The sequence below is a fragment of the Bradyrhizobium centrolobii genome (assembly GCF_001641635.1).
Classification (GTDB): Bacteria; Pseudomonadota; Alphaproteobacteria; order Rhizobiales; family Xanthobacteraceae; genus Bradyrhizobium; species Bradyrhizobium centrolobii.
In genome coordinates, this window is sequence record NZ_LUUB01000053.1 from 20665 (window position 1) to 78335 (window position 57671).

Annotated in this window: 52 protein-coding genes; 9 read left to right on the forward strand and 43 right to left on the reverse strand. The window is 64.1% G+C overall.

Annotation, left to right across the window (positions count from 1 at the left end; translation table 11 throughout):
* Positions 1-51: 51 nt before the first annotated feature.
* The 4 genes from AYJ54_RS15480 to AYJ54_RS15495 form a co-directional block, all read right to left on the reverse strand.
* Positions 52-996: an ABC transporter substrate-binding protein gene (locus AYJ54_RS15480; protein WP_063699774.1), complete on the reverse strand. Its 945-nt coding sequence runs from the start codon at positions 994-996 to the stop codon at positions 52-54.
* 254 nt (positions 997-1250) lie between these two features.
* Positions 1251-1841, reverse strand: coding sequence for an SCO family protein (locus AYJ54_RS15485; RefSeq protein WP_063699776.1), 591 nt, complete (start codon positions 1839-1841; stop codon positions 1251-1253).
* A 28-nt stretch (positions 1842-1869) separates the two neighbouring features.
* A complete protein-coding gene (locus tag AYJ54_RS15490; protein WP_063699778.1) occupies positions 1870-2064 on the reverse strand; it encodes a hypothetical protein in 195 nt (64 codons plus the stop codon).
* A gap of 116 nt (positions 2065-2180) precedes the next feature.
* Positions 2181-2702: a Clp protease/crotonase-like domain-containing protein gene (locus AYJ54_RS15495; protein WP_063699779.1), complete on the reverse strand. Its 522-nt coding sequence runs from the start codon at positions 2700-2702 to the stop codon at positions 2181-2183.
* Positions 2703-2949: 247 nt separating this feature from the next.
* Between AYJ54_RS15495 and AYJ54_RS15500 the strand changes: the two genes are divergently transcribed.
* From AYJ54_RS15500 to AYJ54_RS15515, 4 genes are all read left to right on the forward strand, one after another.
* Positions 2950-4608 carry an FAD-binding dehydrogenase gene (locus AYJ54_RS15500; protein ID WP_063699781.1) on the forward strand — a complete coding sequence of 553 codons (1659 nt, stop codon included), beginning with the start codon at positions 2950-2952 and terminating at the stop codon, positions 4606-4608.
* 3 nt (positions 4609-4611) lie between these two features.
* Positions 4612-5529, forward strand: a complete 918-nt coding sequence (locus AYJ54_RS15505) for a CE1 family esterase (protein WP_063699783.1) — start codon at positions 4612-4614, stop codon at positions 5527-5529.
* A gap of 79 nt (positions 5530-5608) precedes the next feature.
* Positions 5609-5959, forward strand: a complete 351-nt coding sequence (locus AYJ54_RS15510; RefSeq protein WP_027549734.1) for a RidA family protein — start codon at positions 5609-5611, stop codon at positions 5957-5959.
* Between the two features lie 114 nt (positions 5960-6073).
* Positions 6074-6436, forward strand: coding sequence for a nuclear transport factor 2 family protein (locus tag AYJ54_RS15515; protein ID WP_063699854.1), 363 nt, complete (start codon positions 6074-6076; stop codon positions 6434-6436).
* A gap of 149 nt (positions 6437-6585) precedes the next feature.
* Here AYJ54_RS15515 and AYJ54_RS15520 read toward each other — a convergent pair whose 3' ends face one another.
* The 13 genes from AYJ54_RS15520 to AYJ54_RS15580 all read right to left on the reverse strand — a co-directional run bounded on the left by AYJ54_RS15520 (position 6586) and on the right by AYJ54_RS15580 (position 19700).
* Complete coding sequence (locus tag AYJ54_RS15520; RefSeq protein WP_063699785.1) at positions 6586-7428, reverse strand: amidohydrolase family protein; 843 nt, start codon at positions 7426-7428, stop codon at positions 6586-6588.
* A gap of 3 nt (positions 7429-7431) precedes the next feature.
* Positions 7432-8409, reverse strand: coding sequence for an aldo/keto reductase (locus tag AYJ54_RS15525; RefSeq protein WP_063699856.1), 978 nt, complete (start codon positions 8407-8409; stop codon positions 7432-7434).
* 87 nt (positions 8410-8496) lie between these two features.
* Positions 8497-9429: a sugar-binding protein gene (locus tag AYJ54_RS15530; RefSeq protein WP_063699787.1), complete on the reverse strand. Its 933-nt coding sequence runs from the start codon at positions 9427-9429 to the stop codon at positions 8497-8499.
* Positions 9430-9523: 94 nt separating this feature from the next.
* Positions 9524-10606, reverse strand: a complete 1083-nt coding sequence (locus AYJ54_RS15535; protein WP_063699789.1) for an ABC transporter permease — start codon at positions 10604-10606, stop codon at positions 9524-9526.
* Positions 10606-11370, reverse strand: coding sequence for an ATP-binding cassette domain-containing protein (locus AYJ54_RS15540; protein WP_136623719.1), 765 nt, complete (start codon positions 11368-11370; stop codon positions 10606-10608). Before AYJ54_RS15540 ends, AYJ54_RS15535 begins: the two co-directional genes overlap by 1 nt.
* Before the next feature lie 12 nt (positions 11371-11382).
* On the reverse strand, positions 11383-12705 hold the full coding sequence (gene xylA, locus AYJ54_RS15545; RefSeq protein ID WP_063699791.1) for a xylose isomerase: 1323 nt from the start codon (positions 12703-12705) through the stop codon (positions 11383-11385).
* Positions 12706-14157: a xylulokinase gene (xylB, locus tag AYJ54_RS15550; protein WP_063699793.1), complete on the reverse strand. Its 1452-nt coding sequence runs from the start codon at positions 14155-14157 to the stop codon at positions 12706-12708.
* Between the two features lie 94 nt (positions 14158-14251).
* The gene (locus AYJ54_RS15555; protein ID WP_063699794.1) at positions 14252-15316 is read right to left on the reverse strand and encodes a LacI family DNA-binding transcriptional regulator; all 1065 of its coding nucleotides are present in this window, start codon (positions 15314-15316) and stop codon (positions 14252-14254) included.
* Between the two features lie 103 nt (positions 15317-15419).
* Positions 15420-15884 carry a GNAT family N-acetyltransferase gene (locus AYJ54_RS15560; RefSeq protein WP_063699796.1) on the reverse strand — a complete coding sequence of 155 codons (465 nt, stop codon included), beginning with the start codon at positions 15882-15884 and terminating at the stop codon, positions 15420-15422.
* Positions 15885-15899: 15 nt separating this feature from the next.
* Positions 15900-16412: a GNAT family N-acetyltransferase gene (locus tag AYJ54_RS15565; protein WP_082905663.1), complete on the reverse strand. Its 513-nt coding sequence runs from the start codon at positions 16410-16412 to the stop codon at positions 15900-15902.
* Positions 16412-16993, reverse strand: coding sequence for a helix-turn-helix domain-containing protein (locus AYJ54_RS15570; RefSeq protein WP_063699798.1), 582 nt, complete (start codon positions 16991-16993; stop codon positions 16412-16414). Before AYJ54_RS15570 ends, AYJ54_RS15565 begins: the two co-directional genes overlap by 1 nt.
* A 243-nt stretch (positions 16994-17236) precedes the next feature.
* Positions 17237-18058 carry an alpha/beta fold hydrolase gene (locus AYJ54_RS15575; protein ID WP_201724194.1) on the reverse strand — a complete coding sequence of 274 codons (822 nt, stop codon included), beginning with the start codon at positions 18056-18058 and terminating at the stop codon, positions 17237-17239.
* Positions 18059-18236: 178 nt separating this feature from the next.
* Positions 18237-19700: a catalase gene (locus AYJ54_RS15580; RefSeq protein ID WP_063699800.1), complete on the reverse strand. Its 1464-nt coding sequence runs from the start codon at positions 19698-19700 to the stop codon at positions 18237-18239.
* A 307-nt stretch (positions 19701-20007) separates the two neighbouring features.
* Here AYJ54_RS15580 and AYJ54_RS15585 point away from each other — a divergent pair, with 307 nt between their 5' ends.
* Entirely contained in the window at positions 20008-20817 is an 810-nt protein-coding gene (locus AYJ54_RS15585; protein ID WP_063699802.1) for a cyclase family protein, read from the forward strand.
* A gap of 69 nt (positions 20818-20886) precedes the next feature.
* Here the strand turns inward: AYJ54_RS15585 and AYJ54_RS15590 are convergent, their stop codons facing one another.
* The 8 genes from AYJ54_RS15590 to AYJ54_RS15625 form a co-directional block, all read right to left on the reverse strand.
* A complete protein-coding gene (locus AYJ54_RS15590; protein WP_063699804.1) occupies positions 20887-21534 on the reverse strand; it encodes a hydrolase in 648 nt (215 codons plus the stop codon).
* Between the two features lie 181 nt (positions 21535-21715).
* The gene (locus AYJ54_RS15595) at positions 21716-22669 is read right to left on the reverse strand and encodes a c-type cytochrome (RefSeq protein WP_063699805.1); all 954 of its coding nucleotides are present in this window, start codon (positions 22667-22669) and stop codon (positions 21716-21718) included.
* A 121-nt stretch (positions 22670-22790) separates the two neighbouring features.
* The gene (locus tag AYJ54_RS15600) at positions 22791-23435 is read right to left on the reverse strand and encodes a DsbA family oxidoreductase (RefSeq protein ID WP_161491859.1); all 645 of its coding nucleotides are present in this window, start codon (positions 23433-23435) and stop codon (positions 22791-22793) included.
* Between the two features lie 21 nt (positions 23436-23456).
* Positions 23457-24704, reverse strand: coding sequence for a c-type cytochrome (locus AYJ54_RS15605; protein WP_245329025.1), 1248 nt, complete (start codon positions 24702-24704; stop codon positions 23457-23459).
* Positions 24697-26475, reverse strand: coding sequence for a GMC family oxidoreductase (locus AYJ54_RS15610; RefSeq protein WP_063699810.1), 1779 nt, complete (start codon positions 26473-26475; stop codon positions 24697-24699). Before AYJ54_RS15610 ends, AYJ54_RS15605 begins: the two co-directional genes overlap by 8 nt.
* A gap of 1 nt (position 26476) precedes the next feature.
* Positions 26477-27226, reverse strand: a complete 750-nt coding sequence (locus tag AYJ54_RS15615; protein ID WP_063699812.1) for a gluconate 2-dehydrogenase subunit 3 family protein — start codon at positions 27224-27226, stop codon at positions 26477-26479.
* 697 nt (positions 27227-27923) lie between these two features.
* Positions 27924-29114 carry a LysR family transcriptional regulator gene (locus AYJ54_RS15620; RefSeq protein WP_245329026.1) on the reverse strand — a complete coding sequence of 397 codons (1191 nt, stop codon included), beginning with the start codon at positions 29112-29114 and terminating at the stop codon, positions 27924-27926.
* Between the two features lie 277 nt (positions 29115-29391).
* Positions 29392-32319 (reverse strand): ATP-binding protein, encoded by a 2928-nt coding sequence (locus AYJ54_RS15625; protein WP_063699816.1) that lies wholly within the window; start codon positions 32317-32319, stop codon positions 29392-29394.
* A gap of 375 nt (positions 32320-32694) precedes the next feature.
* Here AYJ54_RS15625 and AYJ54_RS15630 point away from each other — a divergent pair, with 375 nt between their 5' ends.
* Positions 32695-33333: an HD domain-containing protein gene (locus tag AYJ54_RS15630; RefSeq protein WP_063699818.1), complete on the forward strand. Its 639-nt coding sequence runs from the start codon at positions 32695-32697 to the stop codon at positions 33331-33333.
* On the opposite strand, the gene AYJ54_RS15635 is transcribed toward AYJ54_RS15630, so the two are convergent.
* The 6 genes from AYJ54_RS15635 to trpC all read right to left on the reverse strand — a co-directional run bounded on the left by AYJ54_RS15635 (position 33316) and on the right by trpC (position 41422).
* A complete protein-coding gene (locus AYJ54_RS15635; protein WP_063699820.1) occupies positions 33316-35835 on the reverse strand; it encodes a two-component system VirA-like sensor kinase in 2520 nt (839 codons plus the stop codon). The two genes, AYJ54_RS15630 and AYJ54_RS15635, sit on opposite strands and share 18 nt — an antisense overlap.
* Positions 35832-36773: a cytochrome-c peroxidase gene (locus AYJ54_RS15640; protein ID WP_082905664.1), complete on the reverse strand. Its 942-nt coding sequence runs from the start codon at positions 36771-36773 to the stop codon at positions 35832-35834. Before AYJ54_RS15640 ends, AYJ54_RS15635 begins: the two co-directional genes overlap by 4 nt.
* Positions 36770-37336: a DUF1127 domain-containing protein gene (locus AYJ54_RS52350; RefSeq protein WP_245329027.1), complete on the reverse strand. Its 567-nt coding sequence runs from the start codon at positions 37334-37336 to the stop codon at positions 36770-36772. Before AYJ54_RS52350 ends, AYJ54_RS15640 begins: the two co-directional genes overlap by 4 nt.
* Positions 37337-37650: 314 nt before the next feature.
* Positions 37651-38469, reverse strand: coding sequence for a response regulator (locus AYJ54_RS15650; RefSeq protein ID WP_082905666.1), 819 nt, complete (start codon positions 38467-38469; stop codon positions 37651-37653).
* A 400-nt stretch (positions 38470-38869) separates the two neighbouring features.
* Entirely contained in the window at positions 38870-40519 is a 1650-nt protein-coding gene (locus AYJ54_RS15655) for an alpha-keto acid decarboxylase family protein (RefSeq protein ID WP_063699824.1), read from the reverse strand.
* A 108-nt stretch (positions 40520-40627) separates the two neighbouring features.
* Positions 40628-41422, reverse strand: a complete 795-nt coding sequence (gene trpC / locus AYJ54_RS15660) for an indole-3-glycerol phosphate synthase TrpC (protein WP_063699827.1) — start codon at positions 41420-41422, stop codon at positions 40628-40630.
* A 316-nt stretch (positions 41423-41738) separates the two neighbouring features.
* On the opposite strand from trpC, the gene AYJ54_RS15665 reads away from it, so the two are divergent.
* Positions 41739-42479, forward strand: coding sequence for an SDR family oxidoreductase (locus AYJ54_RS15665; protein WP_063699828.1), 741 nt, complete (start codon positions 41739-41741; stop codon positions 42477-42479).
* 29 nt (positions 42480-42508) lie between these two features.
* Here the strand turns inward: AYJ54_RS15665 and AYJ54_RS50680 are convergent, their stop codons facing one another.
* Entirely contained in the window at positions 42509-42958 is a 450-nt protein-coding gene (locus AYJ54_RS50680; protein ID WP_161491860.1) for a sensor histidine kinase, read from the reverse strand.
* A gap of 9 nt (positions 42959-42967) precedes the next feature.
* On the opposite strand from AYJ54_RS50680, the gene AYJ54_RS50685 reads away from it, so the two are divergent.
* The gene (locus tag AYJ54_RS50685; protein WP_063699832.1) at positions 42968-43276 is read left to right on the forward strand and encodes a hypothetical protein; all 309 of its coding nucleotides are present in this window, start codon (positions 42968-42970) and stop codon (positions 43274-43276) included.
* Positions 43277-43399: 123 nt separating this feature from the next.
* Here the strand turns inward: AYJ54_RS50685 and AYJ54_RS15680 are convergent, their stop codons facing one another.
* Together AYJ54_RS15680 and AYJ54_RS15685 are read right to left on the reverse strand one after the other, a co-directional pair.
* A complete protein-coding gene (locus AYJ54_RS15680; protein WP_201724195.1) occupies positions 43400-43657 on the reverse strand; it encodes a DUF1127 domain-containing protein in 258 nt (85 codons plus the stop codon).
* A 170-nt stretch (positions 43658-43827) separates the two neighbouring features.
* Positions 43828-44376, reverse strand: a complete 549-nt coding sequence (locus AYJ54_RS15685; protein WP_063699873.1) for a 4-hydroxylaminobenzoate lyase — start codon at positions 44374-44376, stop codon at positions 43828-43830.
* A 225-nt stretch (positions 44377-44601) separates the two neighbouring features.
* On the opposite strand from AYJ54_RS15685, the gene AYJ54_RS15690 reads away from it, so the two are divergent.
* Positions 44602-45579 (forward strand): LysR family transcriptional regulator, encoded by a 978-nt coding sequence (locus AYJ54_RS15690; RefSeq protein WP_063699834.1) that lies wholly within the window; start codon positions 44602-44604, stop codon positions 45577-45579.
* A 37-nt stretch (positions 45580-45616) separates the two neighbouring features.
* On the opposite strand, the gene AYJ54_RS15695 is transcribed toward AYJ54_RS15690, so the two are convergent.
* From AYJ54_RS15695 to AYJ54_RS15735, 9 genes are all read right to left on the reverse strand, one after another.
* The gene (locus AYJ54_RS15695; protein ID WP_136623722.1) at positions 45617-48436 is read right to left on the reverse strand and encodes an ATP-binding protein; all 2820 of its coding nucleotides are present in this window, start codon (positions 48434-48436) and stop codon (positions 45617-45619) included.
* A 225-nt stretch (positions 48437-48661) separates the two neighbouring features.
* Positions 48662-49960 carry an MFS transporter gene (locus tag AYJ54_RS15700; protein WP_161491861.1) on the reverse strand — a complete coding sequence of 433 codons (1299 nt, stop codon included), beginning with the start codon at positions 49958-49960 and terminating at the stop codon, positions 48662-48664.
* A 447-nt stretch (positions 49961-50407) separates the two neighbouring features.
* The gene (locus AYJ54_RS15705) at positions 50408-51283 is read right to left on the reverse strand and encodes an ABC transporter permease (RefSeq protein WP_063699837.1); all 876 of its coding nucleotides are present in this window, start codon (positions 51281-51283) and stop codon (positions 50408-50410) included.
* Positions 51280-52065 carry an ABC transporter ATP-binding protein gene (locus AYJ54_RS15710; protein WP_063699838.1) on the reverse strand — a complete coding sequence of 262 codons (786 nt, stop codon included), beginning with the start codon at positions 52063-52065 and terminating at the stop codon, positions 51280-51282. The genes AYJ54_RS15705 and AYJ54_RS15710 overlap by 4 nt, the downstream gene beginning before the upstream one ends.
* Before the next feature lie 44 nt (positions 52066-52109).
* Positions 52110-53159: an ABC transporter substrate-binding protein gene (locus AYJ54_RS15715; protein WP_063699839.1), complete on the reverse strand. Its 1050-nt coding sequence runs from the start codon at positions 53157-53159 to the stop codon at positions 52110-52112.
* Positions 53159-54298, reverse strand: a complete 1140-nt coding sequence (gene leuB / locus AYJ54_RS15720; protein ID WP_063699840.1) for a 3-isopropylmalate dehydrogenase — start codon at positions 54296-54298, stop codon at positions 53159-53161. Before leuB ends, AYJ54_RS15715 begins: the two co-directional genes overlap by 1 nt.
* Positions 54295-54930 carry a 3-isopropylmalate dehydratase small subunit gene (leuD, locus tag AYJ54_RS15725; RefSeq protein WP_063699842.1) on the reverse strand — a complete coding sequence of 212 codons (636 nt, stop codon included), beginning with the start codon at positions 54928-54930 and terminating at the stop codon, positions 54295-54297. The genes leuB and leuD overlap by 4 nt, the downstream gene beginning before the upstream one ends.
* The gene (gene leuC / locus AYJ54_RS15730) at positions 54931-56340 is read right to left on the reverse strand and encodes a 3-isopropylmalate dehydratase large subunit (RefSeq protein WP_063699875.1); all 1410 of its coding nucleotides are present in this window, start codon (positions 56338-56340) and stop codon (positions 54931-54933) included.
* Between the two features lie 178 nt (positions 56341-56518).
* Positions 56519-57472: a LysR family transcriptional regulator gene (locus AYJ54_RS15735; RefSeq protein ID WP_063699843.1), complete on the reverse strand. Its 954-nt coding sequence runs from the start codon at positions 57470-57472 to the stop codon at positions 56519-56521.
* Positions 57473-57671: the final 199 nt, after the last annotated feature.

The following is a 57671-nucleotide window of genomic DNA, read 5'->3' on the forward strand; positions in this document are numbered from 1 at the left end:
ATCTGACGATGCAATCCGGCCTCTCCCCGCAGGCGGGGAGAGGCAAAGAAGCTAAAACGGGCTCACCGAAAAATACCGCAGCCACAGATCGGTGTAGCGGCCTTTTTCCCAGACGCGGAACAGCGCCCAGTTCAGGGCCTGGCGCAGCACGTCATTGCCCTTGCGTACGGCAATGCCGATGCCCTCGCCGAAGAAACGGCTCTCGACGAAGGGGCCGCCGGAGAAGGCGCAGCAATCACCCGAATCGGTGCCGTTGATCCAGAAGGCGAGCGAGATGGCGTCGCCGAAGATGAAATCGACCTCGCCCTTGCGTAAAGCTGTGCGCAGCGCGTCGTCGTTGGGATAGCCGTGCAGCTCGGCGTCGGTGAACATCGCCTTCAGATACGCCTCGTGCGCGGAGCCTGCGATGACGCCGACCTTCTTGCCTTCGAGATATTCCGGGCGGATCTCCGGCATCACCGCGTCCTTGCGCGAGGCGAAGCGCGCCGGCATGCGGTAATAGGGATCGGTGAAGTCAACGCGGGCGCGGAGCTGGGGGCTCACCGCCATCGAGGCGATGATGGCGTCGCCGCGGTTGGAGGTGAGCGCATCGACCAGCGTCTCGAAGCGGCGCATCTGCACCGTGCAGGTGACCTTGATTTCGTCGCAGAGCGCGCGGGCGAGATCGACATTGAAGCCGGCCGGATTGCCGTCAGCGCCGGTGTAGTTGAACGGCGGGTAGTCGGTCTCGGTCAAAAAGCGGATCACGGTCAGGCGCGACAGGTCCGGCCGCTCGGGGCGCCGCCGGGGGTCCCAGAAGCCAGGCACGGCCTGGGGGGCGGCGGCTTGGGGCGCGGCCTTGGGCGCAGCGGCTTGAGGCGTCGCGGGGGCCACCGGCTTGGCGGGCGCCTGCGCCTCGGCGCTCGGCGCCGTCGAGAACAGGCAAGCGCCGACGACCAGCCCGGTCAGGAGGCCACGGACAGTTTTGGGCGATTTCGCCTGTTGCGATGGGGCCATCGGCGGAGATTAACGGGATTTCGTTGGGATCGGAGGGCCTTATAGACCATCCCGCCGGGAACGCGAGCGGGGATTATGGCCTGGGTGGGGTGCGCTCCCTCTCCCGCTTGCGGGGGAGGGTCCGGGTGGGGGTGTCTCCGCGGGCGAGACTCCCAACGTGGAGAGAGCCCCCACCCGCCGCGCTCTTCGAGCGCGCCGACCTCCCCCGCAAGCGGGAGAGGTGGAGCGGAGTTCGCGTCGCGATTGAGCAGACCTCAGAGATACCGCTTCAGTTCGGTCGCGGCCTCTTCCGGGCTGCGCTTCAGGTTGAAGGGGGAGACGAAGCGGCCGTCGCGGTCCATCAGATAGATCAGCGCGGTATGGTCCATGGTGTAGTCGCCATCCTTGGTCGGGACCTTCTTGGCGTAGACCCGGTAGGACGTGATCACCTTGGCGATATCCGCGGGATCGCCGCTGAGGCCTTCCAGATGCGGATCGAAACTCGACAGATAGTCCTTCATCGCGGCCTGCGTGTCGCGCTCGGGATCGACCGAGATGAAATAGGCATTGATCTTGTCGGCATCCCTGCCCATCGCACGCAGCACTTCCGAGATCTCGAACAGCGAGGTCGGGCAGACGTCGGGGCAATGGGTGTAGCCGAAGAAGATCAGGGTCGGCTTGCCCTTCAGGCTCTTGTCGGTGACGGTCTTGCCGTTCTGGTCCGTAAGCTGGAACGGCCCGCCGATCGCGACGGGCTGCGCGACCTTGCTCACACCGCCCATCGCCCAGAATATCACGAGGAGCCCGACGACGAGGCTTGCGGCGAAGGTGGTCGCGATCACCAGCGGGCGGGCGGTGGAGCTCATGGTCGGAAAACTTCCTGTTGTCCCTGGGTCAGAAGCAGGCGGACAGGCCGGTCCTGATCGTCTCAAAAAACACCTGGGTACCGTAGTGGAACCACAGTGCCAGCGCCGCGAGCACGGCTAGACCGCCGAGGCCCGCGCCCGCACACACCAGCATGGACGACGCCCTGCCGGCAGTGGGCGAATTGTCCGATACCGAAGTTGCGGGGTGCAGTGGTTGAGCCATGACAACGATCGGGGCGACAAGCCCGGTTCCCTGCCTTTCAAATAGGCGTTGGCCCGCGGGCGAGCAAGCGCCGCCGGCGGGGAAACGACCACTGAGGTCACGTCGTGCTGATGGATTTAGTGGGCCAGCTGGCCCCGGGCGGACTCCAGCTGTTCCGCTGACGGAAGAGGCCGGCGCAAAGGCTGTCTGGTCGAAGCCTGCGCGTCCAGATAGCAGGGCTTGTACATGGCCTGGAGCTGCTTGCCCCTGAGGAAGATCATGTGCGGGGTGAGCCCGCCGCGCTGCGAGATCCAGCGCCGCACCTGCGAGGGATACATCGCATAGAGCATCTGGGTGGCTTCGGGATTGGTGATGGCGCGGCCGTTGGTACCGAAATCCCAGGCGGCGTGGAAGCCAAGCGTCGCGTGCGAGGTCACGCAGATGCGGTCGCGCGGGATCGCGCCGAGGACGATGGTGCAGGCCGAAGCGCAAAGGCCGTCGATGATGACGGTTTCACCGGACTGGCGCAGATCCTGGTATCTGTCGACGTAGGTTCCGATCCGGCCGCCACGATCATCCGCGATCCGAACCACCGCGTGAGAGGCCCCCATGCCCGCGATCAAGAGACCCGCCGCGAGCAACGCCGTCAGAAGCTTCATGTCCCCCGCCCCAGTCGATTTCAAATCTGTGTGTCTGGTGGTGATGCGCCGCTAGCGTCCGTCCTAACCGTGGTTTTGTCTAGGCAGCCCGGCTCGCTGAAAACAAATTCAAATCCAGTGTTGCGTCGGCGCTGCACCAAGCCCGCTTCGGCCCAAAGTGGAACAAGTTAACGGACTCTTACGCCTCGCGCCCTTGATCTCAGCTGCAACCGCAGGCTTCAATCCGGATAACTACAGGGGGGAACTCATGACGGAGCAGGCGGACGTCATCGTCGTCGGCGCGGGACTGTCGGGACTGGTGGCCGCAACGGAGATTGCGGACGCCGGCAAGCGCGTGATCGTCCTCGACCAGGAGGGCGAGCAATCGCTCGGCGGCCAGGCGTTCTGGTCGTTCGGCGGATTGTTCCTGGTCGATTCGCCGGAGCAGCGCCGGCTCGGCATCAAGGACTCCTTCGATCTCGCCTTGCAGGACTGGCTCGGCACCGCCGGCTTCGACCGCGACGAGGATTACTGGCCGCGCAAATGGGCCGGGGCCTATGTGGCGTTTGCCGCTGGCGAGAAGCGCGATTGGCTGCGCGCGATGGGCCATCGCATCTTTCCCGTGGTCGGCTGGGCCGAGCGCGGCGGCTATGACGCAATGGGCCACGGCAATTCGGTGCCACGCTTTCACGTCACCTGGGGCACCGGACCCGGCATCGTCGAACCGTTCGAGCGCCGCGCGCGCGAGGCGGCGAGATCCGGACGGCTGGTCTTCAAGTTTCGCCACCGCGTCGACGCGCTGTCGGTCACCAATGGCACGGTCGACGGCGTGAGCGGCGTCATCCTCGAGCCGAGCAATGTCGAGCGCGGCAAGAGCTCCTCGCGTAATGCGATCGGTGAATTTTCGTTGAAGGCGCAGGCCGTGATCGTCGCCTCCGGCGGCATCGGCGGCAATCATGACCTGGTCCGGCAGAACTGGCCGAAGCGGCTCGGCGAGCCGCCGAAATTCATGATCTCCGGCGTGCCGGAGCACGTCGACGGCCGCATGATCGGCATCACGGAAAAGGCCGGCGCGCGGCTGATCAACCGCGACCGCATGTGGCACTATGTCGAGGGCATCCAGAACTGGAATCCAATCTGGCCGCGCCACGGCATCCGCATCCTGCCCGGCCCCTCCTCGATGTGGTTCGACGCGACCGGCACTCGATTGCCGGCACCGTTGTTTCCCGGCTCCGACACGCTCGGCCAGCTCAAATACATCATGTCGACCGGCTACGATTATTCCTGGTTCATCCTGACGCAGAGCATCATCAAGAAGGAGTTCGCGCTGTCGGGATCGGAGCAGAACCCCGATCTCACGGGGAAGAGCTGGCGCATGACGCTGCGCCGCGCCACCAACAAGGGCGCGCCGGCGCCGGTGGAAGCCTTCAAGAGCCATGGTGTCGACTTCATCGTGCGCGACAAGCTCGACGAGCTCGTAGCTGCGATGAACAAGCTCGCCGGCAACGATCTCCTCAAGCTCGACTACGTCAAGATGCAGATCGAGGCGCGCGACCGCGAGATTGCCAACCCCTACGTCAAGGATGCGCAGGTGATGAACATCCACAATGCGCGCCGCTACATCGGCGACAAGCTGATCCGCACCGCCTCCCCGCACAGGATTCTCGATCCAGCGCATGGGCCGCTGATCGCGGTCAAGCTCAACATCCTCACCCGCAAGACGCTGGGCGGCTTCGAGACCGATCTCGACTCGCGCGTATTCGGCCAGGAGGGCAGCGTCATTCCCGGCCTCTATGCGGTCGGCGAAGCCGCGGGCTTCGGCGGCGGCGGCGTACACGGCTATCGCTCGCTGGAAGGCACCTTCCTCGGCGGCTGCCTGTTCTCAGGCCGCAATGCGGGGCGCGCGGCGGCGAAGGCAGTGGGCTAGAGCGTGCGGCGGTGGGTGCATATCGGCGCGCTTCTTGCGGCATTGGCCGCAGCTTCGGCCGCATCTGCCGATACGATCGACGTCGATGGCGTGAAGCGCTCCTACACCACGCAACTGCCGGCGAAAAAGCCGGCGCCGCTGGTGGTCGTGCTGCATGGCAAGACCCAGCGCGGCGCCGACATGGTCGCGCGGACGGCATGGCCCCTGGTTGCGAAGCGGGAAGGTTTTGCCGTGGTCTTTCCGGACGGGCTCAACCATGCCTGGGCCGATGCGAGGACGAAGGCGGGACCTGCGCTCCGTGGCCCGCCCGCAGGCACCGACGACGTCGCCTTCATCGCAAAGCTCATCGAGAAGCTGGTGGCGAACGGCACGGCCGACCCAAACCGCATCTACGTCACCGGCATCTCCAATGGAGGCGCCATGGCGATGACGCTCGTTTGCGCGCGCGCCGATCTGTTTGCGGCGGGCGCGAGCGTGATCATGAATCTTACCGACGAAGGCGCGGTCACGTGCCATCCGTCGCGGCCGTTGCCGGTGCTGATCATGAACGGCACGGCCGACCCGCTGGTCCCCTACGAGGGTGGACGCGGATCGAGCTATTTTGCCGCAGACGGGTTCTGGTCGACCGACGAGACGCTGGCATTCTGGCGCAAGCTCAATGGCTGCGAGACCGGTGACGCCGACGTGACGGACTTGCCCGACAAGGTGCCCGCAGACCAGTCCACCGTCACGCGGATCACCTCGCGCTGTCCCAAGGGGCACGACGTCGTGCTCTATCGCATCAACGATGGCGGCCACCGCATGCCCGGCTTTTCGCCGGATGCCCGCTTCCCGAAGATCGCGGCAGGCATGCTCGGGCCGCAGAATGGCGACATCGACGGCGCCGAGACGATCTGGACTTTTTTCAGCCAGTTTCCGTAGGCGACGCATGCGCCGCGCGGGGTGGCAGAGCGCGGGGCCCTGCGCTAGACAGGGCCGCCATTCCATCAGGAGACCCCCAATGAGCATCCAACGTTTCGAAACCGGCCCGCGCATGAGCCAGGTCGTCGTTCACGGCAACACCGTCTATCTCGCCGGCGTCGTCGCCAACAAGGCGGCCGGCGAAAGCGTGACGAAGCAGACCCAGGACATCCTAGCGACCATCGACGGCCATCTCGCCAAGGCCGGCACCGACAAGTCGAAGCTCTTGTCGGCGACGATCTACATCACCGACATGAAGACCTTCCAGGAGATGAACGCGGTGTGGGATGCCTGGGTGTCGCCCGGCAACACGCCAGCACGCGCCACCGTCGAAGCCAAGCTGGCGGCACCGCAATACACCGTCGAGATCATGGTGACCGCGGCGAAGTAATCCCGCAAAGAATTAGTGTGCGCGCCGATGACCTCCGAGGTAATCGATCGGCGCGCGCAAACCTTCGATAGTCAGGGACAGCCGAACGACACGGCGCCATCGAAGGAGAACACCATGACCGACCACATCACCGTAGCCCGCCGCTATATCGATCTCTGGAACGAGCGCACGGCGAGCCGCCGGCGCGAACTGCTCAGCGAAAACTGGACCGCGGATGCGAGCTACGTCGATCCGCTGATGAAGGGCGACGGCCATGACGGCGTCGACGCGCTGATCGCCGGCGTGCAGCAGCGCTTTCCTGACTTCAAATTCACGCTGATCGGCGAACCCAACGGCTATGGCGACCACGTCCGCTTTTCCTGGGGCCTCGGCCCCGACGGCGTCGACAGTCCGATCAAGGGCACCGACTTCGCCGTGCTCCGCGACGGCCGCATCAAGAGCATCACGGGGTTTTTGGATCAGGTGCCGGCGGGCTGAGGCCACGGGCACGCTGCCCCTTCTCTTCCGCAGACCCTATTACATGAGACTCGTGCGCGGAGAGAGACCCCTCACCCGTCTCGCCGCTACGCGGCGAGCCACCCTCTCCCACAAGGGGAGAGGGTGAGAACGCACCTCGGCAAATCCAATCAGCCCAATTGATACGCGGCCTGCGCATTCGCCCCGAACGCCTTCTCGCGCACATGCGCGCCGAGCTTCGCCAGGCACGCTTCCAGCGCGCCCTTGATCTCGCCATAGCTGCCGGCGAGCAGACACACCGGCCAGTCGGAGCCGAAGATCAAGCGGTCTTCGCCAAAACAGTTCGCGGCATGCCGGACATAGGGGAACAGCCGCTCCGCGTCCCAATCGTCCCATTTGGCCTCGGTCGCGAGGCCCGAGATCTTGCACCAGACATTGCCGCAAGCCGCGAGCGCGGCGATGCGATCGGACCATTCTGAACTCCCGCCATCAGCGATCGGCGGCTTTGCGGCGTGGTCAAGGACGAAACGCGCCTTGGGAAAGGCCTGCGCGGTAGCGATCGTGGCCGGCAGTTCGCGGCTGCGCACCAGGAAATCATAGGCGAGATCGTGCGCGAACACCGCGGTGAGGCCGCGCTGGACGTCCTCGCGCAACAGCCAATCCGGATCGGCCTCGTCGTGGACCTGATGGCGGATGCCGACGAGCTTCTCGCCGCCGGACGAAGCACGCAGACGGGCGAGCGTCTCGTCAAGCGCTCCGTCCGTGAGATCGGCCCAGCCGACCACGCCAATGACGGAAGGCGTTGCGCTGGCGATGCGCAGGAACTCCTCGGTCTCCTCCAGCGCGGAGCGGCATTGCACCAGAATACTCGCATCGATGCCGTTCGCTTTCAGGAGCGGCGCGAGGTCGGCCGGGCCGAAGGCGCGGTGGATCGGCGCTAGCTCGGGCGCTTCCATCCAGGGGTAATCGGCGCGCGCCGGATCCCAGAAATGCTGATGGCCGTCGATGATCATGCGTCACGCTCCGCCGGGCAATGGCGCTCGCGCATCGACGAGCTTGCGCGCGCGCAGCTCCTGCCAGAAGGCAGGCGGCACCGTCCGCTCCGACATCGCGATGTTGTCGGACACTTCCGCCGCCGTGCGGGCGCCGGTCAAAGCAACCGTCACCGCCGGATGGGCCATGCAGAACTGGAACGCCGCGGCCTTCAGCTCCGTGCCGTGCTTGCGGCAGAGCTCGTCGAGCTCAAGCGCGCGCTCGATGAGCGCAGCGTCGGCGTCCTCATAGTTGAACTTCGCGCCGGCGTGCGGATCGGCGAGGATGCCGCTGTTGTAGATGCCGCCGAGCAGGATGCCGATGTTTTTCGCAAGGCAAAGGGGAAACAGCGCATCCAGCGCGCCCTGGTCGAGCAGCGTGTAGCGCCCGGCGAGCAGGAAGCAGTCGACCGGCGCGGCTTCGGCGAAGCGAACCAGCATCTCGGACTGGTTCATGCCGGCGCCGATCGCCTTGACCGTTCCCTCATCGCGCAGGCGACGGAGCGCACGAAAGGCACCCGCGACAGCATCGTCATAGTGGTCGTCCGGATCGTGCACGAGCAGGATATCGACGCGATCGAGCCCGAGGCGCACCAGGCTCTCCTCCACCGAACGCATCACGCCGTCATGGCTGAAGTCGAACACCGGCCGCTCGACCGAGGTGCCCTTGTAGTGCTCGTCCTCGGCCGCCGCGCCGGCCGGCGGCCGCAAGAGGCGTCCGACCTTGGTCGAGATGACATAGGAGTCGCGCGGCTTCTGCCGCAGGAAAGCGCCCAGCCGCCGCTCGGCGAGGCCGAAGCCGTAGAGCGGCGCGGTATCGAAGAAGCGGACACCCAGTGACCAGGTGGCTTCGATCGTCGCTTCCGCATCGGCATCGCTGACCGGGGCAAACAATCCGCCCAGCGGCGCTGTGCCGAGACCGATTGACGTGACGTCGAGAGAGCCGAACCGCGACCGTTTCATTTCCATTCCTTCCAAAAGCCAGCTTCTCTCCCGCCTGCGAGATGTGCAAGCGGGAGAGAGCATGGGAGTGTGGGGCTGGCGACACTCCTATTTCAACATCTGCGCGACGTTGTCCTTGGTCACGAGATCGAGGCCGGTATAGACGATCTCCGGCACCTTCTCGCCCTTCTTGATGGCGAGCAGCGTATCCATCGCCTTCTCGCCCATCTCGAACGGACGCTGGCCGACCAGCGCATTGGCGTAGCCGTCGCGCAGCAGCTCGAGCTGCATCTTCAGCGTGTCAGCGACGACGAGCGTGAACTTGCCGGCGTCGATGTCCTTCTTGTACCTGGAGGCGAAGGCCTTGAAGCCTTCGGGCGCGAACATCGGCCAGCCGCCGACGGGAACGATCGCGGCGAGATCGGGCGTCGCGGTGCGCAAATCCGTCATCTGCTGGACCGCGAGCGCGGGATCGTCGTTGCAGAAGGTCGGGGAGCCGCCGACCTCGGTCCATTTCGATCCCTTCAGCGCCTCGCGGACGCCATCGACGCGTTCGGCGAGATTCTTGGCACCGGGGCCGCCAGAGACCATGGCGTATTTGCCACCGTCGGGCCGGAGTTTTAGCAATTGCTTGCCGAGCGCAACGCCGAACTCCTTGTTGTTGGTACCGATATAGGCGATGCGCTTGGAGCCCGGCGCATCGGCATCGAAGGTGATGACGGGGATGCCGGCTGCGGTCGCGGCCTCGATCGACTTGGTCATGGCGGCGACGTCGGCGACCGAGATCGCGAGCCCATCGACCTTCTGGGTGATGAAGTCCTGGATGATCTGCGCCTGCGTCGCCGGCTCATGCTCGACCGGCCCCTTGTAGATGCACTCGATATTGCCGAGTTCCTTGGCGCGCTTCTGACAGCCGTCGCGCGCGAAATCGAAGAACGGGTTGTTCATCGCCTTGGGCACGATCACGAAGCGGTAGTTCGCTGCGAATGCCGGGGCCGCCATCATCACGACGGCCATGCCGGCAAGAAGAAGTCTCCTCATTGCTCTCCTCCACGCTTTTCTGGTGCCTATCCCTCGAAAATCGTTCGGGAAGCGGATAGGCGGCATTTCGTTGCCCTCCCGAAACGACGTCACTTCAGATCATCCGCGAGCGGATACGGTCGACCAGCACGGCCAGGATGATGATCACGCCCACCAGCGTCTGCTGCCAGTAGGAGCTGACCTGCGCGAGCACGAGGCCGTTGCGGATCACTTCGAGCAGGACGCAGCCGACGATGGCGCCGAGCGGGCCGCCGATGCCGCCAGCAAGGTTGGCACCGCCGATGACGGCCGCTGCGATCACGTTGAGTTCGTAGGACGTCGCCATGTTGGCCGGCGCCGATCCGAGCCAGCCGGAGATGATGATGCCCTGCAGGCCTGCGGCCAGCGCGCAGATCACATAGACTTCGATCTTCACCCGCACGACCGGGATGCCGGTCAGTTCGGCCGCCTTCTCGTTGCCGCCGAGCGCGAAGACGTGGCGGCCGAAGCTGGTGTGGTGCAGGACAATCGCCATCGCGAGCGCAAGGATCACCAGATAGATGAAAGGCACGGGCACGCCGAGCACGTCACCTGAGGTGAGCGCGTAGAAATAGTCGGCGTCCGGCCCGCCCGGAAAACTGCCGCGGCCGTTGGAGACGACATAGCCGAGCCCGCGCACGATCGAGAGCATGCCGAGCGTGGTCACGAAGGGCGACAGGCCGAGCACGGCGATGCAGAAGCCGTTGACGAGGCCGGCGATGAGCGCAACGCCGAGTCCCGCAACGATCGAGACCAGCAGGATCAGGCCCGGCACATTGGCGAGCACCGTCTTGCCGTCGGCCGCCATGTGCACGAACAGCGCGGCCCCGGGCGAGCCGGGCGTCGACAGCTCGGTCATGACCATCGAGGTGATCATGGCCGAGAAGCACATCATCGAGCCGACCGAGAGATCGATGCCGCCGGTGATGATCACGAAGGTGACGCCGAGCGTGGCAATGGCGATGAAGGAGAAATTCTTCGCCACGTTCTGCATGTTGCCTTCAGTGAAGAAATATGGGCTGGCGAAATGCATGATCACCAGCAGCACCGCCAGCGCGAGCAGGACATAGCCGGTCTGGGAGGCGAAGATGCCGCGCTGCCACCATTTGATCTTGCCGACATTGGTGAAGGTGATCGGGGATTCCAAGGGTATGGCCATCACGCCGCCTCCTTCGCGCCGGTGATGAGGGCGGTGACTTCCTCGGGACTGGTCTCATGGATCGGCTTGTCGGCCCGCTTCTCGCCGCGGCGCATGACGACGACGCGGTCGCAGACCGCGAACACATCCGGCATGCGATGGGAGATCAGCATCACGGCGACCCCCTGCTCCTTCAGCCGGTGGATCAGGCTCAGCACCTGCTCGACCTGGCGCACCGAGATCGCGGCCGTCGGCTCGTCCATCATCACGAGCCTCGCATTGGAGAGCCGCGTCCGCGCGATCGCGACCGCCTGGCGCTGGCCGCCGGACATCTGCTTGACGAGATCGTAGGGGCGCGTCTCCGAACGCAGCTCGCCGAACAATTCCAGCGTGCGCGCCGCCATCGCCTTGTGGTCGAGCAGGGCAAACGGCCCGAACTTGCGCTTCCGCTCGCGGCCGAGAAACACGTTGGCGGCCGCGGTCAGATTATCGGCGAGCGCGAGGTCCTGATAGACCACCTCGATGCCGACGGCGCGGGCATCGACGGGCCGATTGAAATGGACCGCGCTGCCGGCAAAGCGGATCTCGCCATGGGTCGGGTGGAAGTTGCCGGCGATGATCTTGACCAGCGTCGACTTGCCCGCGCCGTTGTCGCCCATCAGGCCGACCACCTCGCCCGGGAAGACCTGCATGTCGACGCCATGCAGCGCGCGGATCGCGCCGAACTCCTTGCCGATCCCGGTCAGTTCGAGGACCGGCCGCCGTGCTGCTTCTGTAATTGTCATACGCCGCCTCGCTCAGACGTAGCGGTTGACCAGGGATTCCAGATATTCCTGCCGGCCCGAGCGCGGCTGCGGATCAAAGCCGGGGCTGAGCGCACGGTCGGCGAGATCGGCGAGCGAACGTTCTCCACCGAGAATGGCGCGGCCCTCAGTGCCGGCCCATCCAGCATAGCGCTCGGCGAGCGGCGCGTTGAGGACGCCGGCATCGACCATGTCGGCGGCGGCGAGGAAGGCGCGTGCGCAGGCATCCATCGAGCCGACATGGGCGTGGATCAGATCGTCGGGATCGATCGACTGGCGCCTGATCTTGGCGTCGAAATTGAGCCCGCCCGAGCCGAAGCCGCCGCGGTTCAGGATCTCGTGGAACACCAGCGCCAGCTCGCCCACGTTCATCGCGAACTGGTCGGTGTCCCAGCCGAGCAAATCGTCGCCGCGGTTGATATCGAGCGAGCCGAAGACGCCGAGCGCCTCGGCGAGCGCCACCTCGTGATGGAAGGAGTGGCCGGCAAGGATAGCGTGGTTCTGCTCGATGTTGAGCTTGACGTCCTTCAGAAGGTCGTAGCGCTGCAGGAAGCCGTAGCAGGTGGCGACGTCGAAATCATATTGATGCTTGGTCGGCTCCTTCGGCTTGGGCTCGATCAGGACCGGGCCCTTGAAGCCGATCTTGTGCTTGTGCTCGACGACGAGCGACACGAAGCGGCCGAGCTGGTCGAGCTCGCGCTTGAGATCGGTGTTGAGCAAGGTCTCATAACCCTCGCGCCCGCCCCACAGCACGTAATTCTGGCCGCCGAGCCGATGCGTCACCTCGAGCGCGGCGCGGACCTGACCCGCGGCATAGGTGAAGACATCGGGGTCCGGATTGGTCGCCGCGCCCGCCATGTAGCGGCGATGCGTGAACAGGTTGGCCGTGCCCCAGAGCAGGCGAACCTTGGCCGAGGCCATCTTCGCTTCGAACAGATCGGCAATCGCGTTGAGGTTGGCGACGGACTCCGCGAGCGAGGCTCCTTCCGGCGCCGCATCGACGTCGTGGAAAGTGAAGAAAGGCACGTCCAGCAGACGGAACAGCTCGAAGGCGACATCGGCCTTGGCCCGCGCCAGCGCCATCGGATCGGTGCCATGATGCCAGGGGCGCAGGAACGTCTCGCCGCCGAAGGGATCGCCGCCCGGCCAGCAGAACGAATGCCAGTAGCAGACCGCAAAGCGTAAGTGGTCCTCGAGCCGGCGGCCGTGGACCATGCGGTCCTGGTCGTACCAGCGGAAGGCGAGCGCCTGTCCTGCATCCTTGCCGGCAAAGGCGACGGGGGCACTTGCATCGAAGAATTTGGCTGACGCGTTCACTTAAAGCTCCTTCAACGCGGGATAAAGATCACGCCAGCGACGATAGGCATCGTCGTAGGCGGAAGCGGTGGCTGCGCGGGGCACGAAACTCGCGAGCCGCCGCGGGCGCGTGCAAACTTCTGCGGGGACCTCGCCGGTGGCGGCGAGCCGGCCGAGCCGCGCGGCACCGAGCGCCGCCCCCACCTCACCTTCCTCGACGCGGTGTACGGGAATACCAAGCACGTCGGCGCAGATCTGCGCCCAGAGCGGCGAGCGCGAGCCGCCGCCGACGAGGTCGACTTCCGCAATCGGCGCGCTCGCTGCGCTCAGCGCCGCCAGATTGTCGCGCGCGGCAAAGGCAACACCTTCGAGCACGGCCTGAACGATCTGGCCGCGCCCGGTCGCACCGCGCAAGCCAACGAAGGCACCGCTGGCGGCGGCATCGTTGTGCGGCGTGCGCTCGCCGTCGAGATAGGGCAGGAATTTGACGGGGCTCGGTCCATCGACGCGCTCGCCGAGCGGCGCCAGGAGCGCGGCGGCCGGCGTCTCCATCACGCCGGAGAGCCAGGCGAGCGAGGCCGCCGCCGACAGCATCACGCCCATCTGGTGCCACATGCCGGGCAGTGCGTGACAGAACGCATGCACGGCCGAGGCCGGCGCCGGTGCAAATCGGTCGGTGACGCGAAACACCACGCCGGATGTGCCGAGCGACAGGAAGGCATCGCCGGGCGCGATCGCGCCGAGTCCGATCGCGCTCGCCGCACAATCGCCGGCGCCACCAGCGACCACAACATCCTTCGCCATGCCCCAGCGCTGCGCCAATTCCGGCGCAAGTATCGCACTCACCTCGCTGCCTTCGACAAGGCGCGGCATGTGATGGAGATCGAGCCCGGTGGCATGCAGCAGCAGGGCCGACCAGCGGCGCTGGCCGACGTCGAGCCAGAGCGTGCCGGCGGCGTCGGACATGTCCTCGACCATCTCGCCGGTCAGGCGATAGCGCACATAGGCCTTCGGCAGCAGCACTTTTGCCACGCGCTCGAAGATTTGGGGTTCGTGCCGCGCGACCCAGAGCAATTTTGGCGCGGTGAAGCCGGGCATCGCCAGATTGCCCGCGATGGCGTGCAGCGACGGACAGCGCCGCTCGAGCTCGATGCATTCGGCATGCGAGCGGCCGTCATTCCAGAGGATCGCCGGGCGCAGCGGCCGGCCGTCCGTGCCGAGCAGCGTCGCGCCGTGCATCTGGCCGGAGAGCCCGATGCCGCGCAGCTGCGCGACCTCGCGCGGATGGCTTGCGGCGAGGTCGTCGACCGCACCGATGGCGGCATCGACCCAGGCGTCCGGATCCTGCTCGGACCACAACGGCGCCGGATGCGACAGGACAAGCTCGCGCGCCGCCGTTGCGACGATCGCGCCGCTGGCGTTCGTGAGCACCGCCTTCACACCGGACGTGCCGATGTCCATTCCGAGATACACGCCATCCTCCCTTTCTGCCCCGTCGCGGCGTGCGAACTATCGTCGCCTTGCCCGCAACCGCCTTCTCCAAGTTCCTGCCGCGCGGCCGATCAGCTTACGGCAGATTATCCCGCATCACGATGTCGATCCTGATCTTCTCCTGCTCGCGCAAAATCGGCTCGCCGCGGGCGAGCGCGAGCAGCACGCGCACGGCGGCGCGCGCCTCATGTCCCGGGTTCTGCGAAATCGCGGCATCCATCACGCCCTGCAACAAGAGCCGGCGCGTCAGCACGGTGACGTCGTGGCCGACGAACACCACCCGCTTCTCGCGGCCGGCATCGCTCAACGCCTTGGCGACGCCCCGCGTGCCCGCACCCACGTTATAAAGGCCGACAATGTCAGCATGCCTGCCAAACAGTCGCGCCAAGACCTGTTCCGAACGATCGTCCTCGTCGCGTCCTTCCAGTACGGGGAGCACGGTAAGTCCTGGAAATTCCGACGCCATCACCTGGTTGAAACCGAAAATGCGCTCGGCGTGGTCGCGCAAGCCCTGCGAGCCCGCGACGATCGCGACCTTGCCGGACTTTTCGCCGGCGAGCCGCCCGACCAGCGCGCCCGCGGTGCGGCCGGCGGCGATGTTGTCGATGCCGACATAATGGTGGCGGCGCGAGGACGGCACGTCCGAGACCAGCGTCACCACCTTGGTGCCGGCATCGACGAGGTCGTTGATGGCCCCTCGGACGCCGGGATGATCCAGCGCCACCACAGCGACACCATCGTAATCGCCCGACGACGCCTCGAGGGAGGCTGCAAGCACGGACGGATCGAACACGTCGGTCGCGACCACCTCGACGCTGAGGCGGCGGGCCGAGAGCCAGGCCGACATCTCCCCGAGATAGTCCTGGATCTGCTGCATGAACAGGTTCGGCCCCGAGGGCATCACGAAGGCGAAGCGCCGGGCGCGACCGCGAGCGAGCTCGGCGGCGCCGACATGCGGCTGGAACGCGTTGCGCGCGATCGCCTCCCTGACGCGCCGGACCGTGTCCGGCCGCACGCCCGGGCGGTTGTGCAGGACGCGATCTACCGTCGCGAGGCTGACGCCCGCCTGGCGGGCGATGTCCTTCAGCGTCAGCGCGGTGCCGGCGAGCGTGTCCGTCTCTTGGTCCGTTTCTTGGGCCATGCCTGAAGGCTAGCAGAGGCGTTTTGAGGTACGCAACTCATTTTGAGGGGGCGAGCAGACCTTTCGAGCACCGGTTGTGCGCCGCACGCCACCCGGCGAAAGCTCAGCGGCCGCTCAGATCGAGCGTCAGGAACAGGCTGTTGGGGTCTTCGACATAGCCCTCGAACGGACCGCAGGAGACGAAGCCATGCGCCTGGTAGAGCGCGACCGCGGGCTTGAAGTAGTCCCACGAGCCGGTCTCCAGACTCAGCCGCTTGAGGCCGCGCACTCGGGCTGCTGCGATGATGTGGCCGAGCATCTGGCCCGCAAAACCGCGCCGCCGGGCGGCCTGAAGCGTGTGCATCGACTTCACCTCGCCATGATCGGCCGAGAGCGTCTTCAGCGCGCCAACGGCGACCAGCGTCTCGCCGTCCCAGCCGGTCCAGAACGCGATGTCGGGCGCGCGAAGCCCTGAGAGATCGAGCGCGTGCGCGCTGCCCGGCGCGGTCTGCGCCCGCGCAGTCGTGGTGTGATAATCAAGGAGCGCGATCACGCGCGGATCATAGGTGTCTCCCGTGCGGATCTGCATCGTCACGGCTTCACCTCAAGGTCTCACTTGGGTCGCAAGCTGCCGCTGCATGAAGACGAGATCGAGCCAGCGGCCGAACTTGCACCCGACCTCCGGCATGCGGGCGACCTCGGCAAAGCCAAGCGAGGCATGTAGCGCGATCGAGGCGGCGTTGGCGGCCTCGATGCCGGCGATCATGGTGTGCTTGTTGAGCGCAGTGGCGCGCTCGATCAGCGCGGCCACGAGGCTGCGGCCGATGCCGGACCTGTGGTGCCGCTCGTCGACATAGACGGAATTCTCCACGGTGTGGCGATAGCCCGGCCAAGGGCGGAAATCGCCGAACGAGGCGAAGCCTACGACATCCCTGCCCTTCATCGCGACCAGAACGGGATAGCCGGCCTGCTGTCGCGTGGAAATCCAGTCGCGCCGCGAGGTAAGATCAGCCGGACCGTCAGTCCAGACCGCAGTGGTATTGAGCGCGGCGAAATTGTAGATGGCAAGGATGTCCTCGGCATCCTGAAGCGTAGCGTCCCGCACGATCAGCGACATCACATTTTCCCGTAAGAAGTGCCGCGCCGCACGATGATGATGTAGCGCGCGTCCTGCCTGGTTTCGTTCTCGAAGATTACCGAGCGCATCACGTCGAAGTCGAGGCAATCGCCCTCGCGCAGGCGCACCGTCTTGGCGTCGATGTGCACCGCGATCGCGCCCTCCAACATCAGGAGTTGCTGGGTAAAGGCGTTGCGGCCCCAGGGGCTGTACGGCACCCGCGCGCCGGCCGGCAGATCGACGACGATGATCTCGATCCCGCTCGCCGCATCCGTCGGCGAAGCGTGCCGCCGGCGATAGCCGCTCTCGGGATCGCGCCAGTGCGGCTGGTCGGCAAGCCGCATCAACCGCTCCGGCGGCTTCTCGGCGAGCGCGACCACGTCGCTCAGCGACACGTCGAGCGCCGCGCAAAGCTTGCCCAGCAGCGAAGCGGTGGCGCTGCTCTGCGCCCGCTCCACGCGTCCGATCATCGCCCGGCTAACGCCCGAGCGCGCGGCAAGTTCGTTCAGCGTCATGCCGGCATGCGTCCTCAAAGTCTTCAAGCGGCGACCGATCGCCCTGTCGAGCTTTTGCTGGTCCATGGCCTCTCGTCCGAACATCGCCCGGCACCCGGACCGCACCCGCTGGGCATGAGGGAGCTTAAGCCCGGGAAGGGGCGAGTGCCGGAAGCGAGGGGCTAATATATTAGAATCTTGGCGCGACGCGATGGGTCGCCTGGCCAAGCTCCGTCAGGCCAGTCCGGAAGGAAATTCGCGAGGATCGGAGAAGGCCTCGAGCGGGCGATTGCAACGTCGCCGGGTCAGTATCGCGCCTGCACCTCACGCTCAGGAGGTGAGCTGGTGCCGGTCGAGAAAGTCGTCCAAGGCGGCGTTGACGGGCCCCGGATTTGTCATGTTCACGGAGTGACCGCCTGCAGCAACGATCATCTCCGCGCCGGGAATGGCCGCCTTCATGGCTTGCGCCCTGGCGAGCGGAATCGCCGCATCGACGTCGCCGTGAATGACCAGGGTGGGCACGCGAATCGCGGGGATCCGGTCGCTGATATCGTCGCGATGAGCGAGTGCGGCAAATGCGCTCCGGAGATTTGCCTCGTTCATGGCGCGCCACTTCTCCTTCCACGCCGTTGCGCCCGGCCAGTCCGGTCCAAAGAGGATGAACTCGATCGTGACGGCGATGTCCTCCGGCAGACCGCCGGCAATCCATGCCTCCAGCAAGGCACGATAGCCTGCAAGCGTTGCCGGCTCATCCGTGCCCGCCTGCGTTGCGATGAGAACCAGGGCGCGGACACGTTCGGGATGCGTGAGAGCGCACCTCATGCCGAGAAAGGCGCCCTGGGAGACGCCGACCAGAATTGCACTGTCGACATCGAGATACGAGAGGAGCGCGGCAAGGTCGTTCGCGGAGTCGTAGTAGGAGAACGCGGGCAACACGTCCGTTGCCGTCTTGCCGTGCCCGCGCTCGTCCCACGTGATGCAGCGGTATCGATCGCGGAACGCCGCCACCTGCGGCGAGAACATCGTGCCGTCGAGCAACAACCCATGCGAAAACACGATCACCGGACCGCGTCCGCCGGTGTCCTCGTAATAAAGCCGCTGATCGTTGACGTTGGCGTAGGGCACATCCATCTCCTGTCTGCCGTTCGTCATCGATAGATGCGGCACCGGCCCGTCAAAGGCGACGGGATTTGCGTTACGGCCGTAATAGCGCAGCCGATATCCAGCGAAAGCGCAAACGCTCGCCGGGCACGCTGCCAGCAGACATTCGAACGCGCGAACGTCGAAAACCCCGCCATTTGGCGGGGTTCTCGCGTCTCTCGCGGGCTGCTCACTCGGCGGCGCGACCGATTGCCAGGCCGAGCGCCGCCGCGACGCCAGCGCCATAGGCCGGGTCTGCCTTCGCGCAGTTCGCGATATGGCGCTGCTTGACCTCGATGCGGGCATCACCCATGGCGCGAGCCGTGTTCGCGAACAGAAGCTGGCGCTGGGCGGGGCTCATCTTCCGGAACAGGTTTCCCGGCTGCTCGTAATGATCGTCGTCGACCCGATGGTCCCAGTAGGTCGCATCGCCCAGAAGCGGCAGCGGCGGCTCGATCAGGCTCGCATCGCGATCGGTCCATGCGTCCTTGCTGTTCGGCCAATAGTTGGGTGTGGCGCCGAGATTGCCATCGGCCCGCATCGCGCCGTCGCGATGATAGCTGAGGAACGGACATTTCGGCGCGTTGACCGGAATGTGATTGAAGTTCACGCCGAGCCGATAGCGCTGGGTGTCGCCGTACGAGAACAGCCGCCCCTGCAGCATCTTGTCGGGCGAGAACCCGATTCCGGGCACGACGTTGGCCGGCGAAAAAGCGGCTTGCTCGACCTCGGCGAAATAATTGTCGGGATAGCGATTGAGCTCCATGACCCCGACCTCGATCAGCGGATAGTCGGCCTTCGGCCAAACCTTGGTCAGGTCGAACGGATTGAAGCGGAAGGCTTTGGCCTGCGCATCGGTCATCACCTGGATGAACAATGTCCAGCGCGGGAAGTCGCCGCGCTCGATGGCCTCGAACAGGTCCCGGCCGTGGCTCTCGCGGTCGCGACCGACAAGGTCGGTTGCTTCCGTGTCGGTGAGATTCTCGATGCCCTGCTGCGTACGGAAGTGGAACTTCACCCAGACCCGCTCATTGGCGGCGTTGATCATCGAGAAGGTGTGGCTTCCGAACCCATGCATATGCCGGAAGCTCTTCGGGATGCCCCGATCCGACATCACGATCGTGACCTGGTGCAGCGCCTCCGGCAGCAGCGACCAGAAGTCCCAGTTGTTGTCCGCCGACCGCAGGCCCGTGCGCGGATCGCGCTTGATGGCATGGTTGAGATCGGAGAAGCGGAGTGGATCGCGGAAGAAGAACACGGGCGTGTTGTTGCCGACGATATCCCAGTTGCCTTCCTCCGTATAGAACTTGAGGGCGAAGCCGCGGATGTCCCTCTCGGCGTCGGCGGCGCCGCGCTCGCCGGCCACGGTCGAGAAGCGCGCGAACATCGGCGTTGTCTTCCTGATCTCCGAGAAGATCCTGGCCTTGGTGTAGCGGGTGATGTCGTGGGTGACGGTGAAGGTCCCGTGGGCGCCCCAGCCCTTGGCATGCATGCGCCGCTCCGGAATCACCTCGCGGTCGAAATGCGCGAGCTTTTCGATCAGCCAGATGTCCTGCAGCAGCGCAGGCCCGCGCGGGCCGGCCGTCATGATGTTGGTGTTGTCCACGACGGGAGCCCCCGTGGCATGAGTCAAAGGGCGCGCACGGTCGGTCATTTGCAGCCTCGCTGGTTACGGTGACGCGGATCGATCGGCGGCGCGACGTGATGCAAGGCGTGCTTGCGTGCAGCGTCGTGCGCCGATTGCGGTTGCCGGCATCGTGCTCAGCTTCGAATCAAAGCGGAAGTGAAATGATTTCATCCGGAGAATGAGCGGGGTGCAGCAGCGATCAGCTCGTTGTCAACGCCACAAGCGAAACATGTCGGCCAAAAGTTCATGTGACTCTCGTGGTCGCTTGCGAACCGGCGACAAAAGGCTGATCTATCCAAGACTCCCATCCCGGAGCCCAATCCTGGAACCGACCATGCAGCCTAACTCCCGCACCATCATCCTCCGCCTGATTGCCGGCGCGTGCATCCTCTCCGCCACGAGCGCCGCCGCGACGGCCGCATCGCTCAGTGAGGTCTACAAGACGATCGCGAACGCGCACTTCGTCGATCTGACCCACAGCTTTGGGACGGACACTCCCGTCTGGTCTGGCTTCGGCCAGGCTAAGATGACGCCGGCCATCGATCCCGCGACCAAGCGGCCATACACAATCACGAACGACGGCTTTCGAACCACCTATTACGAGATGGTCGGACAATACGGCACGCATGTCGACCCGCCCGCGCATTTCGACGAGCACGGGGCGACCATGGACAAGATCCCGCTCAAGCAGATGGTCCTGCGGCTGATCGTGCTCGACGACACGCCCTATCTCGCCAAGGATCCCAATCACGCCTTCTCGCTGGACGATCTGCGCGCATGGGAGCGCAAGAACGGCCGCGTGCCCGCGGGTGCTTTCGTGGCGCTGCGGACCGACATGTACAAGGACTGGGACAGCAATCCCGAGCGCTTCAAGCGCAGCCCCTTCCCCGCCTGGAAGCTCGAGACCCTCAAGTTCCTGTACGAGCAGAGGCACGCCACCGCCACCGGTCACGAATCCATGGATACGGACACGACCGACAAGATGGACTCGGAGCAATACATCCTGAAGAACGGTCACTACCAGATCGAGGTCATGGCGAATCTCGACCAGGTCCCGGCAAAGGGCGCGCTCATCGTCGTCACCTGGCCGAAGGTTAGGGATGGCCTGGGCTTTCCGGCCCGCGCATTCGCCATCGTCCCGTGACAACGACAAATGCTCCGGCAGCCAATCGGCTGCCGGAGCATCGCCGTTTTCAGGCCGTCTCAGGCAGGGCTAGTGCGCCTCGAACATCGCATGGACATAGTCGAGGCCGACGCCGAAGGCGCCGCCGAGCTTCTTCGCGATGCCTGTGGTCAGGTCGTAGGTCTCAAGGCGCGCCCAGTCGCGCTGCAACTCCAGAAGATAGGTGAGAGAGGTGATCGGCCGCGCGCCCGCCTGGATCATGCGCTCCATCGCGCGCTCATGCGCCTCCGGCGAGCAGTCGCCGCAGGCGTCGGCGACCACATAGACCTCAAAGCCCTGGTCCAGCGCCGACAGCACGGGCCCATTGCAGCAGACCGAGGTCCACAGACCGCAGACCACGAGACGATCCTTTCCGATCGCATTGACGCGACGGATGAAGTTCTCGTCTTCCCAGGCGTTCGAGGTGGTGCGATCGGTGATCTCGGCATTGGGGAAGACCTCCATGATCTCGTCGAACAGCGGTCCCGCGAACGTTTCCCTGGAGATCGTCGAGATGATCGTCGGGACGTTGAAGCCTTGCGCCGTACGGGCAAGGATCCCGACATTGGTGCGCAGACTGGTGATGTCGATCGATTTGGTGTTGAACGCCATCTGCGACTGGTGATCCATCAGGATCAGGGCATGATCCTTCGGGCTCAGAAGCGTCTTGGCCGGCTTTGCGACTGCCTTGATGCTCATGTCGGTATCTCCTTGTGCTGGATGGGGTGGTTGATCACGTGGATCACGTGGCGCGGATTGATAGGTCCGCGTATTCCGGACGGAAGTGAAATCTCTTCAGGTCGAGCTGAACCAAAGCCATATCGAGATCGCCGGTGGCGGCGGAGCTCTTCGCCGGCTTGCCCGCGGGCCGCGGGATATCTCATTTTCCGGGAATGGCATTCGTCACGTACTCATACATCGCGGTCAGTTCGTCATCGCCCAGACAGCCGATCGAGCGCCACGGCATCTGCCGGCTCAAGCCGTATCCGTTGGGATTGATCCCGGTCCGCATGGTCGAGATGAAATCGTGCAGCGACCAGCTCTTCATGACGGTGAGATCGGGACCGAGCGGGGTCATCTGTCCCGGCACGCCGCCAGTCAGTTCCTGGCCGTGACAGCCGCGGCAGTCGAGATATGAGACCAGATACGCCCCATACTCCGGCGTCGCGCCCGGTGGCGGCGACGTGATGGAGGTGGTCGAGATCGGCTTGCCGGCCGGCAGCAGATCAGCGCCCAACATTGCGAGTCCCAAGAGATTGAGGCGATCCGGCGGATCCGGCGTCCGGTCACCGGCCGGGGAAAGCGAGCGCAGATAGGCAATGACGGCCTTGATGTCTCCGTCACTCAGCATGTTTGCGCTGGTGTAGGACATGATCGTCAGCCAGTTTCCATTGGCGCCGACCGAGTTGCGGATCGCGCGAAAGATCTCCCCATCGCTCCACTGCGCCAGCGAGCCGGCCGGCGTGAGATTTGAGGGAATGAACGAACCGATCGGCACGGGGATCTCCTCCGCGAAATCCTTTCCCCCGGTCAGCGTCCCCGTCCTTGAATGGCAGTCTGCGCAGAATGAATCCGAGACGGCCTTGCCGCGTGCAACCTGGCCAGCGTCGATCTCGACGGCCGGCACCGGAAGGTGCGCGCCGCGTCCGTGCTGCTTGATCAGCCCGGCGGCCACCGCGCCGCTCAACAGGGACGTCATGACAAGGAGCACGCCGAGCACGACGGCGCCGATCCATCTGAGAGAGCGGCGTCGCACTTTCGCAACCATCGTGAGCAGCCAGATCAGAAGCAGCGAAGCAACGATCAGAAGAACGAGACCGATCAGATTCTGCATGCCGCGCGGCAACTCCCAGGGCGAAACGACGATTGATCTTCCGTTAAGGCGATAACAGGCCGATTACCGGATGCGCGGATTTGGCTACGGCCGTAACGAGAAACGCCGACGGCGGCTTCGGCTACGGCGTCTCGGCGTCCTGCAGAAAGCGCGAAAACTCCTCGATCGGACGGGCGCCGGTCAGAAGCCTGCCGCGGTAGAGCCAGGTGGGCGTGCCGCGAACCCCATGCGTATGCGCCATCGCCTCGGACTCCCGAACCCAGCCGAGGGCCGATCCATCCTCGAGCACTGTGTACAGAGCCGCTACATTGAGGCCGAATTGTATAGCCTTGCGCAGGATCGTGGCCCTGTCGCCGAGATCCTCGCCAAGGACGAAATGCGCTTCGAACAGCGCCTTGCTGAAGGCGCGCGAGACCGCCGGATGATTCCGGCGAACCCATTCTGCCGCACCGAGCGCCATGCCGCTGTTGGGAAGGCGCGACGGCCAGTTCAGCGCAAGGCCGGCAGCGCGCGCCTGCGCCTCGACGCTCCGGAACGTCGGACCGTGGCGAGGCCCGACCTGCACGCCCTCCGGAGGGATGTCAGGATGCGCACGGAACGGCAGATCGACGACGTCTCGTTCCTGAGCGATAAGGAAATCATCCCGATCCTGCGAGACATAGCAGAACGGACAGATGAAGTCGTACCAGTGCACAATCTGGCGCCGACTATCGGGCTCCATCGTCCACGACCGGTTGGGCTCGATCACTGCGCGGTTCTCGTTCATGCTCATAAGCCTCTACGACACTCAATCGCTGCGCGACGCCGTATCGGACCGGACACGCGTCACACGTCCTGCGTCGATCGAAGGAGCGGCGCCGCCCCAGCTGTTCCTGACATAGTTGAGCACCGCGGTGACCTGGCGGTCATCGAGCTGCCAGCCATAGGACGGCATGCCCGGCGCCGTCGGTTCGCCCTTGGTACCGACGCTTCGTGCGCCGCGAAGCACCATGCGGATCACCGTCGTCGGATCGTTCGAGCGAACCATCGCGGAGTCCGCGAGCGAGGGGAAGAGATGGGGAACGCCCTTGCCCTCAATCCCGTGGCAGGCGGAACATTGATCCCGGTAGATCGAACCTCCGGCCGCCATCACATTCGCATCGACCGGAGCAGACCCAGACTCATCCTTGCCCGGCAACGATTTCAGATAGGTCGCGATCGCGGCCCTGTCTTCATCGGTCATCCTCGACGTCGAAAGATCGACGGCCTCCGCCATCGGCCCCGTCGCCGCCGTGACGCGGTTGTGCCCGGTCTTGAGGTAGGTCGCGACATCCTCGACCGTCCAATTGCCCAATCCGGCGCGCCGGCTGTTGGTGATGTCAGGGGCCGACCAGCCCTGCAGATTGGCACCTTGCAGATATTGATCCTTGCGATCACCGCCGAGCAGCGTCTTCGGCGTGTGGCAGGCACCGCAGTGCGCGGGACCGTCGACGATGAATTTGCCGCGATTCCATTCGGCGGATTTGGCCGGATCCGGCTTGTAGTCGCCCGCCTTGAAATAGAGCGCATTCCACACGGCCATGGCGGAGCGGATATTGAACGGGAACGGCAGTGTATTGGCGTTGCGCGATTGTCGGACCGGCTGCAGCGAGTTGAGATAGGCGCGAATCGCGAGCACGTCGTCGCGCGACATCTGCGTGTACGCATTGTAAGGCATGGCGGGATAGATATGAGCGCCGGTTCGTCCGATGCCCTTTCTCAGTGCGGCATCGAACTGATCGTCGGTCCAGGTTCCGATGCCGGTTTCCAGATCGGACGTGATGTTGGGCGACACGATGTTGCCGAACGGTGTTTCGATCGCCCGCCCGCCCGCGAAGGGCTTGCCTCCGGGAACGGTGTGGCATCCGCTGCAGTCCGACAGGATCGAAAGGTAGCGTCCGCGTTCGATCTGGGTGAATTCCTGCGGGCTGGATGAGCCGCCATCGGCCTGGCAGACCGTCGCGGCCGAAAGTATCGCCGCCCAGGCAAACGCGCGCATGCGAGGGGCCTTATGCATCGACCAGCCTCCCCGGGTTCTTGAGGTACTGGTTCCGGATCGCGGCCGCCGACCAGTAGGCGAGCGCACCGACGGTGAGCGTCGGGTTGTAGCCGGCGTTCTGCGGAAATGCGCTCGCGCCCATCACGAACAGGTTGGGAACGTCCCAGCTCTGCAGATACCGGTTGAGCACGCTGGTCTTCGGATCGGTCCCCATGATCGCGCCGCCGTTCAGATGCGTCGTCTGATAGGTCGTGATGTCGTAAGGCGCGGTCCGGTACTGGACCGCGAGCTTTTCCGCGCCCATCGCCTTGACGATCTCGGCGAACTTGTCGGTGAGAAACTTGTTCTGCTTGATCTCGTTCTCCTTGAGATCCATCGTGATCCGCATCAGCGGACGTCCGAAGCGGTCCTTGTAGGTCGGATCGAGATCGAGATAGATGTCGCGGTAGGCGTAGAAGCTGCCATGCACGCCGGTGCCCGGCTTCACCGTGCTCAGATAATTGTCCTTCACCGCCTTCTTCCATTCGGCCCCCCATGAGGGCGTGCCCGGCGGCACCAGCGTGCTTTCGATGGGGCGCGCGCCCGTCTGCACCTGGCCGACATAGCCCCCGCCCACGAAGCCGTGGGGCCCGTGATCGAAATTGTCGCCGTTGAACTCGTCGATGCACATTCCGATCGAGCCCGAGGCAATGAACGGGTTGAAGTTGAACTTCTTGTTGTCGAAGAAGCCGTTGACCGACGAGATCGTCTGATGCGTGTAGTTGCGGCCGACGACACCGGTGTTGGTGACGGGGTCGTAGGGTTGCCCGATCTGCGAGTGCAAGAGAAGCTGGACGTTGAACAGCGCATAGGCCGACAGGATCACGAGGTCGGCCTGCTGCTCCCACTCCTCGCCGCTTGAATCGACGAAGGTCACGCCGGTCGCGCGCTTGCCGGATCGGTCGACATTGATCCGGATGACCTCGGAGTTGTCGCGAAGGCTGAAATTCGACTTGCGGATGAGAAAGGGCAGGATGGTCGTTTGCGGACTGGCCTTGGAATAGTTGCTGCAGCCGAACCACTCGCAGAAGCCGCAATAGGTGCACGGCCCGAGACGCAGGCCCAGCGGGTTGGTATAGGCCTGCGAGAGATTGCCCGAGGGCTGCGGGAACGGCTTGTAGCCGAGCTCGCGGGCGGCCTTTCCGAACAGCGTATGGCTGAACGGCTGAGCTTGCGCTGGCGTCGGATATGGACGTGACCGGGGCCCCTCAAAGGGATTGCCGCCATCCCGGATCTTGCCGCGCAGATTTCCGGCCGTGCCCGACGTGCCGCACAGATACTCGAAACGATCGTAATGCGGCTCGAGCTCGTCATAAGTCACGCCCCAGTCCTGGATCGTCATGTCGGCGGGCAGGAACGCCGCACCGTAACGCTCGGTCAGGTGCGTCTTCAGCACGAAGTCCGACGGCAGGAAGCGCCACATCTCGGCATTCCAGTGCACGCCGCCGCCGCCGACACCGTTCGGCGGCATGAACGCACCCCAGCTCCGGATCGGCAGGGCCGTCTGGCCCATGTTGTTGCGGAAGGTGAATGTGAGCTGGTCCGGACGCAGGAACAGCTCGTGCCGAATGCGATAGCGCAGCTCATCCTGCATGTAGCCCGGTGGAAAATCCGTGGGCGCATCGCGCCACGGACCGCGCTCGAGCGCGATGACGTCAAGCCCCTCGTCGGTGAGCTCGTTGGCGATGATCGCGCCGGTCCAGCCGAAGCCGACGATGACGACGTCCTTCCTGGGAAGCCTGCGGGACATGCTACGACCTCGTCCATTGCGCGCTGCCGGTCATGCCGACCGGCGGCAGGGGAAAGCGCTCGTTGTGGCGGCTGACCCAATCGAGATAGTTGTAGCGGGCGCCGGGATAGCCGATCATCTTCCACGCGACCATGTCGCGATTGCCGCCATAGATCGGGTCCGCGAAGAACCCCATCTGCACATCCTTGACGACCTGCGCGAAGAACGACTTGCCGTCGACGCCTTCGAGCTTGAGCTCGCTCTTTTCCAGAGCCTTCAGGACCCCGACCCTGTCGTCGTCCGAGAGCTCGGCGAACGTCTTTCCGCCGCACTGCTGCTTGCAGGCGCCATCGAGCGCGGCCAGGCCTTCGCGATAGGCTTGCGCCGGGCCCTTCTCGGATTGGTGTCCCTGGTTCTTCGCACCGATCTGGAACGGCGGACGCAGATACAGTCCCTCCTGCCTGCCATAGGGTCCTGCGAGCTGCCGGTCGATAAACACGGCGCAACCGGAGTCCTTTCCACCCGGTGTCTCCGAATCCGGCGGGATGATGCAGTCCGCCAGCGCCTCCACGGCCCGGCCTTCATCGCCGTTGAAGAATTCCCATGGACCGAGCTTGACCCGCGCCGGCGGATCTCCGGCATTGGGAGCCCAGGGCAACTGGCCTGCAATCGTGGCGGCCCTGACAGTCGTTGCGCTGAAGATCAGCATGGCCGTGCCGGCGAGAAGCTCTCTGCGCCTGAAGCGTATTGTTGTCTGCGTCGCCTCACTCATCTCTCATCTTCCTTGTCGGTCGACTGCGCTGCCATCCTGATGAAGCACCCGGGACGGCCGATCGCCGGCTGCGCGAGCAATGCAATGGTCATCCGGCGAGCGCCAAACGGAAGTGAAACTCTTTCAGGCCGTCCGTGAGCCGCATTCATCGGCCGCGCGCGACGACAATTGTTCGTGAAAACGGCGCGGCGCGCCAACCTCTCGCGACCTCACCCCTGAGGCATCACCGAAAAGCTTCGGCAGATTGCGAAGGTGTTGGCACTCATCGCGGTGACCTAAAGTTCAATCACGCGTCGCCTCATACAGGAACCAGATCCGCCGCTCGGTCTCGTCGATGCGACGACGGCGAACGAATTGCGGCGTTCAACAGCGGTGCTCATCCTGACTCTCCGTGTGCGATCGTTCGTCATTCCTGCTTCTCGTATGAGCCATCCACTTCACGTCCGGAAGTGAATCTATTTCAGGATCAAAGTGGATCACGGTGCAGGTCGGACGGCCGGTGCAGACGTGCACGGTCCGCGGAGGCCGTTGCAAAGAAGAGGCCCGCCGCGAGCGAAGATACGACGGGCCATCAAGTCAGGGAGGAACGGCCTCATCAGGCCACCGCGAGGTTTGCACCGAGATAGACGTGCGGCAAGTGAACGTTCTGCACGGCGTTCATGACGGCGATCGAATTCGTCCGTACGGTATTGCAGGCTCAGGCGCGTTCGGCCAGCCGCGGACACGACGCGACCGATGAAGCGAGCGCCGGGCTATCCGTCTCGATCAGAGCTGCGCGCAAGGGTTCGGTCGCACGCATCAGCATCTTGCGCAACCAATCCTGCGCGACATCGCCATGGCTGCGTTCGGACCACAGCGCCGAGACGTCCATGACCGCCGACTTGTAAGGCAATTCGTGGATCGACAGCGGGTGCATGCGGGCAAGCAGTGATGCGAGCGGCCGCGGCACGATCGCCGCCAATCGCACATCTTCGAGCAAGGAGGGAAGCGCGAGGAAGTGCGGCAGGGAAATGGCCAGGCGCGGCTTGCGCTTCGATCCCCAGAACGCCCGCTCGAGCGCCGCGCGATCGAACATCTGGGATCGCCGGGTCAATCCCTGCTCGGAGACGAAGCCATCGCCGTCCCCAGCACTATCGCCGTGCATCGAGATCGTGGCGATCGAGAGCGAGGCCAGCGTATTACGCGACAGCCGGCCAAATTGTCGGGATCGGTGTGCGACGAGAACGTCGTCATAGGAAAACAGCGTGGTCGCACGATAGCGCGTCGGTATCTCCGAGAACGTTCCCACCACCGCGTCGATCTGGCCGAGGTCGAGTTGCTCGAGCAGAGCGGGACAGTTGTCCGACCTCAAGGCAAGGTCGGCCAGCGGAGCCTCACGATTCAGAAGGCCGAGCAGATCCGGAACTATCACCATGGTCACAAAATCGCTCACGGCGACCGAGAAGCGCTTAGCCGTGTTACCCGGCTCGAACTCGGGTATTCCAATCGCGGACTCCAGCGATTTCCAGGCCTCTCGGATCAAAGGGGCCATCTGGAGTGCACGCACTGTCGGCTGCATTCCCGTCGTCGTGCGCACGAACAATTCGTCGCCGAGCGAGTCCCGCAACCTGGCGAGCGCGTGACTGACGGCCGATTGACTGAGGCAGACGCGCTGGCTGGCGCGCAGCACGCTGCGCTCCTCCATGACGACATCGAATATGCGCAGGAGATTCAGATCGATCCTGTTGAGAGGTGTAGGCATTATCAAACCCAGAATTGGCAGCCCGGCTACATCACAACCTAGCCCATCGCGCGCCCGGGTCCGGGTTAATTCTTGAAAATCGGCGTTAGTGTCCGTTTGCGAGCGAGTTCGCCGAGTGTATGCGGGCGTCTGGCACAGATGGGTCACCGGGCATGTCTCTCTCGACCCGGAGCTGCCTGCGGCCCTGTCCGAAAGGACAGTGGTCCGACTGCAAGAGGATGCAGCAGGGGGGAACTTGTCTCAATTTGCCCCTCTCCTTGCCGCGCCATGGCTGCCGGACCCCCGGCAGAACTGACGGACACGACAACCCCGGTGGCGGCTATGTTGACGGGAAACCTACTGAACTCGATGTAAAATGATGTAAAGCGACGTCAGCCAGCCGAGCGGAGACAATTCCGGGCGACAAGAGCCGCTCCCCTCGGCATCACGTCGATCGCGAGGCCGGCCTCGTCCGCTTCGATATCGATCGCCTCCGGCCGCCGCGCTGCGGCGCCGGGTCGCGCCATTGCATCGACTGAAGAAGCTGCCGCGCGTCGATGAGATCCGGGGTATCGGCCCCTTCCGTAAACTTGGATAAAGACCGCTGAAGCAACTCGGCCGCGTCGCCGGCGCGCTGGTCTTCCTGCCAGAGCCGCGCGAGCGCGATCGCCGCACGCAGTTCCCAGCCAACAGCGCCGTCAGTCCTCGCCTGCTCGAGCGCCCTCAGATAGCACGCCTCGGCACGCGCCCGGTCTGCGGGACGCCTGGCCAGCATGACGTCGCCTTGCGTCCGCAACAGCTCCGGCAGCAGGTAAGTCGGCGAAACCGTCTCGGCCTGTTCGATGAGCCCGGCAATCGAGCCTTCCGCCTGATCCACCTCGCCCATGCGGGCAAGACCTTCGGAGTAGGCGCGCATGGCCGGCGTACGCAGGATCGTCAATTGTTCGGTCCCCAGCGGTTCGAGCACAGCCCTGAGCACGGCCACGCTCGCTTCCGTCTGACCTCTGGCCAGCAGCAGTTCCCCCTTGAGCGCCATCCCGCCGGTCCGATACGGCATCAATTGATGCTTGTCCGCCACTTCGATCAAGGTCTCGATCAGGCGCTCGGCCCAATCCAGGTCCCGCAACCAGAGCACCACGACCGCCGAGTAGAGATAGGCGATGCACGATGAGACAGGATGGTTCTGAGCACCCCACTCGTCGATCACCCGCTCCGCGAGTCGGCGCGCCTTCTCCGGCGCCCCGCACAGCCACGATGTCCAGACGCGTCCGAGCGTTCCCCTCGCCTTGTTGTCGAAGCCGAAATAGTAGGTCTTGCCGATGCCCAGCGCTTCCGCTCGCGCAATACCCCTTTCAACCAGCTCCCTGCCCAGATCCTGGTGACCGATGAGGTTGTGCGTCGAGCCCAGCATCCATTCGGAGGCGGCGATTTCGACCGGGTCTTGCGAAGACTGGGCCAGCCCGGCAAATCGTTCGGCGGCGACGAGCGCCCCGGTATAATCCCCCCGACGGGTCAGAAAGAGGTTGCGGCCGGCGAGCAGATGCAGTTCCGACTGCCGCTCGCCCAGCGCAGCCGCCATGTCCAATGCCCGCGCGATCGTGTCGCCGACCTGATCGTCATTCGCCTTCAAATACATGCGGCACAACGCGAGCGCCTCCTGCAGCCGCAACGCGCAGATCGACAGGGGCTCCCTCTCATCGATATGCGCCACCGCGATTTCGCACCAGCGCAGGCACTCCGTCAGCATCGAACGGTCGAGCAGCATTCGCGAAGCGAATGCCGCAAGCGCAGTGCCGAGTCGCGCGTCGCCGAGGCTTGAGAAGCACCAGTCGAGGGCCGCGCGCACATTGCCGACATGGAGTCCGTGGCGCAGGGTTCTTCGTTCGATGAGATGGCGCGGCTCGCCATCTGCCTGCCGCAGGGTATCGGTGCAGAATTCCGCGTGCCTGCGCAGGACCTTCTGACGCTCGCCGCTTTCGGCAAGCTTCATCTCCGCGTAGTAGCGCGTGATATCCGGGATCCGGTACAGATGGGTGTCATCGACCGGCAGGATCGCGATCAAGGACTTGTCCGCGAGCTCTTCGACCGCCCGCGCGACGGTCCAGCCCTCATCGATGGCATCGACCGCCAGGGCCTGAGCAGCCTGCATCGTGAAGGGACCGATAAGAACCGAAAGCCGGGCAAGCACGCGCCGCTCGACGTCGGAGAGCAGCCGGAAACTCCAGTCGAGCGTTGCTTCCAGGCTGCGGTGCCGGGGCTCGTGGCGCCGACCGGGCCAGGTCAGGACCGCACGGCCTCGAAGTCCTTCGAGAAGCCCCCTGAACCCATAGGTGACCAGCCTGGAGGCCGCGAGCTCGATGGCAAGCGGGTTGCCGTCGAGCCGGCGACAGATCTCTGCCGCGGCGAGCGCATTGGCATCGTCCACGCCCCCGACATATCCGCTCGCCGCCGCACGCTGCATCAGCAGCTCGACGGACGGAGCGCGGGCGACTTCATCTGCCGTCATCTCCTCCCTCTCGGCCGGCAGGCCGAGGGGCTCGATCAAGTACACCGTCTCCCCGTCGGCGCGCAACGCTTCGCGGCTTGTGGCGACGAGGTGGATATTCGGCGCATGCTGGAACAATTTGGCGGTGAGGTTGGCCGCTTCCTCGATCACATGCTCACAGCAATCGACAATGAGCATCAGTCGCCGATCCGCGACGAACAATGCCAGAGCGGTCAAGAGGTCGCCGGAATGCGCGGTATAACCGAGCGCGGCCGCGATGGTCGGCAACACCAGATCCGGCGCCTTGAGCGATCCGAGATCCGCGTAGAAGACGTCGTCGCCGAACTCACTCGCGAGGCGATGGCCAAGCTCGACCGCCAAAGTCGTCTTCCCGATGCCGCCCGGCCCCACGATCGTCACGAAGCGGTAGGCAAGCGTCTGCGCGACCAACGCATCGACCGCATCAGCCCGGCCAATCACGCGCTGCGGTCGCCATGGAAGTTTGCCCCCCGTCGAAAGGGCCCCGCTGCTCGTAACCGCCGCCTGCGATGAGGAGACGGTCCGCACGGGAGCGACGAACATATATCCTCGCCCCTGCACGTTGGTGATATACGACGCGCCGTCGTCTTCCACGTTCAGGGCGCGGCGAAGATCGCTCATCTGGACGCGAAGATTTGCTTCGTCGACGGTCAGGCCCGGCCAGGCATGATCGAGAATCTGCCGCCGGCTGACAACTTCTCCCCGATGCTCCAGCAATAGCGTGAGAATATCGAAGGCGCGACTTCCGAGCTCAACGGCTTTCTGTCCCGTGAGCAGAAGGCGCTTCGACGGGATCAGACGATAAGGCCCGAACTCAAATGCCTCGAACTGGCTGAACTGCTGTTGCAACTGTCTACCCCGGCCCTACTCGCGCGAGTCGGCAGCTTGTGTCCTGGTCCTGTCCCATCCAGACGACCAGCTCGCTCTCCTGGCTCCCGGTCGCGGCATTTCATCTCGCGATGTCGAGGACGCGGACGAGCGAGACCTCACCTGCCGATACTCCCGTCGTGCCGTTCCGGTCAAGGGACGAGGCCCCGTCGCGGGCACTGCTGAAAGCGGCTCATTTCAATGCTGAAAGACATTCACTTCTCCCGAGATTTGACGCGGTTCAGAATGAGGGAGTCGCCCAACGCACACGCCCGAAGCGTCTCTTCAATGCGAGGCGCGCCGCACGCGCCGCTCGACATTTCCCTGCGGAGCCCGTCAAAACGAGAGGAAAAGATCATGGCATCGATCGAGGACATCAGGGTACCCGACACCAAACTTTGCAAGGATATCCGGGAACTCGTTCGCGACGCCGAGTCAGACCTGCTGTTCAATCATTCGAGCCGGGTCTACCATTTCGGAGCCCTCGCGGGATTGCGCCGCGGCCTCGTGTTCGACCGCGAGCTGCTCTACGCAGGCGCGATGTTTCACGACATGGGCCTCACCCCGCTACACAGCAGCAAGACCGAGCGGTTCGAAGTGGACGGCGCCAACGCCGCCCGCGACTTCCTGGCGGCGCGCAAGATCGCGCCGATCGACATCGACCTCGTCTGGACCGCGATCGCGCTGCATACGACCCCCGGAATCCCCCAGCACATGCACCCTGTCATCTCCCTCGTCACCGCGGGAGTCGAGATGGACGTGCTCGGAATCGGGTATGATGAATTCTCCGATGCCCAGCGCCTGGCTGTCGTCTCCGCACATCCGCGCACGCTGCACTTCAAGGAAGATATCATCCAGACGTTCTACGACGGCATCAAGCACAAGCCGCAAACGACATTCGGCAACGTCAAGGCCGACGTCCTCGCCGACAAGGATCCTCACTTCCATCCCATCAATTTCTGCAGCGTGACCCGGCAATCACGCTGGGAGGATTAGCGAAGCGCGCGCGTCCTTCATCCGCGCCGGCGCCTTGCGCCTATCGACCCGGGAGATCTGCGGCAAGACAATCGCAATCTCCTCGGCGACGATGGGCCACCGCACGACGTCGGAAATGCCGGCCGCCAGGAGGGCATCAGCGCCGACCTCGGACGCAATCTTGGTCGCAAGGACCACCGGAGCCGAGGGCATCGCCCGATGCAGCTCGGTTGCCAGATCGAGCGATTGCGTGAGCGAGCCGACCTGCCCCACGATCGCGAAATCGAACCGGTCCGGGGCGGTGCGGCTCGCCGCGCGCGCCGCTTCGGCTGTCGAAAAGCCAACCGCTTCGTAGCCCAGCGCCGCAAGCATCTCCTCGTCTCCGAGCAGACGATCGCTATCGCCGCTCACGAGCATCACGACCTTGCCCTGTCCGATCGCATGTACCGCCCGCCGATCCGCGGGCGCCGATACTGGCGCCGCGACCACCGGCAACCAGACATCGAAACGACTTCCCTGGCCTGGACGACTCCGCACATTCATCCCGCCGCCATGGTCGTGCACGATCTCACGTACCGTTGCCAGTCCGAGTCCGTTTCCGTCCGGCCGCGTCGTGAAGAACGGCTCGAAGATCCGGTCCAGCGTCGGCTCGTCCATGCCCGCTCCGGTGTCGCTGACGGAAATGCGGACATACTTACCTGCCTCGATCTTGTCGTGCGTGAGGATCATGGGCTTGGATATCTCCTGCAGCTCGATGTCGACGTCAATTCTTCCGGCATCAGGGATCGCATTCGCTGCGTTGTGGACCAGGTTCATGATGACCTGCTGCAATTGCGCGCCCTCGCCCGAAACGGTCAGTCCGGCCGGAAATTGCTTGACGACCAGCTCGATGTGCGGCGGCAGCGAGACGCGAAGCAGTGAGACCGCTTCGGCAACCAGCGCGTTGATGCCGAGGGGATTTCGGCGAATGTCGCGCCGGCGTCCAAACGCCAGGATCTGGCTGATGAGGTCACGGGCCCGTTCCGCGCTCCGCCTGATCCCGACGAGATGTCGGGCAAGCGCGGCGGGAGAGCCGGAGCCGATATGCTCTTCCATCACTTCGGCATGACCCAGGATTCCTCCCAGGATGTTGTTGAAATTGTGCGCGATGCCGCTGGTGAACGTTCCGATTCTTTCCATACGGCGTGCATGCTGGAGGCGCTTCTGCAGACGACCGCGCTCCTCCTCGACAGCCTGCCGCTCGATCGCATGGATGAAGGTATCCAGCGCCATGCGCAAAAGAACGAGCTCGCCCGCGTGGCTGATGCGGCACTTGCATCCCACCGCATCAAATCCGAACGCGACGACGCGGCCGTGACGATCGGTGTTCACCGCGCATGCCCACCCTCCGAGGCCGAGCTTCCTCAGAAAGCGCTTGTCTTCGCCGCCCGGCATGCGGGCAACACGGGGCACGTGGACGACACCCTCGCGTTCCGCGTCCATGCGGGCGGCGAGGTCGGGGGCCCCTTCCGGCCAGCCAGGCGGAAACTCCCGGCCAGGCTGATGCCAGAGATATGTGCGAGTGGTCGCCCCCACGACAACGAGATAGACGCGATCGGAGCCTGCAAAGGTGCCGAATGACGCGATGGCCCGGTGGATTTCGTCGTCAATGCCCTGCGGGGTCGCGTTGATGAAACTCATCGAAATATCGGCGATGATGTGCTCCAGCGCGGCACGCCGACGCAGCGCGTTGGCGCGCGACCGCAACCGGACACCAAGATAGACCAGGAACCCCATCAGCACGAGCGATGTGGCGTAGAGCAATAGGCGATACGAACGCGCGGAATTTCTCGAGGCAAGCTGCCTCTCCAGAATCATCGCGCGCAAGGCGTCCTGATCGTTCTTTAGCTGCAGGCTCGTCATCGCCTGCAGGATATCGTCGACCGACGGCAACAGCTTGTGCAGCAGGCGGCCATGCGCCAGGAACGGCTCGACCGAGGCGATCTGGCCGGACCCAATGGCCTGCAACTCCACTTCATCGAGCCGCTGCTGCGCTTCGTTGACCGCGGCTAACGATGTGTCCAGGGTCAGGTGAAAGATCGCCGCGGCAGCCGAACTGATGGCGAGGTCGAGATCACGCAGGTCCGAATGCGCGGCGAAGCGCGCAAAGAAGGACAGCGAGTTCTGGAGGACCGCATTCTGGCTCTTGAAATTCTCGACCAGATCTTCCTGCCGGTTGACGGACGTGGCCAGCCGTTCGACGGTCTCGCGGGTCTGCGGGTCGAGCGCGGCGGTGTCGCGCAGCCGGGCGATCCCGTCGTGCAGCGTATCGATCTCGCTCACCAGCGGATCGTAGTTCCGCAGCAGGCCCGTGCGTGCGGCGAAGAGGTCGCGATACAGATTATCCTCGGAGAGGCCGAAGCGATCAATCTCGCTCAGTGAACGATCGAATAATTCGGCTTCCGGGTCGACCGCGCGCCACGAGAACCAGGTGAGCAGCAGGGATAGACCGACAATGACGGCTACGGGTGGCGCGAACCTCATGGCGCGCCTCCGGTGACCGGCCTGCCGCGGTAGTTCCCGGTCAGGGTCTTCAAGAACGCGACCAGAGAGGCGACCTGCTCATCCGTCAATGTACGGTCGAGCTGCGCCGCCGCCATTCGGCGCACGGCCTCCTCGAGGGTGGCCGCGCTGTCATCGTGGAAATAGGGCGCAGTCGTCGCGATGTTGCGCAGACTCGGCACACGAACCCGGCTCGGCCCGCGCCCGACCAGCGGACGGAAAATGCCTTGACGGGCCATTAGATTGGCGCCGATGCCGACACCCTGATGACACGCGATGCAGCCGAATGCCTTGAAGGTCTGGTAGCCGGAGAGTTCGACCGGGGACAGCGCCGACGCATCGCCGCGAAGCCATCGATCGAAGCGGCTATCCGGCGTGAGCAGCGACCGCTCGAATGTCACGAGCGCATCGAGGAAGCTGTCGCGATCGACATCATGTCCATAGGCGGCGCGAAACTCCGCGCTCAGGACCGGATCTTCACCCAGCCGCCGAACGACATCAGCAACGCTGCTCTGCATGTTGAGCGGATTGTCGATCGACGCTTCCGCCTGAGCTGAAAGGGTACGGAAACGCCCTTCCCAGGTCAGGCGAAAGCTCAGGGCCGCGTTGAACACGGTGGGAGTATCGAGCGGCTCCGAAGCGTCCGCTGGCCGCCTGCCCTCGTCGGCTCCATTCGTGCGAAGGTCGTGGCAGGACGCGCACGATAGCCGTCCGTCGGCAGACAGCCGCGAATCGTTGAACAAGCGCTCACCAAGCGCCAGCTTGCGGGGATCGGCGGGGGGCGGCTGCGGGATCGGAGTTATCGGCTCACCGCCCTTCCCGAACTGCGCGGCAGCAGAGGATACCCTCGACGGTCCCTGCTCGGCGACCGCCCCCGCAAGCAGGATTGATGCGCAGACTGCAAGCACGATCCACTTCATCGCAAGTCGAGTTCACCTCTTACGGCCAGCCCGACGTCGAAGCGTGTGAGCCCAATATCGCGCAAAGCCCGATCATCAAGCGCCCTGAGCTCCGCCAGCGCGCGGCTCTTGGCGCGCCGTTCGGCGATCCAGTTCCACAGCGACACCACCACCGCGCTGACCGACGCGTAGAAGACGCGCGGGAGGGAGGGCTGCAGGACGTGGCTGACCGGGAGATCGTCGGCCATGAAAATCTGCGGATTCGATCGTGGCGGCCGCGGGCCTGAATCGTCCACGCGCAAGCTCACCGGAAGCGCGATGATCTGCGTGCCCCGTCCCGTCGCAGGCTGTTGGTCACTGTTCCGACGTATCGAAGCCGACGCGAATTCGGGTGGCACGTTCCGCTCGTCGTTCGGCAGGCGGTACGGATAGATCGCATAGGCGTGAGCAGCACAGCCGGCCAGGAACTCCGCAGTCAGCACGGACCCGACGGTGAGCGCGAAGTGCGATATCGCGCCGGCAGAGGATACGGCCGACCGAATGAGGATATCCGTGACGCGCGCTGTCAGGCCCGACGGACGCACATGATCAATCGTTGGCGACGGCCGCGGAAACGGCAATGTCGTCGGCTCATACCGTCGTTGAATGCGACGGTGTCCATCGGATGGATACTGCGCGGCGCCGCGCAGGTCTCCGCATGATTTCGTCTTCAAAAGCAGCATCATCGGTCTCCGTCCAATCGCTGGTCGAAGAGACATTGCCCCCGTCACGTTTCCGGAAAATTCCGGCGAAGGACAATCAAGCTACGTCTGCAATACGCATTGCGGCAGCAGTAAAACCGCTAGCTGAGCAACTCGCTATCGAATGGAACCGGAGCCCTATGGGGCTTTTGTAAGCGTCAGAGACGTTCGACCGGCAGGGTGAAGACATAGCCGACCCCGCGTTCGGTCCGGATGATCGATGGCGCGCTCGAATCGGTCTCCAGCTTGCGGCGCAGACGAAGCACCTGCACGTCGATGCTGCGATCGAATATATCCTCATGAACGCGCGTTGCCTGCAGGAGGTATTCGCGGGACAGCGGCCTCTGCGGAGCGTCGAGGAAGGCCATCAGCAGGGCATATTCGCCCTTCGTGAGCGAAATGGGCTCGCCGGCCGCATTGGTCAGGCGGCGCAAGCGCCGATCGACTTGCCAGCTGCCGAAACGCCAGCGTCCCTTCTCGGCATCCCGCTGGGCGGCGGACGGCGCGGCCTCCCGTCGCCGCAGAACGGCCTTGATGCGAGCAAGCAGCTCCCTCAGGCCGAACGGCTTCGTCAAATAGTCGTCTGCTCCCAGCTCAAGACCGACGACGCGATCGACCTCATCGCGCCGATGACCTGTCGTGATGATAACAGGCACATCCGACTGCGCGCGGATCTCGCGGAGCAGGTCGAGGCCGTCCTCCTGTCCGAGGCGAAGATCGAGCACCACGAGATCCGGCGTGTTGCGCGCAAGCAGGCCTGGCACTTCCTCTCGCCGCGACGCCGAGATGGTTCTGATGTCGTGATCTTCGAGATAGTTTGTCACCAGATGCCGCATGGTCATGTCGTCCTCGACGACGAGACATATGGGAGCCCGGTGCTCTGTGCTGTCGTTGGTGGGCAATGGTTCGAACAATTTGTACGCGTCGATATCAATTTGTGAGGCGAGCGCGGCCGGGCTCGTCGTTCTCTGACTCATTCCATCTCTCCGCCGCCCCCACGCTCATATAGGAGAGCCACCCGGCATTGCCCCACACGTTTTTGAGAGCGATCCTTAGAAGGATTCTAATTCGCTCTTCGCGCGAGCGGGTCCTCTGCCCGCCGTCGGTTACAATTGTAATTGGATGCATCGAGCGGGAGATCACGATGGCGGTCGATAATGGGCCGGCTCACGCGCGACGCCGCGCTGCGCACGCACGCGCGTTCGAATCGATAGCAATCGCATTGCGCACTCAGACAAGACGTCGGACGCGTGCGTTGCAGTTGTAACAAGTTCCGCCGGCTGCTGAGACCAGCAAAGACCACCTGCAAAATTGCAGAGCTGCATCGCGCTGAGTTCGCTGCGGGGGCGAAGGCCGGCCTTGTGCAAGAGGGCTGCACTACCGGCGGGGCGATCGGGCTCTGTGCATTTCCTGCAGCCGCAGCGGCAGCGGCGGGGACTCGTATGGCGGCGTCACCACCTCGATGTAGACCCCGGTCTCGGCGACGGAGGCGCGCTCAAGCGCTTGGTCGAGCTCACCACAGGTAGTCACGCGCGCCGACATCCAGCCATCGCAGCCGAAGACTGACGGCATCTCGGCATAGCGCCAGGCCGCAATGTCATTGTAGGCAAGCGATGGATCCCTGCAGAGCAGCCGCTCGATGAGATAGCCGCCGTTGTTCAGAACGAAGATCACGGGCGTCAGGCCTAGACGGGCGAACTGGCTGATTTCCTGAATGCTGCATTGATGGGCCCCCTCCCCGGTGAACAGCATCACCCGCCGATGCGGCGCCGCGACCGCGGCTCCGAGCGCGGCCGGCGTCGCCCAACCGATCGAAGCCCAGAGGCTTTGGGTGAGGAAGTCGACCCCCGTTGGAAGCTCGGCCAGACCGAGGCCCATGAACGCCGTGCCGGCTTCGGCAACGACAATATCATCGGAGCGCATAAAGTCGGCCCAACGCGGATACAGCGCGGCTGCGGTGATCGGTTCGGAGCCGCTGCCGATGGCGGAACGTGAGATGCCATCCGTCCGAGGCAGCACAAAACCCCCTCCCCACTTCAGCCGCTTCGCAAGCGCGGCGAGCACATCCGCCATCTCCACTCCCAACACTCTCCGGCCGCAAATCGTGAGGTCGTGGTCGTTGATGGCAATCAATCGGGCCGGGTCGATCCGCGTCGTGAATGCTCCGGTGTTCAAGTCGCTGAACAACGAGCCGATTGCAAGCACGACGTCGCGACTTTCGACAAATTCACGGACGTCCTCGTTCATCAGCCGGCCGACATACATGCCGAGATAGGCCGGCTGACGTTCGTCCAGAATCGCCTTATCGGTGAACATGGTCGCGAAGGGGAGGCCCGAGGCGTCGACGATCGCCTGCACAATCGATCGCAGCCCGGCTCGCGCCGCCAGGAAACCCGGCAGGACGCAGGCCGTCTTTGCTTTGTCCAGGGCAGCCAGGATCGCTTCGACTGCATCTCTCAGCACGTCGGGATCGCTTCCCGGCGGCTCGATCGGTCGCGCATGTCCCTGCGCGGGCCGCGAGGCGAGATCGAACGGAAACGACATGTAGACCGGCCGCAGATGGTGGCGCGCTTCAAAGATCAGGCGCTCGGTCTCGCGGACGACGTTCTGCGGCGTCATGACGGCACTGGCACATACGACCGGCCCGCTCATGCGCCGAAAGGCGTCGAACTCGCCATCGCCGAGGGTATGATGCACGATCGCCCGCGCCGATTGGGCGGACATCGCCGGCGTGCCGACAAGGTGGAACAGCGGCACGCGTTCGGCGCAGGCCCCCGCGATCGCGTTCATTGCGCTGAGCTCGCCCACGCCGGCGGTCGTGCAGATTGCGCCCACGCCCTTCAACCGCGCATAGCCGTCCGCTGCGTAGCCGGCGTCCAGCTCGTTGCAGCAGCCGATCCACCGCAGACCGGGCTGCGTGCTGATCGCGTCATTCAGTGGAAAGGAGAAATCGCCGGGAACGCCGAAGACGTCGCCAACACCAATATCGCGAAGGCGAGACAGGACGTATTCAATGACGGTTGGCATCGGGCGGCTCCCTCGATCGGAATGGATCGAGCGTTCCGCTTCCCGGTTACGGTGTTATCTCAATTCCGGAGCATCCGGCTACATCGGTAGTCGATGGAGCCAGGTGCACTAGCGCTTGAGCAAGGCGCGCGTTGCAGCGCTGACGTCGTCCCGACGCATGAGGCTTTCTCCGACCAGAAAGGTCGATATTCCAAGCTGCGCGAGGCGGGCGAGGTCAGCGGGCGGCGATATGCCACTTTCCCCCACGATCAGGCGGTCCTTCGGAATCATCGGCGCCAAGGCCTCGCTGGTCGCGAGCGTCGTCTCGAAGGTCCGCAGATTGCGATGGTTGATGCCGATCATCGGCGAGCGAAGCCGCAAGGCGCGCTCGAGCTCCTCGTGGTCGTGGATTTCAACCAGCACGTCCATGCCGTGATCGATCGCGGCGGCCTCGATATCCCTCGCAGCCGCGTCATCGAGCGCGGCCATGATGATCAGAATGCAGTCCGCGCCATGCGCACGCGCCTCCACCACCTGATAGGTATCGAACATGAAATCCTTGCGCAGCACAGGCAGGCTCGTCGCCGCGCGCGCGGCCGTCATGAAGCCCAACTCCCCCTGGAACGACGGCTTGTCGGTCAGCACGGACAGGCAGGCCGCGCCTCCCGCCTGGTAGGCTCTCGCAAGCGACGGCGGATCGAAATCGGCGCGGATGAGCCCCTTGGAAGGCGACGCCTTCTTGATCTCGGCAATCAGCGCGTATTCGCCGGCCGCAAGCTTGCTGCGGATGGCCGAGACGAAGCCGCGCGGAGGCGACGCCGCCTTCGCGCGCGACTGCATCTGGCTGAGCGGACAAACCCGCTTTGCGAGCTCGATCTCCTCGCGCTTGTAGGCTTCGATCTTTCTCAGAATGTCGGGCGCCATGTTTTGAGCTCGTTCGAAATGACAGGGAGCGACGACTATTCAAGGAGAAGCGCGTTTGCGAATCGCATTTCGTTGAGTCGCGCGTGAGCGCCCGCAACGGCACCGGTCGGACTGCCCTGTCGAGCCCGGCAATGACTGCGACGATTTTCACTCTTTTACGGAACAATACAGACGGCGCCGCTCGGACATCGTCATAGTTCCAGTCAAGATTCTCCGCTGCTGGTGTCTCGTCGAAGCGACCTATGCCTGGCGGGAAGAGAGCACTGCAACAGGTCACGGGGCGGAGCATCGCGCCGGACACTTAGGAGCGAGCCCCATGTCAGCCAACCAAAGACGAGTTGCCCTCATCACCGGCGCCGCCCGCGGCATCGGCGCAGCCATTGCCGAACGGCTTGCCCGTGACGGCTTCAGCGTCGTGATCAACTATGTCGGCAAGACCGACCAGGCGGACGCCCTCGCCGACAAGATCGAGATGGCGGGTGGACGCGCCATCACGGCGCAGGCGGACATCGCCCGGCCTGCCGACGTCGAGCGCATGTTCGAGATGGCCGACGTCGCCTTCGGCGGCGTGGATGTGCTGGTGAACAATGCTGGCATCATGCGGCTATCCGCCATCGCGGAGACCGATGATGAGCGATTCGACGCGCACGTCGCGGTCAACCTGAAAGGAACCTTCAATACGTTGCGGGCGGCGGCGCGGCGGATCCGTCACGGGGGGCGCATCATCAACCTGTCCTCCAGCCAGGTGGCGCTGCTGCATCCGACCTACGCCATCTATGCGGCGACGAAAGCCGGTGTCGAGGCGATGACCCGCGTCCTTGCAAAGGAGCTGCGCGGCCAGGACATAACCGTCAACGCGATCGCTCCCGGCCCGACTGCAACGGCGCTGTTTCTCGACGGGAAATCCCAGGACGCGATCGACCATCTGGCGAGCCTCGCGCCTCTCGAGCGGCTCGGGCAACCGGTCGACATCGCGGCGGTCGTGGCTTTCCTTGCCGGCCCGGACGGAAGCTGGATCAACGGCCAGGTGATACGGGCGAACGGCGGGATGATCTAGACAGCCAGCGGTTACGAGATCTCGTCCTCCTAGACTCTCCTCACCAGGATGGAAAACCGGGTTCCGCGCGACGGCGCCGAACTGACATCGATCCGATGTCCGAGGATGGACGTCGCGCGCCGCACGATGAAGAGTCCGAGCCCAAGCCCGTCAGCGTGCGTCGAATCGAGCCGCGTGAATGCGTTGAAGATCCTCGACATCTGCTCCTGGCTCATGCCGATTCCGGTATCGATCACGTCGACCCTCACGCTGCAACGGGAGTGGCGACAGCCCAGCAGGATGCGTCCGCCCGGCGCGGTGTATTTGACCGCATTGCTGATCAGGTTGCGAAGAATGGCGCCCAGCAGGAACGCATCACTCGTCACCACGGACCTGCTCGGCACGAGACGGATCTCAATTTCCTTCTCGCGCGCAGCCGCTTCGTTTTCTCCGCTTGCCTGTCGCAGCAGTGAATCCAGGCGGATCGGCCCCAACCGCATGCGCTTCACATGCTCGTGGAGCCGTACCGCTCCAAGGAGCTGATCGAGCTGCCGCTTCAACTGATCGATCGCGGCCTGGCCGATCTCCAGGAGATGCTGCTCGGACTGGGTTCGGGGGCCGTGGCCCAGCCTTTCGTGTGCGCTTTGCAGCACCTGCAACGGCTGACGCAAATCATGGCCTGCAATGCCAAGGAGAACGATCTCGAAATCGGAAAGGTCCCTGGTCGATGCCGCTCTGCGGACGCGGCTCGAACGAAGACGGCTGACAGCTTCGACCCTGATCTGACAGTTGATGTGGTCCATGATGTGCTCTCCTGATGCGAATGAACTCCGCCAGCCCACGCTCGATTGGCCCAGGTTGCGCGTCCTGCATCCCGCGAGCGAGTGTATCGTCGTAAGCGCGTGTAAATTCTTACGAGCGAGCCGCGTTAGTCCAATCGCTCAACAGTCAAGACAGAACCGTACCGTGAACTCGATCTCGGAACGGTTCGGGATGCCGAGATCACGTAACGTGTGGTCATCGAGCAAGGCCAGCGATCGTGTCGCCTGCCCTATCCGACGCTCCCTGCACCAATGGATCCATAGATCCATGATCAGATTTGCCGCGCGCTCAATGCTGCTGCCGTCACCGCGGTCGGCATCCGCATGTCGCTGCAGGTTCGAGGTCGAAACATCGCTCGCCGAGGCACGTGTATCCATTTGCATCACTCCACATTGTCTTGCGAGGGCGAGCATGAATGTGGGCGGCTACAATCCGACAACCTCTTCCCGGAATCGAGTTTCATCAGAAACTCTTCACACCTCATTTCGGCCAAGAACGTTCGGCGAGCGCGAGCCAGGCTGAGCCGGAGAGTCGATCTCCGAACGCGTCAGGCCGGCGCCTTGAAATCATACGAAATGCGCCCGGCTGGCAGATAGAACAACGCGATCACCGCGCCACCCCTGACCTCCGGATAGTGCTGGCTTCCCGGATCGGGGGCCGTCCACCCTGCGCCCTGCCAGCCCTGCAATCCCTTCAACTGCGCGCCTTCGTTCAAGGGAACCACCAGATTGAGCTCGCCATAGGGATGGCCGTGATATTGGCCACGCAACACGTCGACCTCGTCGTCGTCCTCGAAGCGGCGCGGGTCGTTGCTGTTCATGTAGACGGCGGTAATGCTGAAATGAAACGTATCGGGACACGGCTCCTGGATCCGGCTGCGGCGGTAGTTCGGGCCGTCCACCTCCGTGTTCGCCGCCCAACCGTCCTCAACGCCGACCCTGATCAGACGCGACAGCTCCTGATAGAGCTCGCTGTCCGGGCCATAGACCCTGTTGAGCCACCGCTCCATGTCTGCGCCAGGCGTCATATCCTTGACCTCCCGGAGAAAGGGAATGCTGCACTGAATCAGGTCCTCTCGACTCCCTCTGACGTCCATCATGCTCCTCCAGTCTTCTGATGCATAATGGCTCGACCGGCTCTGGAGGGAAGTGAAACGATTGCAGAATGATCGTGAATGGGGTTCACGACACACTAGCCTGACGCAAACTGTGCAGGTGGAGGTCCCGGCACACCGCACTTCCGCAACAGGGTTGACGTCAGCGGCCCCTCGCCAAAAGAGCGACGAAGACCTATTTGTTCGTTTTTCGACGGAATTTCCATCGTGCCCGTATCCTTCAACACCCTGGACCTCAACCTGCTCAAGGTTTTCGATGCCGTCATGGAAGAACGAAGCGTTCTCCGGGCAAGCCAAAAGGTCGCGTTGAGCCAGTCCGCGGTCAGTCATTCGCTCGCGCGCCTGCGCGAGATGCTCGAGGATGACCTGTTCGTGCGCACGTCGACCGGCATGCAACCGACCGCGCGCGCACAGGCCATGGCGCCACAGATCCGCGAGGCGCTGCGCTCGCTCGAGGCGGCCGTCGAGCTCCCCACATTCGATGCGTCCGCTTCCACCAAGCAGTTCACGCTCGCGGCAAACGACTTCACCACGATGGTGCTGGCACCTCCACTGCTGAAGCTGCTCGGCCGCGAGGCGCCGTCGGTCGACCTGATCATCAAGCCGGTGACGCGAATCGATCTCGCCGAGCAGATCGATCTTGGCCGGATCGATGTCGCCATCGGCGTCTTCTCCTCCCCTCCGGGCCGGTTCAGGTCTGCGCTGCTGTTCGAATACGACGACGTGCTGATCGTCGGCGTCCGGAACAGGCTCGATCGGGTCGACAACGCCACGCTGGAACGGCTCCCGCTGGTCGTGGTCTCCTTCGGGGGCGAGCAGGAAGGAGCTATCGGAGGGTTCATCTCCGAGCGTGGCCTGGCGAGACGATCGGAGATGTATGATCGCGCCGCCTTGGAGAAGGCGCTCGCCGAGAGCGACCGGCCGCCGCGGATGGCCGTCTCACTGCCGCACTTTCTCGCCCTGCCGGCATTGATCGAGGATAGCGGGCTGGCGGCGATCGTTCCTCGCCCGCTCGCCAAGGCCTTCGAGCGCACCTACGCGATCGCAACCCATGAGCTGCCATATGCAACGACCCCGGTCGAGGTCAGGCTGCTCTGGCACGAGCGCCTCGAAGATGAACCGTCGCACGACTGGCTGCACGATGTGCTTCGACGCGCGACCGAAGCTCTCAGGCACGAACGGTAGCCAGGCTGCCAGACAAGACGCGCCGGCTTGTCGGGATTCAGGAGCGTCCGTTGCGCGAGGGCCGCGCCCCGAGCGCGCGCAATTGACGCGCCGCTTGTTGCAGATCGAAGGTTTGGAATCCTTCCGTAAATCTGGCGTAGACATCTGCAAGCAAGGTCCGGGCTTCCTCGTGGCGTCCTCGCTCTTGCCACCAGCGGCTCAGCAGGATCGCCGAGCGCAACTCCCAGCCGAGCGACGACTGCCGCCGCGCGAGGTCGAGCGAGTTCTTCAGGGAGGCCTCGGCTTCCGGCCAGTTCTTAGGCGATGCTGCCAGGAGCACCTCGCCCCGGGTCCGAATCAGGTCGGGCATTTCGAACGTGCCCGAGCCTCGCATGGCGTCGGCCAGGATCGCATCGATGATGATTGTCGCTTCCGCGGCATGCCCGATGCGGGTCAAGCCTTCGGCCAGCGCGCGCGACGACGCGGATGAAAAAATGTATCGCTGCTGAGCCTGCAAGATCGGCAGCGCATCGCGCAGCAACGCAATGCCAAGCTGAGCGTCCCCCTTTGCCATCATAAGCTCGCCTCGCAAGCCCAGGCCGGCGGCGTGGTACGACGCGAGGGAGTATCTGGCAGCATGGGCGATCAGCCGATCGATGATATCTTCCGCAACCTGCAGATCTCCCCGCCACAGAAACACCGGCACGGCATAGGCATAAGCAAGGCAAATGCTAAACGACACGGATTGCGCTTGTCGTCCGGCAACTTCAATGCCTTCGTACGCGAGTTGAGCTGCCTGATCGGGAAGGCCACGAAGCCACAGTGTCCGCGCGCACCCGATCAAGGCCCTCGCCTGATGACCGTAGCCAAAGGAATGCACTTCGCCCACGCCGGCCGCCGCCGCGCGCTTGAAGCCTCTTTCGTAGCTCTGCTGTGCCAATGCCTGGTTTCCGACCAGATGATGACTCGATCCCAGCATCCACTCGGCAGCCACAATTTCCCTTGACCCGCCGCGCTCCCTGGCGATGGAGGCATATCGCTCCGCCGCCGCCAACGGGGCGGCGGCATCCGCAAAGCGCGTCCCATAGACGTTGAGACCGGCGAGCAATTCGAGCTGATACTCGGAATCTCCGAGCGAATCGGCAAGGCTCAGTCCGCGCTCCAGCGCCCGTGCCACCTCGGTGCTGTCACTGTGAGCATGGTGTGACGAGATCGCCAATGCCAGCTGCAACCCGATCTCGAGTCTCGTTCCGCGAACTTGCTCCGGTAACGCATCCAGTGTCCGCAGGCACCAGCGCCGACACTCGCTCAACATCGAGATCGCGAGGAACACTGGCGTCGCGCCTGCGCCAAGCGCCACGCCGATCGAACTGTCGCCAGCGTCCGAAAAACTCCATTCGAGCGCTGACCTGATGTCGCCGACGTGCCGCGCATGAGCGGCAAGATCGGACTCGTCGAGACCGTTGATCCGCAATCCGGCGAGGCGTTCCGCGAAATGAAGTGCATGCCGCCTTGCAACCGCGTCGGCGTCTCCCCGTTCCCTCAGTTTGATTCCGGCGTGTGCCCGCGTCGTGTCGAGCAGGCGATAGGAGGCCGCATTCCCGGCCCTCGATACCGAGATGAGCGACTTGTCGACAAGGCTCGCGACGAGATCCAGGACCTGGAATCCGTCGTGGGCCGGATCGGATGCAACGGCTTGCGCCATTTCGAGGGTGAAGCTCCCGACAAATATGGACAGCGTGCACAGGATGGACTTCTCCTGCTCCGACAGGAGATCGTAGCTCCAGTCGAGCATTGCCGTGAGGGTCTGGTGTCGCGGCACGCTGCGCCGTCCCTTCCAGAGCAGCATCAGGCGGTTGCCGACGAGTTGAGCGAGACTGCGGACGCCATATGTGCTCGCCCGGCTGGCCGTCAGCTCCAGCGCCAGCGGCATGCCGTCGAGTTGACGGCAGATGTCCGCGACCGTCGGCGCCTCCTCGTCCGTCAAGTCGTGGCGGTATCCGCCGGCGGCGGCGCGGTCCACGAAGAGCCGTACGGCCGGAGAGGCCAGCGCCTCGGCGGCGGTGAGCGCCACCTCGTTCGACGGCGTGTCGAGCGACTGGAGCGGGTGAACGTTCTCACCCTGGACCCGCAACGTTTCCCGGCTGGTTGCGATGATGTGGACCTCCGGCGCCTCGCGAAAGAGTCCCTCCGTCAACGTCGCCACGAATTCGATGACATGCTCGCAACTATCGAGAACAAGGAGAATTCGCCTGTCGGCAAGGGTGGCCAAAAGCCGGGGCAGCGAGTCCTGCGTCTCGCTGAGGCATCCGACGGCCGATGCGACGGCCGAAACGACCAGCGCACCGTCCTTGAGCGCGCTGAGATCCACGAAGCAGATAGCGTCCTGGAATTCCGCGGCCAGTTCATGCGCGGCGGCGACGGCTACGGTCGTCTTGCCGACACCGCCGGGCCCGACGACCGTGACGAACCGCTGCGACATGACCTCCGCGCACAAGGTCTCGATCGTCTCATCGCGGCCGACCATCCGCTGCAGGCGCACGGGCAATGTCTGGGGCAGGATCCGCGCGGGCGGCACGCCTGCAGGCAGATCAGCTTTCGCCCGGCGCTCGACCGATGCAACAAAGCAGTAGCCGCGGCCGGGCACGTTGGCGATATAGCGCGCGCCGTCCTGTCCATCGCCGAGTGCCCTGCGCAGGCCGGCAATGTGAACCCTGAGGTTGGCCTCCTCGACGACGACGTCAGGCCAAACCCGCCCGACCAGCTCCCTGCGGCTGACGACCTCGCCCGCCCGCTCGACCAGTGCGATCAGGATGTCGAGTGCACGGCTGCCGATCGCCACCGGCTCGTGCCCCTTCAGAAGCAGCTTCTGCGGCACGATCAGGCGGAACGGCCCGAACCGAAATGTTTCGTTTGCCTCAGTTCGTTGCTGCAAGGCAGCGATCCCAACATATCGTCCTGCGATAAATTTCCGAACGTCTTCCAGATCGCTCGCAAGCGGTGACGTGCGCCGGCACAATCCATCACCGGGCCGCACATTCAGCAAATCTGCGAGCCGGTCAAGGCGCGCGAACGGGCGGTCCGGCAGCCGATGCCGGGGAACCTAGACCAACGATTCCCCGTATTCGTCCTTGAACCACACCAGCGCCAATCCGCTCGCGACGCCTGCAACCATCACGATGAAGGCCGGCGCGCGGGCGTTAGCCGTCTCCGCGATGAGCCAGGTCGCAAAAGCCGGGGCAAAGGAGCCGATCATAGCTGTCAGGCTATAAGCAAAACCCACGCCAGTGACGCGTATGCGCCTGGGAAACAATTCCGCCAAAGCGGCCTTCAGAGGTCCCGCATAGACGGCCATCAGCACGGCAAGGCCTGCTTGAACAGCCGCCAGCGACGCGGCGGAAGGCCGATTCGTCAGGATTGCGTAAGCGGGATATGTCAGCATGAGAAAGCCTGCGGCAGCCAACAGGAACAACGGCTTGCGTCCGAAATGATCGGAGGCAAATGCCACGACCGGTGTGCACAGGATCATCACGCAGGTCGCCGCGACCGAGGAGAACAGGGCCTGCGCGGTCGGAATCTTCAACTCATGAACGGCGAATGTCGGCATGTAGACGAACAGGACATTACCGGCGATCGCGTAGAGCAGCAGTATGCCGACGGCAAACAACAGCGGCCGGCCGGCGCCAGACTTGCCGGCGGCCTTTGTTGCCGTGCGATCGTCGCGAGTCGCGGACAGGACGGCCGGCTCTTCGAGTTTGGACCTCATGTAGATCCCGATTGGCACGACCAGCAAGCCGAACACGAACGGCACGCGCCAGCCGCCTGCATCGATCTGCGCCGGCGTCATCGCGAGATTGATGATCATGACGATGAACGCCGCGAGCAGGAAGCCGATCTGCGAGCTAACCTCGTTGAAGCTGGCATAGAGGCCTCTCCAACGATCCGGCGCAGCCTCGACCAGAAGAGCAACCGAACTACCCAGTTCTCCGGATCCCGAGAAGCCCTGCAACAGCCGCGCGACCACGATGATCAGCGGCGCGGCAATTCCTATCGCCTCAAAGGTTGGCGCGATAGCGATCAGGCCGGTGCCAAGCCCCATGGTCGCCAGAGCCAGGCAGAGCGCCGCCTTGCGGCCGACGCGATCGGCGTAAAGTCCGAGCATGATCGCGCCGAAGGGTCGCACCACGACGCCGCTGCCGTAGCTGACGAGGGTCAAAAGCAGCGATGTGAGTTCGCTCTGCGCGGGAAAGAACAGCTTGGCTATGGTGACCGCGAGCACGCCGTAAACGAAGAAGTCGTACCATTCCAGCAGATTGCCGATGACTGCGGCGACGACAAGACGCCGATGCGACGCGAGAAGCGCACCGGTTGCCGGTGTCGGGAATTGCTGCGAACTGGACACGTTGGCGCATCGATTAGACGAACGCCTTGACGCCCGCAATAGCGTCCTTCGTCGCGCGGGGATCGCATTCGGTCATTCGCCAATGCACAGCCTCATTGCCGAATTCTCCCGAACCACGCGCGCATCGTCTGGAAGCGGCGCTCGGCTCACGCCAGATTTCGCGCGAGCGTGGGACGCAAGGCAGAAGCATGGCGCTTTGGGTAAAGACTCTGCTAGTCGCTTGCGAGAAGGAGCGTCGTAAACTCGGAGCTCTCCGAGCGCGCAAGCGGGGTCTTATGGCGGCCTGAGCTAGGAGAACCTCAACGGCAAGCGTTCACGACGCTAGCCTATTGCTGCCGAGGTGCAATCACGCTGGACAGTGGCGGAGAGGGAGGGGTTCCCCCCTGGCCGAGCCCAACCTCCATGATGAAGGCAGCAAACAGACAGCGCGCCGTTGTTCGGGCTACGCTACTCCGCCAGATTGTGCTGCTGCCAGCGCAGCAGGTAGGCCTGCAATCGCCAGATCAACGCGGATAGCGCAACGCCGACCAGCATCAGCACGATGACGGCGACCATCATTCCCGATGCCTCTGCTCGCGCCTCGGACTCGATGATCAGGCGCCCGATTCCCCGTTCCGCACCTATGAACTCGCCGACAATCACCCCTATCAGCGCGAAGGAAATCGCAGGTGTCAGCGAAGCGAAGACCCAAGCCATGGTCGAGGGGATGACCACCGTGCGGGTGATCTGCCACTCGCTGGCGCCGAGCAACCGCGCCGCATTGACAAAGCCCTCGTCGATCGAGCGCGCACCTTCGAACGTATTGAAGAACACGAGAAACACGACCACGATCCACGACGTTACGATCTTCGAGGTATCGCCGATGCCGAAAGCCAGCACGATGATCGGCGCCAGCGCGATGCGGGGGATCGAATTCACCGCCGTGATGAACGGCTGGAAAATGGCGCTCAGCCGATCCGAACGGCCCAGCACGAGGCCCCCGGCAAAGCCGCTGCTCACGCCGGTCGCGAAACCGAAGAACGTGTTCTTCAGGGTGACGGCGGTCGCGATCCAGAGATTGTTCTCGGATCGCGCCATGCAGCGGCCAAATTCGCCATTGAACCAGCCGTTGAACACGCCGAGCTTGGACTTGAGGCAGCTCAGGATCAGGAAATGCTCGAATATTTCGGACGGCTTGGACACGAAGTAGGGGTCGAGCAGATCCGGCACCAGCCAGGGAAGGCGGCCGTGCAGATCGTATCCCCATTGCCAGATCGACAGAAGGCAGACGCAGATCAACGCCTGCCAGGCCAACGTTCTGCCGTGGCGGCGCGTCTGTCTCATGGGCTGCGGCCCTTTATGAATTCCTCGCCGAGCGAGTGCCAGATGAGCTGAAACAGCTCCGCATAACGCGGCGTCTCCCGGATCTTCACGGCATTACGTGGACGGGCAAAATCTACCTCGAAGATATCTTTGATCCGGCCGGGCCGCGCGGAAAACAGAATGATGCGGTCTGCCAGCGTCAGGGCCTCGCCGAGATCATGGGTCACGAACAGCACGGTCTGCTGCTCGCGCTCCCAGATCCGAAGCAGGACATCGTGCATGTCGATCTTGGTGTGGGTGTCGAGCGCGCCGAACGGCTCGTCCATCAGCAGAACCTGCGGTTCAACGACCAACGTTCGCATCAGGGCGGCTCGCTGGCGCATGCCCCCCGACAATGTCGCGGGATAGGCATTGCCAAATCCCTGCAGCCCGGCTTGCTTCAGGCAAGCGTTGATACGTTCCTTTCGCTCCGCCACCGGGACACCGGCCAGTTGCAGGCCGTAGCCGATGTTGTCGGCGACGGTACGCCAGGGAAACAGGGTATCGCGCTGGAACACATAGCCGACATTCGGCGTCGCTTGTCCAGGAACGACGGGCGTTCCGTCAATCAGGATTTGACCACTGGTCGGCTTGACCAGTGTCGCGATCATGTTGAGGACAGTGCTCTTGCCCGAACCGGATGGCCCCAGCAGCGCGACGAATTCGCCGCGCCGGACATTGAAGGAAACGTCGCGCACCGCCTCGATGGCCGCGCCCGCCAATTGGAAGGTCTTGCACAATCCACGCACGTCGATGCGCTGCATGTCGGGCAACGCAACGGACCGCGACGTGTTTATGGCCTGCACCGTCAAGCTGGATAGGCCTTGCGCGCGGCTTCGATGAAGGTGGTATTGACGACGTCGGCCATCGTGAGCGGCTTGATGCCTGTCATTTCACGAAACCAGACCTTCTGACCGCGCGCGAAGCTGGCCGCATCGATGATGCCTTCGTAATCGGTGACCTTCTTCATGATCGCGATGTCAAGAATGTTCGCGTCGCGCGACGTGCTCCCGACATAGGGCTCGATCGCATCATAGATCTCTTCGGGAGAGTGCCCCTTGATCCACTGGGTTGCGCGCCACAGCGCCGTGACGAACGCCTGCATCTTCTGCGGGTCTTTGTCGATGGTCGACTGCAGAGTGAAGTGAGACGTAACCGGGACCTTGCCGCCGATGTACTTCGCCCAAACCGTCTCGTCCGTTCCATCGAACAACAGCGCGCCCCAGCCCTGCTCGATCGAATCCTTCAGGATCGATGGCGAGTTGATGAGAACATCGACCTGTTTCGTTTTCAACGTGCCCATCATGGTGTCGACATTGCCGGTGCCGATCCAGGTCACCTTGTCATCCAGCCCCATGGTTTCCATGTAGTAGGAGGCCCATACGTGGTTGGTGCCTCCCAGCGACGACACCGAAACGATCGGCTTCCGTCCATCAGGCCGTTTCCAGTTCGCCAGCGCCTCCAGGGTGGTGATGCCCTGATCGAAGAGATCCTTGCGGACGATGAATATCGCGGCGTTGCTGCGGGTATCGACGGGCATCAGGACCCGTGCGCTGCGGCCGTGATTGCTGAGCTGCATCGGGTGGGTGATATCGCCGATGCCGATGTCACCCTGGGACGAGGCGATGATCTCGCGCGTCTTCACGCCGCTGCCACCCTGGATCAGCTTGCAATCGAGGCCGGCCTCCTTGAAGAGCCCGGCCCGGTCGGCGACGAATTGAGACTGATAGATCGGAATGGCCACCGGATAGATCACGCGGCCCGACGGGGTATCCGCCCACACCCGCCCTGCCGCCATGGAGGCACCGGCGCCGGCGACAATCGTCAACGCGGACCGTCTGGTGACCTGAGTTCTCATCACGCGTGCTCCCTCTCCCTGCCGACTACTTTATCGAGTGCGTTCAGCACCGCATCGCCCATCTCCTGGGTCGAAAGTCTTTTTGCGCCGGGTTCGGCGATATCGGCGGTTCTTGCGCCGGCCGCCAGGGCCGTATCCACGGCCTTCTCCAGCAGCGTGGCATCATCGGGCCGATTGAGGGTCATGCGCAACATCATTGCGACGCTGAGGATCGAGCCGAGCGGATTGGCGATGCCCTTGCCCGCAATGTCCGGCGCGCTGCCGTGGACCGGTTCGTAGAGCGCCTTGCGGCGCCCCAGCCGGTCCGGCGGCCCGAGCGAGACGGACGGCAGCATGCCGAGCGAACCCGACGCCATCGCGGCGCAATCGGAGAGAATGTCTCCGAAGATATTGCAGGTCACCATGACGTCGAACTGCGCGGGCGCCCGCACGATCTGCATGGCGGCGTTGTCGACATAGAGGTGCGTCAGTTCCACATCGGAGAATTCCGCTTCATGCAGCGCCGTGACTTCCTCGCGCCACAGCACGCTGGTCTCCAGCACATTTGCCTTGTCGACCGAGCAGACCCGCCCCTTGCGCGTCCGCGCCAGCTCGAACGCGGTGCGCGCCACCCGACGGATCTGGCTGGTGGTGTATTGCTGGGTGTTGAAGCCGCGGCGCTGGCCGTCGGGCAGCGTTTCGATGCCGCGCGGCTCGCCGAAATAGATGCCGCTGGTGAGCTCGCGGATGATGACGAAGTCGACACCTTTCAGCACCTCGGCCTTGAGCGGCGCGGAGTCCGCCAGCGCCGGATTGGCGACTATAGGCCGGAGATTCGCATAGAGTTCGTACTTGCTGCGCACCGACAGAAGGCTTCCGGCCTTGCGCGCCGCCGGAGGAACCTGCGTGGTTTCCGGGCCACCCGTCGCACCCCAGAGAATCGCGTCGGCCTCCTCCATCGCCTCGACGGTATCATCCGGCAGCACCTTGCCCGTCGCGAGATAGGGGATGAGACCGTATTGCGCTTCGCGCAGAACCACCGGAACGCCACGCCGGGCCGAAAACCATTTGAGAATGCGATGGGACTGGTCGGTCACCTCCGGACCGATCCCTTCACCACCGACCACAGCCACCTTGATCATGTTCGAGAGCGTGTTCATGCCGATTGTCCTGCAAAGTGAATCCACGGCCGCGCGGCGCGGTCGGACGCCTGAAATGCGCGGATCTCGTGCTCTCGCCGCAACGTCAGCGAAATTTCGTCAAGGCCTTCGAGCAAACCCGCACGCCGGCGCGGATCAATCTCGAAGCCGTGTCGCGCGCCAGATGGCGACGTGACCGTCTGCTCCTGCAGATCGACACTGAGACGTCCCGCGCCTTGGCTCGCTTCGATCTCCGCGGCGAGGCCATCGATGGTAGCTTTGTCCAGCACCACCGGCAGGATGCCGTTCTGGAAGCAGTTGGCGAAGAAGATATCGCCGAAGCCGGATCCGATGATGGCGCGGATACCCATCTCCTGCAGCGACCACACCGCCGCTTCGCGCGACGAGCCGCAGCCGAAATTCGGCCCGGTAACGAGGATTTCCGCCGCGCGATAAGGCTCGCGATTCAGGATGAACTCCGGATTGTCCGAACCGTCCGGGAGGTAGCGGAGCGAACCGAACGCCCATTTTCCAAGACTGCCGCGGACGGAATTTCCGATCATGCGGTTGATGCTGATGATGACATCCGTATCGACATTTGTGCGCATGATCGGCGCGGCGATCGCGGTCAGTTTGGTGAAGGGTTGCGCCATCTAGCGCTCCATCGTTCGCACATCGGCGATGGCACCGGAAACCGCCGCCGCTACGGCCATGGCCGGGCTCGCCAGATGTGTGCGGGCACGCGGCCCTTGCCGGCCGATGAAATTCCTGTTCGATGTCGACACCGAGCGCTGGCCAGGCGGCACGGTTTCGCCGTTTGCGGCGAGGCACATGGAGCATCCGGGCTCGCGCCATTCAAAGCCCGCGTCGGTAAAGATCTTGTCGAGCCCCTCCGCCACCGCATCGCGCTTTACGGTCTCCGAACCCGGCACGACCCAGGCCCGCACGCCCGGCGCAACCTTGCGGCCGCGCGCAACCTCGGCCGCAGCGCGCAGATCGCTGAGGCGGCTGTTGGTGCACGAGCCGATGAAGACCCAATCCACCGGTGTGCCGGCGATCGGCGCACCCGGCTCGAGGCCCATATAGTCGAGCGCGATCTCGATCGCGCCGCGGCGCGCCGGATCGGCAACGTCTGCAGGATCCGGGACGCGGCCATCGACACCAAGGACATGCTCCGGACTGGTGCCCCAAGTGATCTGGGGGATGATGGTTCCGACATCGATCGACAGCTCGCGATCGAAGACGGCGTCGGTGTCGCTCTGAAGCGTTCGCCACGCCGCGACGGCCCGCTCCCACATCTCGCCTTGCGGCGCATAGGGACGGCCGCGGATATACGCGAAAGTCGCTTCATCCGGCGCGATCAGACCCATCTTGGCGCCGAGTTCGACCGACAGATTGCAGATGGTGAGCCGTCCTTCGACCGGCATGTTGCTGATCGCACTGCCGGCATATTCGACGGCATAACCGGTGCCGCCCGCGGCGCCGACATGGCCGATCAAGGCGAGGATGAGATCCTTCGCCGTCACACCGAATGGCAGCCGGCCGTCGAACCTTACGCGCATGGTTTTTGGCCGGCGCTGGATGATTGTCTGGGTCGCCAGCACGTGCGTGAGCTCGCTGGAGCCGATGCCGAAAGCCAGAGCGCCGAGTCCACCATGGGTGCAGGTATGGCTGTCGCCGCAGACGATCAGGCAGCCGGGAAGACTGAGACCGAGCTCCGGGCCGATGACATGAACGATGCCCTGCCCGGGCTGGTCGATGTCGAACATCCGGATGCCGCTGCCGGATGTCTCGGTCCGCAACGCCGCCAGCAGTTCCTGCCCGGTTTTGATCGTGCCGGCACGCCCGGACGCCGTCGAAATCGCATGATCCGGCGTGGCGAAGGTCAATTCGGGATTGTGGACCGGAATGTTGCGGCTTTTGAGGTCAATCAGGCCGCGGGAGCCGCCGAGGTCATGCAGCAAATGGCGATCCACATGGAGCAGATCGGTATCATCGCTGACCTCAGCGATGACATGCTGGTCCCAGATTTTGGCCAGCAGCGTGCGACCATGCTTGTCCACGATCCGCCCTCCCATGTTCGGCATCTGATGTGCCGTCCGCGTCCGCCGCAGTGGACGCAATTGCTGCCGACAGACAGCAAGCTTCGGGAGCAGAATAAAGTCCGTCCCGGAAATGTGGAGTGACGGTTGGGCAGCCGGCCATCGCGGCCGGCGATGGCTGAAGTCTGTGCCGGCGACGTTAGCTCCTGCCGGGCACGACGGTCAGCCGGTCGGAGACGCCGCTCACGGTGAGGCGCGCATCATCATGGGTCCGCAGATGGTCTACCAACAACTTCGTGACCGGTGGCAGCGACTTGTAATCGCGCACGCCCATGAGCAGCTCGCGCCGTGCCCACGACTCATCGAGCGGGACGGTGACGAGGCTGTCGACGCCGTACCGGCCGCGAACGATCTCCAACGGCACGATGCCGACCCCCATCCTGGCATCGATGACGCGGAATAGCGCATCGAAACTGCTGACACGGATGCGCACCTTGAGATGCTGCCCGAGAGCCGCGGCTGCCCTGACACAAAGTGTCTCGATCGAGCTGCCCTTCTCCAGGCTGACGAAGTCAAAATCGACCAGCTCGCGGAAGCGAACGTTGCTGCAGCCGGCCAGCGGGTGGTCGCGCGTGACCAGCGCGACCAGGCTGTCGCTGCGATAGGACAGCAACTCCAGATCCTGTCCGTCGATGTTGCCCCCGAAAATACCGATGTCAGCCCGGTTCTCCATCACCGCGCGCACGATCGCGGGGCTAAGATCCTCCTCGATGTCGATGCGGACCAACGGATGCCGTTCCAGGAACAGGCTGAGCTCGTCCGCCAGGGCTTCGAGGATCGCGGATTTGTTGGCACAGAGCCGGATCAGCCCGCGCTTACCCTGCCGGTATCCCGTCAGTTCGGTCTCGAGCTTGCTCAGATTTCCCAGGATGATGCGGGCGTGATCGAGCAGGGCAAAACCGGCAGGTGTCGGCTCGATCCCCTTTGAGTGGCGATGCAGCAGCTCGACCTGGAACAGATCTTCGATATCCGAGATGCGGCGGCTGACCGCGGACGCGGCGATGTTCTTCTTCTCTGACGCTTTCGCGATACTCTGTTCCTCGACGATCGCCACGAACAACTGCAGCGTCAGGAGATCGATTTTAGCCGTCATCCGTCAGATCCTCGACCGAACCCTCACAACGGGCGACTATAGCCTTTTTTCAGATCGCAGCCGGCGACTGATGCCCTCGTCCGCAGCAGAGATTGCGGCCCTTGCCGACAGTTCGCGCCGCAGCCCTCGCGCGTGAACCAACGCGTCGGTGCAGGGGGCCTCTATTTGACGGGGCTTTCTCGAAGGCAGTTTTTTATGG

Coding starts and splice junctions, on each gene's coding strand:
- AYJ54_RS15480 (WP_063699774.1), bottom strand. CDS start 996: ATGGCCCCATCGCAACAGGCGAAATCGCCCAAAACTGTCCGTGGCCTC.
- AYJ54_RS15485 (WP_063699776.1), bottom strand. CDS start 1,841: ATGAGCTCCACCGCCCGCCCGCTGGTGATCGCGACCACCTTCGCCGCA.
- AYJ54_RS15490 (WP_063699778.1), bottom strand. CDS start 2,064: ATGGCTCAACCACTGCACCCCGCAACTTCGGTATCGGACAATTCGCCC.
- AYJ54_RS15495 (WP_063699779.1), bottom strand. CDS start 2,702: ATGAAGCTTCTGACGGCGTTGCTCGCGGCGGGTCTCTTGATCGCGGGC.
- AYJ54_RS15500 (WP_063699781.1), top strand. CDS start 2,950: ATGACGGAGCAGGCGGACGTCATCGTCGTCGGCGCGGGACTGTCGGGA.
- AYJ54_RS15510 (WP_027549734.1), top strand. CDS start 5,609: ATGAGCATCCAACGTTTCGAAACCGGCCCGCGCATGAGCCAGGTCGTC.
- AYJ54_RS15515 (WP_063699854.1), top strand. CDS start 6,074: ATGACCGACCACATCACCGTAGCCCGCCGCTATATCGATCTCTGGAAC.
- AYJ54_RS15520 (WP_063699785.1), bottom strand. CDS start 7,428: ATGATCATCGACGGCCATCAGCATTTCTGGGATCCGGCGCGCGCCGAT.
- AYJ54_RS15525 (WP_063699856.1), bottom strand. CDS start 8,409: ATGAAACGGTCGCGGTTCGGCTCTCTCGACGTCACGTCAATCGGTCTC.
- AYJ54_RS15530 (WP_063699787.1), bottom strand. CDS start 9,429: ATGAGGAGACTTCTTCTTGCCGGCATGGCCGTCGTGATGATGGCGGCC.
- AYJ54_RS15535 (WP_063699789.1), bottom strand. CDS start 10,606: ATGGCCATACCCTTGGAATCCCCGATCACCTTCACCAATGTCGGCAAG.
- AYJ54_RS15540 (WP_136623719.1), bottom strand. CDS start 11,370: ATGACAATTACAGAAGCAGCACGGCGGCCGGTCCTCGAACTGACCGGG.
- AYJ54_RS15555 (WP_063699794.1), bottom strand. CDS start 15,316: ATGGCCCAAGAAACGGACCAAGAGACGGACACGCTCGCCGGCACCGCG.
- AYJ54_RS15560 (WP_063699796.1), bottom strand. CDS start 15,884: ATGCAGATCCGCACGGGAGACACCTATGATCCGCGCGTGATCGCGCTC.
- AYJ54_RS15565 (WP_082905663.1), bottom strand. CDS start 16,412: ATGTCGCTGATCGTGCGGGACGCTACGCTTCAGGATGCCGAGGACATC.
- AYJ54_RS15570 (WP_063699798.1), bottom strand. CDS start 16,993: ATGGACCAGCAAAAGCTCGACAGGGCGATCGGTCGCCGCTTGAAGACT.
- AYJ54_RS15575 (WP_201724194.1), bottom strand. CDS start 18,058: ATGACGAACGGCAGACAGGAGATGGATGTGCCCTACGCCAACGTCAAC.
- AYJ54_RS15580 (WP_063699800.1), bottom strand. CDS start 19,700: ATGACCGACCGTGCGCGCCCTTTGACTCATGCCACGGGGGCTCCCGTC.
- AYJ54_RS15585 (WP_063699802.1), top strand. CDS start 20,008: ATGCAGCCTAACTCCCGCACCATCATCCTCCGCCTGATTGCCGGCGCG.
- AYJ54_RS15590 (WP_063699804.1), bottom strand. CDS start 21,534: ATGAGCATCAAGGCAGTCGCAAAGCCGGCCAAGACGCTTCTGAGCCCG.
- AYJ54_RS15595 (WP_063699805.1), bottom strand. CDS start 22,669: ATGCAGAATCTGATCGGTCTCGTTCTTCTGATCGTTGCTTCGCTGCTT.
- AYJ54_RS15600 (WP_161491859.1), bottom strand. CDS start 23,435: ATGAACGAGAACCGCGCAGTGATCGAGCCCAACCGGTCGTGGACGATG.
- AYJ54_RS15605 (WP_245329025.1), bottom strand. CDS start 24,704: ATGCATAAGGCCCCTCGCATGCGCGCGTTTGCCTGGGCGGCGATACTT.
- AYJ54_RS15610 (WP_063699810.1), bottom strand. CDS start 26,475: ATGTCCCGCAGGCTTCCCAGGAAGGACGTCGTCATCGTCGGCTTCGGC.
- AYJ54_RS15615 (WP_063699812.1), bottom strand. CDS start 27,226: ATGAGTGAGGCGACGCAGACAACAATACGCTTCAGGCGCAGAGAGCTT.
- AYJ54_RS15630 (WP_063699818.1), top strand. CDS start 32,695: ATGGCATCGATCGAGGACATCAGGGTACCCGACACCAAACTTTGCAAG.
- AYJ54_RS15635 (WP_063699820.1), bottom strand. CDS start 35,835: ATGAGGTTCGCGCCACCCGTAGCCGTCATTGTCGGTCTATCCCTGCTG.
- AYJ54_RS15640 (WP_082905664.1), bottom strand. CDS start 36,773: ATGAAGTGGATCGTGCTTGCAGTCTGCGCATCAATCCTGCTTGCGGGG.
- AYJ54_RS15650 (WP_082905666.1), bottom strand. CDS start 38,469: ATGAGTCAGAGAACGACGAGCCCGGCCGCGCTCGCCTCACAAATTGAT.
- AYJ54_RS15655 (WP_063699824.1), bottom strand. CDS start 40,519: ATGCCAACCGTCATTGAATACGTCCTGTCTCGCCTTCGCGATATTGGT.
- trpC (WP_063699827.1), bottom strand. CDS start 41,422: ATGGCGCCCGACATTCTGAGAAAGATCGAAGCCTACAAGCGCGAGGAG.
- AYJ54_RS15665 (WP_063699828.1), top strand. CDS start 41,739: ATGTCAGCCAACCAAAGACGAGTTGCCCTCATCACCGGCGCCGCCCGC.
- AYJ54_RS50680 (WP_161491860.1), bottom strand. CDS start 42,958: ATGCGGTTGGGGCCGATCCGCCTGGATTCACTGCTGCGACAGGCAAGC.
- AYJ54_RS50685 (WP_063699832.1), top strand. CDS start 42,968: ATGCTCGTGGAGCCGTACCGCTCCAAGGAGCTGATCGAGCTGCCGCTT.
- AYJ54_RS15680 (WP_201724195.1), bottom strand. CDS start 43,657: ATGGATACACGTGCCTCGGCGAGCGATGTTTCGACCTCGAACCTGCAG.
- AYJ54_RS15685 (WP_063699873.1), bottom strand. CDS start 44,376: ATGGACGTCAGAGGGAGTCGAGAGGACCTGATTCAGTGCAGCATTCCC.
- AYJ54_RS15705 (WP_063699837.1), bottom strand. CDS start 51,283: ATGAGACAGACGCGCCGCCACGGCAGAACGTTGGCCTGGCAGGCGTTG.
- AYJ54_RS15710 (WP_063699838.1), bottom strand. CDS start 52,065: ATGCAGCGCATCGACGTGCGTGGATTGTGCAAGACCTTCCAATTGGCG.
- AYJ54_RS15715 (WP_063699839.1), bottom strand. CDS start 53,159: ATGAGAACTCAGGTCACCAGACGGTCCGCGTTGACGATTGTCGCCGGC.
- leuB (WP_063699840.1), bottom strand. CDS start 54,298: ATGAACACGCTCTCGAACATGATCAAGGTGGCTGTGGTCGGTGGTGAA.
- leuD (WP_063699842.1), bottom strand. CDS start 54,930: ATGGCGCAACCCTTCACCAAACTGACCGCGATCGCCGCGCCGATCATG.
- AYJ54_RS15735 (WP_063699843.1), bottom strand. CDS start 57,472: ATGACGGCTAAAATCGATCTCCTGACGCTGCAGTTGTTCGTGGCGATC.